The organism is Helcobacillus sp. ACRRO, from assembly GCF_022347125.1.
Lineage (GTDB): Bacteria > Actinomycetota > Actinomycetes > Actinomycetales > Dermabacteraceae > Helcobacillus > Helcobacillus massiliensis.
Genome location: NZ_JAKRNG010000015.1, coordinates 1 through 56,385, shown reverse-complemented (window position 1 = coordinate 56,385; position 56,385 = coordinate 1). Strand labels below are relative to the sequence as shown.

The following is a 56,385-nucleotide window of genomic DNA, read 5'->3' as shown; positions in this document are numbered from 1 at the left end:
GAGGCCCAATCGGGGGCGACCGCTTCACCGTGCGCGATCTTGGTGGCGCGCCACTGGCTCCACCCGTAGATCGCGGCGATGAGGAACATCGCCTGCCGGCACGCCTGCCCGAGCAGATTGACGGGGTTCGGGGAGCCGAACACGGCGCCGAGGAACACGGTCAGCAGCAGCAGGTTGCCGGCGATGCCGACGGGCCACGCCCACACCCGTCGGCGCATGCCGGCGAACGCGGACAGCAGCCCGAAGGCGTTGCCGATGACTTCGCGGAACAGGATGAACTGTCCGCCGGGGAAGGTGATCTGGGCGTCGAAGAGCCAGCGCAGAAGATCCATGCGCCGGCCGTCAGCAGCCGGCGCCGCGGTGCGCGGCGGTGTGGTCGCGGGCCAGGGAGCGCAGCGTGGCGATCTCATCGGCGGCGTCGGCCGCGCTGTAGATCGCGGAGCCGGCGACGAACACGTTGGCGCCGGCGTCAGCGGCCTGTTCGATGGTGGACCTCGAGACCCCGCCGTCCACCTGGATCGAGACGTTGAGGTGGCTCTCGCTGATCGCCTGCCGGGCCCGACGGATCTTCGGCAGCATCGAGTCGATGAACGACTGGCCGCCGAAGCCGGGCTCCACCGTCATGATCAGCAGCATGTCGAACTCGCCGATGAAGTCGAGGATCGATTCGACCGGGGTGGCGGGGCGCAGCGCCACGCCGACCGCGGCGTTCTTGCGGCGCAGTTCGCGGGCGAGGCGGATCGGCGCGGATGCCGCCTCCAGGTGGAACGTCACCGACTGGGCGCCCGCTTCGGCGAACTCGGGGGCGGTGCGGTCCGCGTCCTCGATCATCAGGTGGGCGTCCACGGGGATGGGGCTGCGGCGCACGATCTGCTCCACCATGGACGGGCCGAACGTCAGGTTCGGCACGAAGTGGTTGTCCATGACGTCGACATGGGCGGCGTCGGCGGTGGCGATGCGGTCGAGCTCCTCCCCAATCGCCATGAAGTCACTGTTGAGGATGGACGGGTGGATCAACGAGGTGTCGGTGCTGTACTGCATGGCGTCAGGCCTTCTTCTTGATCAGGGCGAGGAACATGGCATCGGTGCCGTGGATGTGGGGCCACAGCTGCACGAACGGGCCGTCGCCGAGGTGCGCATCGCCTGCGTCGGCGCGCAGGCCCGCCTGGACGGCGTCGCGGGCATCGACGACCTCCGCGTCGTCGCGGCGGCGCAGCACGTCCTTGACGATGAGGACCGTTTCGGCGGCGTGCGGTGAGCAGGTGACGTAGGCGATGACTCCGCCGGGGGCGGCGGCGTCCAGGGCGCTGGCCAGCAGGCTGCGCTGCAGGCGGCCCAGCTGGGCGAGGTCACCGGGCTGTCGGCGCCACCGGGATTCGGGGCGGCGCCGCAGAGCGCCGAGGCCGGAGCAGGGGACGTCGGCGAGGATGCGGGAGAACTCGCCGGGGCGGTCCGTGCCGATGGTGGTGCCGTCGGCGGTGATGCAGTCCACCTCGGCGCCCGCGTCCACCAGGGTGGCCACGGACTTCTCCACCAGGCCGGTGCGGTGCTCCTGCACTTCCACGGCGAGGACCTCGGCGCCCTGCTCCACGGAGAGGCCGGCGAGCAGGGCGGTCTTGCCGCCGGGCCCGGCGCACAAGTCGAGCCAGCGGCCGGTGTCGCCCTCCACGAGGGAGTCAGCACCGAGGGCGAGGGCGAGCGCCACCATCTGCGAGCCTTCGTCCTGGACGGCGGCGCGCCCCTCGTTGACGGCGGGAATGCGGCCCGGGTCGCCGCCGGGCCACCCCATGCCGAAGACGGACCAGCGGCCCTTCTCGGCCCCCGCGTCGGCGAGTTCGTCCTCGTCGGTGAGGCCCGGTCGCATCACGAGGTCGATCTGCGGGGCGGTGTTGTGGGCGGTGAGCAGGTCGTCGATCTCGGCGGCGCTGCGGCCGTGGATGCGCAGTGCGTCGGTGAGGGCGCGCACGATCCACTCGGGGTGGGAGTGGACGACGGCGAGGTGCGCCGCTTCGTTCTCCTCCCGGGTGGGTGCGACCTCCTGGATCCACTCCTGCGCGCTCTTCTCACTGATGCGGCGCAGCACGGCGTTGACGAAGCCGGCGGCGCCGGCACCGGTGACATCCCGGGCGAGGCCGACGGTCTCCGACGCGGCGGCGTGCGGCGCCACGTTCATGTCGAGCATCTGGTACGCGCCGAGGCGCAGCACGTTCAGCACCGCGGTCTCGATCTGGTCCAGTGGGCGGTCCACGCACGCGGCGATGACGGCATCGAGCCGGCCCTGGGCGCGCAGCGCGCCGTAGAACAGTTCGGTGGTGAAGGCGGCATCGCGGGCATCTACCCGGTGGCGCCGCAGAATGCTCGGCAGGACCAGGTTCGCGTACGCATCATCGAGGGCCACGGCCTGCATCGCTTCGAACGCGGCGCGGCGCGACGGCGTGGACTCCCGACGCCGCTCCCCCGGCCGCTGCCGGGAGAAGCCCCGACGGGGCCCGCCACGGCCGCGGCTGCCGCTGCGTTCGCGGCCCTTGGCGTTGCGGTGCCGCTGGGGACCGCCGCGCGTCTCGCGGCGGTCGCCGTGCTGGTCGCGGCGACTGCCGCCGCCGCGGTCCTGACGGTCTCGGTTCATGCCTGCTCTCCGCTCGCTTCGGGGGTGGTGGTCAGTCGGGATGCGTCATCGAGGCGGGCGCCCCGCGCCCAGTCGGCGGCGTTCATCGCCTGCTTCCCGGGCGGACCGATCCGCGTCAGGTGGATCGGCCCGGTGCCGGTGCCGACGAACACGGCGCGCTTCGTCGCGCCGATGCCGCCCGGCTCCAAGCGCATCCCGTCGGGGGCGATGTCGGTGCCCACGCCGAGCAGTTTGTGCCGCTGCCCGCCGAGGTAGGCGAACGCGCCCGGTTTCGGGGCGACGGCGCGGATCCGCGCCGACACTGCGGCGGCGTCGGCGGTGAAGTCGATGGCCTGGTCCTCGGCGGTGAGCTTCGCCGCGTGGCTGACGCCGTCGGCCGCCTGGGGCGTGAGCGTGAGGTGACCCGCGGCGATCTCGTCCATGACGCGGACAAGTGCGGCACCGCCGTCGACGGCGAGGCGGTCCAGCAGGTCGCCGGCGGTCTCATCGGGCGCGATGGAGCACTCGGCGGTGAGGGCCACGTCGCCGGTGTCGAGACCCTCATCGAGGCGGAAGATGCTCAGACCCGTCGTGGTGAGGCCGTCCTGGACGGCGCGCTGCACGGGGGCGGCGCCGCGGTAGGCGGGCAGGAGGGAGAAGTGCAGGTTGAACCAGCCGTGGCGGGGAATCTCCAGCACCTCGCGACGCAGCAGCTGCCCGTAGGCGACGACCACTGCGGCATCGATCTCAAGGGCGCGGAGGTCATCAGCGGCGTCCGCGATCCGCTCCGGCTTCAGCACGGGGATCCCGGCCTCCTTGGCGGCCTGCGCAACCGCCGACGGGCGCAGTCGCCGGCCCCGGCCCGTCGGTGCGTCGGGCTGGGTGAGGACCGCGACCACCTCGTGCGGTGAGTCGATCAGGGCCTGCAGGGAGGGAACGGCGACATCCGGGGTTCCGGCGAAGAGAAGACGCATGGTGCCTCGATTCTATGCGGTGGACGGGGGCGAGCGGGCAGTGCGGATGTGGGCGCAGCGGTGGCGGGTGTCAGAAGATGTGCGGCGGGTCCACCTGGACCCGCAGCTGACCGGGCAGCTTCTTCGCACTGCGGACCATCAGCGCCGCCCGGACCGCTTCCACGAGCTGCTGGGCGCCGGGCGCGGCGATCCGCAGCACCGCGCGCGTCACGGGCTTCTCCCCGTCCCACACATCGTCCAGGGGGCCGAGGACACCCGCCATCCCCGGCAGCTCCAGCACGTCGAGGAATCCGGCGACAGCGGCCTTGTCACCGCGCGCCTCCACCACCTTCGACAGCGGCGGGAACAGCAGTTCGGCGCGCTGCTCGAGCACGGTGTCGATGAACGCGCGGCCTCGCGGCACCACGAGCGACCGGATCGCTGGGGCATGAGCGGTGCCGACCACGAGGACCTGGCCGCCGTCGGAGAAGGGCCTGGTGGCGGCGATCGCATGGGACCAGCGGCGCACCGCCTCCACATCAGCGTCGAACGCGGCGCGGGCGAGGGTGCCGTCGGCGTCCAGGACTGCGCAGGCGGCGTACCCACCCGCTGGGAGCGGCTCCGCGCCCGGGGTGGCGACCACCACGCAGGGCCCGTCCACGTCCTCGTCCGGCACGATGCCGCCGGCGCCGCCGGAGACGTGGAACTCGACATCGCCGAAGGCGCGCTTGAGGTCATCGGCGGTGCGGGCACTGCCGGAGACCACCGGCCGCACCTGCGTGCGGTCGCATTCGGCGCAGCGGAACGCCCCGTGGGTGAGTCCGCAGACGGGGCACACGAGCGCCAGTCCCCTCCCCCGCACCACAAGGGCGGCGTGGCAGGCGGTACAGGTGGCGCGAGTCCCGCAGAACGTGCACACCAGCGCCGGAACGTACCCGGAGCGCGGCACCTGCACGAGCACCGGGCCGCGGGTCAGCCCCTCCCGGATGAGGCGGTAGGCGCGCTGCGGCAGGCGGGAATACCCGGAGGCTCCTTCCCGCTCCCGCAGGTGCTCATCCATCAGTTCGATCCGCGGGTGCGTGAGGGCGTGCGGCGCAGGCGCCGGCTCGAGCTCCACCAGGACGCCGTCCCGGGCCCACTGGGTGAGCTGCACGGACCGCGACGGGGTCAGGAACAGCACGGGGACCCGCTCGATGTGGGAGCGGGCGAGCACCACTGTCCGGGCGTGGGGGTACGGTGCGCGCGGCTCCTCGAACAGGTCGTCGGCTTCGTCCCACATGAGGATCAGGCCGAGGTTCGCGACGGGAGCGAACGCGGCACTGCGGGTGCCGACGACGACGCGGTGCTCACCGCTGAGGATGCGCAGGAACGTCCGGTAGCGCTTCTCCGGTCCTTCGCTGCTGGTGAGCTGCGCACACGAGATCCCGTCGGCCTGCAGGGCGGCGCTGACGCGAGCCGCGTCGCGGGCGTCGGGGGCGAGGATGAGGGCGCCCTGGTCGTCGTCGAGGGAACGGACGGCTTCGACGGCGGCGTCCAGCCAGCTCTCGGCGGGGTCGAGGGTGATGGCGGCGCGGGGCGATCCGCCCTCACGGGCGTGGGAATAGAACGCGGCGAGTCCGCGGTAGCGGGCGGTGAGGAAGCCGACGGGTTCAGCGGCGTCGTCCGCGTCCGCTGATTCGGCGCGGCGCGCGAGGAATTCTTCGCGGTCGGCATGGGCGCGCTTCTCCGCGCGGGCGTGTCGCGCCGGGACGGCCAGGCGCAGCACATCGGTCAGGCTGCCGGCGGTGCGTTCGGCGACCATCGCGCACACCCGGAAGGTGTCCTCACTGATGACGCGGTCGGTGGAGACGAGCTTCCTGATCGGAGCGAGCGGCCGGTCCGTGTCGGGAGCGGCGACGCGCTCTCGGACGAGTGCTTCGCTGTCGCGGCCGGCGAAGGCGACACGGACGCGCTGCCCGGGTGCGAGCTCGTCCATGTCGGCGGGGATCGCGTACTCGAAGGCGCGGTCCAGATGCGGCAGGGCCCCCATCACGTGGACGCGGGCGACCGGGTCGGTGTCGACGAGGTCGAAGCCGGCGGTGGTGCGCAGGCGCGCAGGAGCGGCCTCTCCCTCCGGCTGGGGGAAGAGGCCGCCCTGGGTGCTGCTGGGGTCGGTCAGTTGGACCGCACCCCGACGAGGTCGCAGACGAAGATGAGGGTCTCGCCGCCCTTGATGACGCCGGGGATGCCGCGCGGGCCGTAGGCGAGGTCCGCGGGGATCTCCAGGCGGCGCCGGCCGCCGACCTTCATGCCCTGGACGCCCTGGTCCCAGCCGGGGATGACCTGGCCGACGCCGAGCGGGAACGTCAGCGGTTCACCGCGGTCCCAGGAGGCGTCGAACTGCTTGCCGTCGCTGAGGCCGACGCCGACGTAGTGGACGTCCACGACATCGCCCTTCTTCGCGACGTCGCCGTCGCCCTCCCACTCGTCGATGATCACGAGCTCGGTGGGCTCTTCGGTGCCGTCCACGGACACCTGCGGCTTGGTGGGGTTCTGCTGGTTCATGAGGGATTCCTTTCGGGTCGGGTGAACGAGTCTCATGCCTTGGCGACGTACAGGACGTCCGCCGCGAAGATGAGGGTCTTGCCGCCGAGTTCGTGCTGGGCGGGGTCATCGCCGTAGCCGTCCTTCGGCGGGATCACGAGCAGGTACTGGCTGCCGGCGGCGGCGCCCTCCAGGCCGTTGTCCCAGCCGGGGATGACGCGGCCGGCGCCGAGGGGGAACACGAACGGCTCGCCCCGGTCCCAGGAGGAGTCGAACTTCTCGCCGGTCTCCCAGTCCCATCCGGTGTAGTGCATGACGAGGGTGTCCCCCTTGGCGGCCTTCTCCCCCGTGCCGACGATCGTCGGTTCGGCGACGAGCTCGGTCGGGGCCTTCCCGGAGGGCTTGCCCTTCAGTTCGGGGGCGCCGTTGTCTCCGAGGGTGAACTCGGGCATACCGGAGGGGACGGGCTTCTGTGTGCCCTCGGCGCGCTTCAGGGCGATGCCCTCGAGGTCGCCGACCTGCAGGATCGGCTGCTGGCCCTGCCCGGACTGGTCGGCGGTGAAGCCGGCCTGGGCGAAGCGGGTGCCGACGGCCATGCCGGAGAAGAACTCCGCGGCGCTCTTGCCGATGGTCTTCTCAACGACGGGCAGTGCGGTCGCGCTCTTCTCCTTGAACTCCGAGAACAGTGTGTCGCCGGAGGCCGGGTCGATGAACACCGACCGGGTGATGATCGTGTCGCCCTGCTTGACGGCTGCACCGTCGCCCTTGACGACCACCGTGTTCTCCTGCTCCTTGTACTCGAGCGGGGCGTCGAAGGTGACCTTCGGCTCCTTGCCGACGTTGTCGCTGATCGTGAGCTTGTCGAGGACAGCTCCGCCCTTCTCGGCGGGGGCGGAGGGGTTGGCCGACGGCTTCTGGGTCGTCGACTTGTCGCCACCGCAGGCGGCGAGGGTTCCTCCCGCCGCGGCGGCGGTGAAGGCGGTGACGAGGGTGCGTCGGCTGATCACGGGTTTCCTCCTGGGGAAGCGGGGTCCGCGGCCTCTGAGCGGCTGCGGATGTCGTCGATGAGGGCGTCGATCTCGGCGCTCTCGGTCTGGAAGGGGTCGAGCATGGAGATGGGGCGCTGACCGGGCGCGTTGAGGCGCACACTGGTCCAGTCCACGGCGACGTCGGTGCCGGCGTCGCGGGCGGCGTGCAGCACTCGGCCGCGCAGGTGCGCACGGGTCGTAGCGGGTGCCTGTGTCCGCGCCTGCTCGATGCGCTCATCGGACAGGATCTGCGGGGCGAGGCCGCGGCGCTGCAGCGCCCAGAACACGCCCTTCGTGCGGTCGATGTCGTGGTAGGCGAATTCGAGGCGCTGGATCTGCGGATCGTCGAGGGCGAGGCCGCGCCGCTCAGCAACAGCGTGGAACAGGTCGTGCTTGATCGCCCAGTCCAGTTCGCGGGACACCAGGGAGAAGTCCTGCGTCTCCACGGCGCGCAGCGCGCGGTCCCACAGGTCGAGCATGCGCTCGTCGAGGTCGTCGAACGCAGAGGTGACGGCCTCGAGGAAGCGCCGCTGGATCTGCAGAGCGGTGATGGTGCCGCCGTCGGCCAGTTCGAGGGGCGCGGTGCCGGTGAGGTCGCGGGCGACCACGCGGATCGCTGCGATCGGGTCCTTCAGGGCGATGGTGCCGACGGGGCGGCCCGCCTCGATGAGGCGCAGAACAGCATTCGTCATCTCGATGCGCATCCACGTGGACAGTTCGCTCATGGTGGAGTCGCCGACGATGACGTGCAGGCGCCGGAACTTCGTGGGGTCGCCGTGCGGTTCGTCGCGCGTGTTGATGATGGGGCGGGCGCGGGTGGTGGCGCTGGAGACGGTCTCCCACATGTGGTCGCTGCGCAGAGAGAAACCGAAGCGGGCGCCGTCCTCGTCGTGGATGACGCCGCCGGCGCCGGTGACGATCTGGCGGGTGATGAGGAAGGGCACGAGCATCTGCGGCAGGCGGGTGAACTCGCCGCGCCGTTCGATCATGAAGTTCTCGTGGCTGCCGAAGGAGTTGCCTTCGGAGTCGGAGTTGTTCTTCAGCAGGTGGATGCGGGCATCCACGCCCTTCTCCTGGTAGGCGGCGTTCGCCTGCGCCACGAGCTGTTCGAATTCGCGTTCGCCGGCGCGGTCCTGGGCGACCAGATCCCAGGTGTCGTCGCATTCGGCGGTGGCGTACTCGGGGTGGGAGCCGACGTCCAGGTAGAGCCGCGCCCCGTTGGTCAGGAACACGTTGGATGAGCGGCCCCAGGCCACGACGGGCCGGAACAGGTCGCGAGCGGCCTGCTCCACTTCGTGGGCGCGGCGGCCGTCACTGGTGACGACGGTGAGGCCGAACTCCGTTTCGATGCCGGCGACGCGTCGCTTCACTGGCCGCCCTTCTGCACGAAGGACTTCACGAAGCTCTCCGCGTTCTCCTCGAGAACGAGGTCGATCTCGTCAAGGAGGTCGTCGCTGGTCGAGATGGACTGCTGCACCTGGCCGCCGCCGGTGGTGTCGGGGCCGAGGTCGTCGGCATCGTCCTCATTGCGGCCGGGGCCGTGGATCTGTGACTGGCTCATTGCTCCTCCTTCGCACCCGCGGGGCGGGTGGGCGGTTCGTTGTGGCTGGTTGGGGTCTCGGCGGTGGCCGGCTGGGTCTCGATGGCGCGGGCGGCGGCGATGATCGCCTCCACGGGGGCCGACGGGTCCACCCCATTGTCGGCGCACCATGCCTGAGAGCCGAAGCGGGGGTCGCTGAACCGCAGGCGCAGCGCGGCCCCGTCGTCCTTGATCGTGACGGCGTCCCACCCGGCGGAGTCGAGCTCCGAGCGGTGGTGGGTGACGAGAGCACCGCGCAAGTACGCGCGGGTGGAGGTGGGGGCCTCCACCATGGCTCGGCGCACTTCATCGTCGCTGACGAGGGTGCGGGCGCGACCGGCGCCCCGCAGCTTCAGGTACAGCGACTTCGCGGGTCGCAGGTCCGTGAACTGGATGTCGAGGGCGGTGAGCCGCGGGTCGTCCCACTCGAGGCCGTGGCGCGCCCGGAACGACTCCAGCAGGGTGTGCTTGCCGAGCCATTCGATGCGGTCCGCTGCGGCGGCACGGTCATCCGATTCGAGGATGTCGAGCAGCTCGCGCCACTGGCCGATGACGTCGGCGGTCTCCGCATCGCCCACGTCTGCGTGGGCGGCGACGGCGTCGAGGTAGGCGCGCTGGATGCCGAGAGCGGTGATGGCGGAGCCGTCGGCGCACTCGAGGTCCTCACGAAGCGTGAGGTCGTGGGAGACGCGGTGCAGCGCAGCGACCGGGTCGGCGAGGCGGATGTCCGGCAGGATCGCCTCACCGGTCGCCTGCTCCGCTTCGGCGGCGGCCAGGACGAGGGAGGTCATGCCGGTCTTGAGGTAGTTCGGGGTCTCGAACAGGTTCGCGTCCCCGATGATGACGTGGAGGCGGCGGAATCGGGAGGCGTCCGAGTGCGGCTCGTCGCGGGAGTTGACGATGGGCCGGTTCAGGGTGGTCTCCAGCGCCACCTCGGATTCGAAGAAGTCGGCGCGGCTGGACAGCTGGAAGCCCGGCTCCTGTCCGCGGGTGCCGAGGCCGACCCGCCCGGAGCCGACGAGGACCTGCCGGGTGGTGAAGAACGGCAGGAGGACCTCGACGAGGCGGTCGAACGGCACGGCGCGGTCCACGAGGTAGTTCTCGTGGGTCCCGTAGGACTGGCCCTTGCCGTCGGTGTTGTTCTTGTACAGCGCGATCGAGGGGACCGTGTCGGCGCCGTCGATGCGGGCCATGGCGGCACGGGCGATCTCTTCGCCGGCGCGGTCCCACACGAGGCATTCGCGGGCGGTCATGGTCTCCGGCGCGGAGTACTCCGGGTGGGCGTGGTCCACATAGAGGCGGGCGCCGTTCCTGAGGACGGCGTTGCCGATGGCGCGGCGCTGCGCGAAGTGCAGGACGGCGGAGTCATCGAGGTCGCGCGGAATCGATTCGTGGGCGGCCAGCGGCAGGTCCATGTCGACGCTGGGGACGTGCGCGTCCTGCCCCTGGTCGGTGAGCTGGGTGGGGTGGGCGGCGGCGCGGGTGAGTTCGAATCCGCGGGCGTCCCGCAGCGGGGTCTCATCGCCGTAGTCCCAGCGCACCCGTTCCCGATCGGAGTCCTCGAGCAGGGCGTACGCGCCGACGGTGAAGTGCGACAGCTGGATCGAGGCGTTCGCGCCGGCGCGGGCGCGCTGGGCTTCCTCAGCGTGGGTGACGCCGAACTCGATCTCCTGCCCCATCACGCGGCGGGTGCGCAGGCGGATGGGTGCCTCAGGCATGGGCGGCCTCCGATGCTCGGCGCGGATGCATCTGGACGATGCGCTGACCTCGCCGGCCGGCGACGCGCGCCCAGTCGTCCGGGTCGGCATTGGAGGGCAGGTCCTCGTTCTCGCGAAGCTCCGCGAAGACCGCATCCTCCAGGTGGTCCATGGTGATGCCGCGCTCGGCGCTGGCGAGGAAGTCCTTGACGGCCGCCTTCTTCGCGCGGTCCACGATGTTGCGCAGCATGGCGCCGGACATGAAGTCTCCGAAGAACAGCGTCTCCTCGGAGCCGTCGGCGTATTCGACGTCGACGAACGCGAGGTCCTCCGTGCGGCGGTAGATCAGGGCGGCGGTCTGCTCCACGAGGCGGGTGCGGTCCTCCTGCACGGGGACGTCCTCGTTGAGGTAGAGAGCGAGGATCTCGCGGGCGGCGGCTTCGTCGGGCCGCCGGATGCGGATCTTGACGTCGAGGCGACCGGGCCGCACGATCGCGGGGTCGATCATGTCCTCGCGGTTGGAGGCGCCGATGACGATGACGTTCTCCAGGGACTCCACGCCGTCGATCTCGCTGAGCAGCTGCGGCACGATCGTGGACTCCACATCGGAAGAGACGCCGGTGCCGCGGGTGCGGAACAGGGAGTCCATCTCATCGAAGAACACCACCACCGGGTGGCCGTCGCTGGCCTTCTCACGGGCGCGTTCGAACACGAGGCGGATGGACCGCTCGGTCTCGCCGACGTACTTGTTGAGGATCTCCGGGCCCTTGACGTTGATGAACCAGGTGCGGCCGAGGGCGGAGTCGGCGTCCTCCCCGCGCATCTGCGCAGCCTTCAGCGCCAGTTCGTGCGCCACGGCCTTCGCGATCATGGTCTTGCCGCAGCCGGGAGGGCCGTACAGCAGCACACCCTTGGGCGGCCGCAGGCCGTACTCGCGGTACAGGTCCTGGTGGAGGAACGGCAGCTCCACGGCGTCGCGGATCGCTTCGATCTGGCCCTGGAGTCCTCCGATGTCGCCGTAGGAGGTGTCCGGGACGTGCTCGAGGACGAGGTCGGTGATCTCCTTGCGCTCCAGGCGCTCCAGGACGATCCCGGCCTTGAGGTCGACCATCAGGTGGTCGCCCGGGCTCAGAGCGGTGCCGGCGAGGGCGGAGGAGGCGTGCATAACGCGCTGCTCATCGGCGTGGACCTGCACGAGGATGCGGCCGTCGGGCAGCTGTTCAACAGCGCTGGCCACGTTGCCGAGGTCGCTGGTGGGCATGGCCTCCACGGCGACGAGCGCTTCGTTCATCCGCAGCTCCTGGCCGCGGGTCAGAGTCGCCGGATCCACCTCCGGGGAGGTTGCGATTCGCAGTTTGCGACCGTTGTGGAGGACGTCCACGGTGGTGCCGTCGGCGACCTGGAGGAACGTGGCATACGGGTTCGGCGGGTCCGCCATGCGCTCGAGGTCGGAGCGCAGGTCGAGGATCTGCTCGCGCGCCTTCGTGAGGGAGGCGACGAGCCGCTCGTTCTGCTTCGCGAGGCCGTTGAGCTCGGTGCTGAGCTCCTGGTACGTCTTCATCGTGTCCTTCCCTGGCGGATGTCCCGCAGGGCACGGCGGGACTTCTTTTCGGCAATGCCGCGCTCCCCGAGGTCCTGCGCGGACCATTCGGAGTCGGAACCGCCGAAGCCGTCGTTGTCGGGGTGGTTGAGTTCGGCTTCGTCCCGGGAGCCGGGGGCCGGGCGCTGCTTGCGCCGCAGGGCGAGGCTTCCGCGGGCGGTGCGGCGGGCGGTCAGCAGGAAGCCGGTGTGGGAGTTCATGCGGTGCACGGGTCTCACGGCGAGGCCGTCCAGGTGCCAGGGACGCATCATCGTCTCCCACGCGTCCGGTTCGGTGAACTCGCCGTGGTCGCGCAGCGCCTCCACGGTGCGGGACATCTGGGTGACGGTCGCGATGTACGCGAGGAACACGCCGCCGTCCTCGAGAACGTCCGCGGCCTGATCCACGCACTCCCACGGGGCGAGCATGTCCAGCACCACGCGGTCGGCCCGCTCCCCCTGCTCGGCGAGGGCGGCGGCGCCGTCCTGGAAGTCGCCGACGCTCAGGTCCCACCACGCCGGTTCCTCACCGAAGAACGCCCGGACGTTCTCCCGTGCCACCTCGGCGAAGTCGGAGCGGCGCTCGATGGAGCGCAGAGAACCCGTCGGCCCGATGGCGCGCAGCAGCGCGATGCTCAGCCCCGCCGAGCCGACGCCGGCTTCGATGACACGCGCGCCGGGGAAGACGTCCCCGTACATGAGGATCTGTGCACTGTCCTTCGGGTAGATGATGGCGGCGCCGCGGGGCATCGCCATCATGTAGTCGTTGTACAGCGGTCGGAAGGCCTGCAGCTGCTGGCCGGCGCTGTTGGTGATGACGGTGCCGTCGGGCCTGCCGATCAGGTCATCATGGCGGATGAATCCGCGGTGGGAGTGGAACAGCGTGTCCGCTTTGAGGGTGATGGTGTTCATCCGTCCCTTGGAGTCGGACACCTGCACCTTGTCGCCCTCGACGAACGGACCGGTTCGGTCCAGACGCGGGGTCATCGCTTCTTCCTGCATGCTCACCAGTCTAGTGATCCAGGCCCAGCGCAGTGTTCACGCTCGTGGCGCGGATGGCGCCGATGATGCGCCCGTCACTGCGCTGCACCAGGAACACGGCCGCATCGGCCGCCACCATCGCCTCCAGCAGGTCCGGACCGCTGAGGTCCGCCCTGATGGCCGGCGCCGTCCCCAGCGACAGGGCGACTGCGGACGCGGGGACGCTGCCGCGCTGCTGCGGCGGAACCGAGGCGACGGCGTCGGGGTCGAGCAGGACCACGGTCCCGTCGGCCCCGACGAGGAGGCCCTTCCTCTGCGGGCCGGCGGCGGCGAGTGCGGTCTCGAGGCTCGCGGCGGGCTCCCAGGGGCCGACGGGCTCCATCAGCGCCTCGGTGCTGAGGCCCTGGCTGCGGCGGAGGAGGCGCGATTCGCGCAGCGCCTCACCGGCGCCGCGGAACAGGAACGAGGCGATCAGCAGCGCCCAGATCATGACCAGCAGATCCGGCATCTGTCCGGCGACCAGGCCCCGCAGCAGCGGGATCACCACGATCGCGACGGCGACCACGCGGCCCACCCACGCGGTGACGGTGGTCGCCGTCCACGCGGGTGTCCCGAGCGCGGTGAGCAGTGACTCCACGGCGCGGCCGCCGTCCATCGGAAGGCCGGGCAGGAGGTTGAACAGGGCGAGTGCCCAGTTGAGGATCGAGGCGTAGGCGATGAGGGCGAGCGCCGCGACTGCAAAAGGACTGACCACGACCTGGCCGCTGTGCAGGCCCTCTCGGAGAAGCGAAGCCGCGCCGGAGAAGAGGAGGGCGAGCACGATGTTGGCGGCCGGGCCGGAGAGGGAGATCAGCATGGAGGCGACCGGCCGGATCGTCCCCCAACGGTAGGTGGTGTGCCCGCCCCAGAGCGTCAGGGCGATCTCCTGGACGTCCCCGCCGAAGGCGCGGGCGGTCAGGGCGTGGGCGAGCTCGTGGATGAGCACGCACAGCACCATCACGAGGGCGAGGAGCACCGCAGTGGCGATGGCGAGGGAGCTGTCCTGGACGCTGCGGGCGAGCGCCGGGTAGACGATCGCCGCCATCACGATGACGGTGAGGATCGTGGCGGGCGCCACGCGCAGGCGGAACCCGGCGATGCGGGGACCGGTGGGCGTCATCGATTGCTCTCCTCAGTGCAGGCCTTGATCACGGCCTGCCTATACTGGCACGTCGAACTGGCGCTGACGTGAGAGGGAGAACCATGGGTGAGATGAACCGCTCCGCAGCCGCAGGAGAACCCGCAGACTCAGGTCAGGACCTGCGCCGCCGCAGTGCGGCACTGGCCGCGTTCACCGGCTGGAACGACGCCGGCGGCGCCGCCTCCGAAGCGCTCTGCCACATCGAAGAGGAGTGGGGCGCCCGTATGGTCGCATCCCTCCCGGCCGACGACTACGTCGACTTCCAGATGAATCGCCCCACCCTCTCCCCCGTTCTCGACATCAGTGATGACGCGGCGCCGGTGGCGCCGGCCGGTATGTCGACCATGGACTCCCGCAGTGAGATCGTCTGGCCGGACACCCTCATCAATCATCTCGGCCATGACGAGGACCGGCCCCTGTTCACCGTGCAGGGCCCCGAACCGTCCCTGAAGTGGCGCGCCTTCTGCACTGAGCTGCTCGATGAGCTGCAGCAGCAGGGCGTTGAGGTGCTGGTGGTGCTGGGGGCGCTGCTGGCGGATGCACCCCACACGCGGCCACTGCCGATCTCCGCGACCTGGCGCGCCTGCGATCTGCAGCCCCTGACCGCCACGGAGACCTCCGCCTATGAGGGCCCGATCGGCATCCCGACCGTGCTCGTCGACATGGCCGTGCAGCGCGGCATCCCCACTCTGTCCCTGTGGGTGCAGGTGCCGAACTACGTCGGTCAGGCGCCGGCGCCGAAGGCCGTACTGGGCCTGGTGAAGGCGGTGGAGCGGGAGCTGCAGCTGCGGATCCCCCTCGGCGACCTCGAGGACGATGCGAAGGCGTGGGAGCTGGGACTCAACGAGCTGGCACAGAGCGAAGAGGACATCGGCGAGTACGTCCAGCAGCTGGAGCAGGCGCGGGACGCCGCGGACCTGCCGGAAGCATCCGGCGAGGCGATCGCTGACGAGTTCGAGCAGTTCCTCCGCCGGCGCGGCGACGACTAGAGGCGGACCCCGAGCAGGGCGTCGACGGCGTCGGCGATCCTGATGCTCCCGGCACCAGGGGTGGCGGCTGCGGATCCGCCCATGCCGTCGGCCCACCGGTCGAGGACCTCGAGGGCCCGCGGCGTATCGAGGTCATCGCGCAGTGCGCGGCGCAGGTCCTCGACGACGGCGGCATCCGTCGGCCGCTGCTGGGAGGCCTCCCGGTAGGCGCGCAGACGTTGCTCGGCCTCGCGGAGCTGGTCGTCGCTCCATTCCCAATCCGTGCGGTAGTGGTGGGCGAGCAGAGCGAGCCGGATCGCGGCGGGGGCTACGCCGTCAGCGGTGAGTCGACTGATGAAGACGAGATTCCCGAGGGACTTCGACATCTTCTCGCCCTGGTAGGCGACCATGCCGACATGCGCCCACAGGGTCGCGAACGTGTCCAGACCCAGACCGAGGGCGTGGACGTGCCCCATTTCGTGGTGGGGGAAGACGAGGTCGTTGCCGCCGATCTCCAGGTCGATCGGCATGCCGAGGCCCCGTTCCGCGATGCACAGGCACTCCACGTGCCAACCGGGCCGACCGGGGCCGAGGGCGCGGCCATCGAAGCTGGGCTCGCCCGGCCGGTGCGCCTGCCACACCAGCGGATCCAGGGGGTCCTTCTTCCCCTCCCGCTGCGGGTCGCCGCCGCGTTCGGCGAAGATCGCCAGCGCCTCTTCGCGGTCCATCTGCTCCACGAGCCCGGTGCCGCCTGTCAGGGCGTACTCCTGGTACCAGTCGCTGGAGCCGTCCTCATTGGCGACGGGGTAGAGCATGCCGCGCTCCAGCAGCTGGTTGGCGGCATCGGCGATCGCATCGACCGCTTCGGAGACGGACTCGAAGTGGTGCGGAGGGATGATCCGCAGCGCTTCCATGTCACCGACGAACTTCGCGACCTCCCGGTCCGCCAGCTCCCGCCAGTCGATGTCGTCGCGCTGGGCGCGTTCGAACAGGGGGTCATCGACATCGGTGACGTTCTCCGCGAAGCGCACATCCAGGCCGGCGTCCAGGAGGATCCGGCGCATCAGGTCCGCACTGTGGTACGTCATGGCGTGGCCCATGTGGGTGGAGTCGTACGGGGTGATGCCGCAGACGTACAGGGTCGCAACGCCTTCCACGCGCGGAGCGAACTGCTCCCTGCGGCCCGTGAGCGTGCTGTGGAAGGTGGGCAGGACGCCGCTGGGTTCGATGGTCGGCACAGTGGGCGCGGGCCAGGTCTTCACAGGGGGTCCTTTCGGGAAACGGGAACGGGCATCGGCCGGACGGCCGGTCCGGAGCAGAGGCGGTGGGTCAGGACGCTGCCGGCGGCAGCGGGGAGACCACACCGAAGATCAGCAGGAGGAGCAGGGCCGCGCCGGCGAACAGGCGGTACCAGACGAACACGGAGTAGGACCGGTTCTCGATCATCTTCATGAACCAGACGATGACGGCGAAGCCGACGCCGAACGCGACGAGGGTCGCGATGATCATGGCGAGCAGGCTCGGCTCACCGGCGGCGGCTGCGGCGGCGCGCCCGTCGGCGGTCAGCAGCGGCGGGATCTCCTTCGCCGCCTTGTACAGACCGGAGGCGAACACAGCCGGCAGCGCCAGCAGGAACGAGTAGCGGGCGGCGGAGCGGCGCGTGTAGCCGAGCAGCAGGCCCATGGTGATGGTGCCGCCGGAGCGGGACACACCGGGGATGAGGGCGAGAGCCTGGGCGAAGCCGTAGAGGATGCCGTCGCGCAGGGTGAGGTTCTCCAGTTCCTTCTTCTGCGGGGCGCGGGCGTCGGCGAACGCGAGGATCACGGCGAACACGATGAGCATCGTGGCGGTGATGTAGAGATTGCGCAGGCTGTGGTCGATCTGCGTTTCGAACAGCAGGCCGAGCACACCGATGGGGATGGAACCGAGGATGACGAACCAGCCCATGCGCACGTCCGGGTCGGACTGCGGGACCTTCTTCACCAGCGCTTTGAACCACTGGGAGAGGATGTGCGCGATGTCCTTCCAGAAGTAGATGAGGACCGCGAGTTCGGTGCCGAGCTGGATGATGGCGGTGAAAGCCGCGCCGGGTTCGCGGCCCGGCATCAGCAGCTCGCCTGTGACGCGCAGGTGAGCGGAGGAGGAGACGGGAAGGAACTCCGTCAGGCCCTGGACGATGCCCAGGATGATCGCGGTCAGGATGGTCATGCGGCCTCGCTCATCGGGGTGCTGGTTGTGCTCGCACAACGGTACGCGGCGCCAGCTGATTCAGCTGACGCCGCGCCGAAGGGTGATGCAGAAGTCACCGTTCGCGGTCAGTGACGCGAGTCGTCCTCGTCGTCATCGTCCGCGTCATCTGCGTCATCATCGAACTCGTCGTCATCGAGGTCGTCGAAGTCCTCGAAGTCCTCATCGAGGTCGTCATCCTCGTCATCCTCGTAGTCATCATCGTCGTCGTCTTCGAAGTCGTCGTCGAAGTCATCGAAGTCGTCCTCGTCATCGAACACGACGAGCGGGGTGGCGGTGCCGACGGCGTCGAACAGAGCACCGTCATAGATGTCGAACGCCTCGGCGAGGCGATCGTTGGCGCGGTCGAGCGCCGGATCATCCTGGCCGCTGGAGTCGACGGCGGCCGTGTAGTGGCGCTCGAGGGCATCGATCAGGGCGGTGAGTGCGGCGCGAGGATCTGTGGTGCTCATGCCTCGAATCTACCCCGTTCGCCCCGGATGCGACACCCCGTTATCCTGGTCGCCACCATTGGCCCCGTCCCCCTTCAGGAGCGGTGATGACCCGCATTGTGAACCGCCAGACCGAGTCGATGCTGCCGCCCACGTGGAGCCGCCGCAGAATCCCGGGAATCGAGGGCGCTTCGGTGAGCACGATCCCGTCGGCCGGGGGTCGCCGGCGCGGCGAGATGGAGTTCCAGGTGGTGACGATTCCTCGCGGCTCCACTCTGGGCGAGGTGCGGCAGGCGCTGCAGGATGAGGCGGAGTACGGACGCTGGGAGCTGGCGCGCACGCAGCTGCTGATCGGCGGCGGGAAGCGCGTGTTCCTGCGCCGACGGATCATCCGCGTGCCCTCTGCACAGGACCAGTTGTCCCCGTTCGGCCCGAACAGCGCCCTGTGACGCTCGCGGTGTGATGCAGTAGGGGCATGCCCCTGCTGCTGACCGTCGCTCTGCTCGCCGCGCACCTGCCGTTCGCCTCTGCACTGACGGTGTTCGATGTGCGCGAGCACCGCCTGCCCAATCGCCTGGTGCTGTGGCAGAGCACCTGCGTGGCAGCGGTGTCCTTGGTGGCTGCGGCGCTTTTGCCTGCAGTTCGGGCGGCTCTGCCGGCGTCGATCCTGGTTGCATTCGTGCTCGGTGGGGGCGCTGTGTGCCTGGCGCTGCTGGTGCCGTCGGCGCTCGGAATGGGAGACGCGAAGGTCGTGTTCGCGACCGCGCTGGTCACCTGCCTGCTCGGCGGTGCAGTGATCGTGAGCGCGCTGCTGTGGTTCTGTGCGGCGTCGGCGGTCGGCGCCGTGGTGGCGCTGGTGCGCTCGCGCGGGGACTTCTCATCCCGGTTCGCGTTCGGCCCGGTGATCCTCAGCGTTCCCTACGGCGGTCTGCTCGTCGCGGCGCTGCTCGCCGGCACGCTGCCCTGATCCCGGTGCTCCCCCGGCCGCTCTCGGGGGCCTACGGGGCCCGCACCCCCAGAACAGGTCAGACGCCGCCGGAGAATCCGCGCTGACGCCATGCCTCGTACACCGCAATGGAGGCGGAGTTCGCGAGGTTGAGGGACCGGCGCGCGGGAAGCATCGGAATGCGGACCTGCTGGGTGATCCGCGGGTGGTTCAGGACGCTGTCGGGAAGGCCGGTGTCTTCACGTCCGAAGAGCAGAACGTCTTTCTCGCGGTACTCGATGTCGGCGAAGGATCCGTCGGCCTTGCCGGTGAACGCGAAGACGCGGCTGTCGGGGACGGCGGCGAGGGCGGCGTCGATGTCGGGGTGCACGGTGGTGTCGGCGAGGTCGTGGTAGTCGAGGCCAGCGCGGCGCAGGTTGGCGTCTTCGAAGTTGAAGCCGAGCGGCTCCACGAGGTGGAGGTGGCAGCCGGTGACGGCGGCGAGGCGGATGGCATTGCCGGTGTTGCCGGGGATCAGCGGCTCAACGAACATGATGTGGGGCATGGGGACCAATCTATCGGCACGCACGCGCCCCGGAGCTCACCAGCTGCCGGCAGCGCACAGTCATCGATCCGGGATGCAGCGCACCCCTGCGTGATTCCGTTCACTCGGGGGCGGCTTGGGGGCCTCTCGGTTCGCGCGGCGGGTTTGAGCCGTGCTAGATTCTTATTCGTTGCCGACGAGGCAGTCACCTAGTCCGGGTGGCGGAATTGGTAGACGCGCTAGCTTGAGGTGCTAGTGCCCGCTTTAGGGCGTGGGGGTTCAAGTCCCCCCTCGGACACCGACGGAGCACCCCTCCTGACCTGCGAAAACGCATGGTTCGGAGGGGTGCTCCTTTTGCTGTCCCCGAAGGCTGCGGCTGGTCCAACATCCACACCACCGTGGTCAACGTCGGGGTGTCCTTCGACACCGCTTGCCTGGAACCTGCGGTGCGCGTTCTTGAGCACGCTGTACTCACCGATTCGGTTCGAGTCCTGTCTCTACGCCGGAGCATCCGGACTCGGCAGCGTCACGGTGATGCACAGGCCACCGCCCTCGTTCGCAGCAATGTCGAGCGTGCCGTTCGAACGGTCGACAATTGCCGACACGATCGACAACCCGAGTCCGCTGTTGGTGCCGCCGGTGCGACCCTTGGTGGTCTTGAACGGTTCGGTGAGTTGGCTCAACTGCGCCCCATCAATCAGTTCACCGGTATTGCGCACGGTGAGTTCGGCCATCGAGTCGTCACCGGCCACCATCCGGGTACTCACCGTCAGGCTGCCGCCATCGGTATTGTGTTGAATCGCGTTTTGGATGAGGTTCTGTGCCAGCTGGTGAAACAGTCGCTCATCCCCAAACGCAGTGGCCGGGCCGAACTCGCTCGTGACCGCAAGGTCGCGTTCGGCCAGCAGCGGCTGCGACTCACGCAGCACCGTCGACACGATCTCGGTGATGTCGCAGCTGGTCGGCTTCACCTTTCCCCCCTCGAGTTCGGCAAGATCAAGCAGCGACTCGACGGTGCGGATGCTGCGCTCATTCACCTGCAGCAGCTTGCGCAGCACATCCCGATCAACCTCTCCTGGCTTCGAGAGCGCCACATCGAGGATGGTTCGGGTGGTGGCAAGCGGCGTGCGAAGCTCGTGCGAAGCGTTAGCGGCAAACCGTCGCCGTGCCGCGGTCGAGTGCTCAATGCTCTCAAGCATTTGGTCGAACGTCTGTGCCAACTCGGTAATCTCGTCGTGAGGGCCGGTGAGTCCAATGCGGTGGTCGAGCCGACCATCCGCAGCCAGCTTCGCAGCCTGGTTGACCGCCGCGAGTGGCTTCAGCATCCGCCCCGCCAGCAACCAGGCAGCAACCGAACTCAGCACCACCAGCACGGCCAACGCAATCGCCGAAACCTGCAGCAGCAGAGTGATGAAATCGGCCTGGCTCTGCACCGCAATCTTGATGTTGTCCGGCGGAACTGCGGGGTCATCGACGGCAATCACCAGCGGCTCTTGGCTCGGCTGAGCATCAACCGACTCAAACCCGTAATCAGGCACAAAACCAATGAACAGCGTCACCAGGGTGAGCAGCAGCCCACCGCACAGGAACATCAGCAGCGCGTACGAAAACGCGAGCCGAGTGCGCGCCGTGAAACGATGCTTCCGGCGAAGAAGCGTGGGCAGGTGCTTAACCATTGAGCGTCCGGTCGATCGTGTAACCAACACCGTGTTCGGTACGAATCACCCACGGCTCACCAAGCTTGCGCCGCAGCGAACTGATCGTCACCTTCACCGACTGTGTGAACGGATTAGCGTTCTCGTCCCAGGCCTCCTCGAGCAGCGTCTCGGCGCTCACCACCCGCCCGGGCTCGCGCATCAATGACTCAAGCACCGCAAACTCCTTGCGGCTGAGCCGGATATACCGGCCGTCACGGGTGACTTCGTGGCGGAACGGGTCGAGCGTGACCCCGGCCGCTTCATATCGGGTGGGTCGCGTCGTGAACTGACGCCGACCCAGCGCCCGCACGCGAGCCACCAGCTCCGCAAACTCAAACGGTTTCGCCAAATAGTCATCGGCACCCAGCTGGAAACCATCCACCTTCTCTTGGATGCGCCGCGCCGCGGTCACCATCAGAATCGTTGGACGATCCTCGCGCAGGTTGAGTTGCCGACACACCTCGTCGCCACTCACGCCGGGGATATCGCGATCAAGCAGCACGACCTCGTAGTCGTTCATCTCAATGGCTGCCAGCGCATCCCGACCATCAGCCACCGTGTCGGCGGGAATCGAGTGGAGCGCGAGCCCGTCCTGAATCGCTTCGGCGAGATACGGCTCGTCTTCAACGATGAGTACGCGCATGACTCCTCCTGAGAACCGCGGCGCCGCCCAGAAAGCGGCGAAAAGCAACGATGCGGCCGCTCGGACTATGACCAGTGGTCGCCAACCTCAGTCTGGCACGCGACAGGTAAGAGAAACGTAAGCATTTTCTTTTACGCTGCCGCAACCCGCACCCGCGTGAACTGGGACATGTCCTGATCGGCGCCGCCGCAAAGGTGACGCCGGATACATCTCTAAGAAAGTGAATTGTAACCCTCCATGTTCCGTACACGCACCTCACGTACTGCCACAGCAGCACTCCTCGTTGGAGCTGGCGCAATGCTGGCGCTGACCGGATGCTCGGCGAACGATCAGCCCGAACTGCAGCAGAACCACGCTGCCAGCGCCGAACAGTGGCAGCACGACTTCGAGCGCTGCCTCAAAGAAGAGAGCGTCGAGAACGCCGGCATCCCCGTCAACCCCGACGGCTCGCCCATCGAGGGTGACGAAGGTGAAGCTGACCTCGAAGCCGCACTGCAGACCTGTTCCGACAAGGTGGGCCCGGCTCCCGAGGCTGCTAACCCGCTAACCGACGAACAGCTCAACGAACAGCTGCTCACCTACGCGAAGTGCATGCGTGAAGCCGGCTACGACGTGCCCGACCCCAAGCCGAACGGTGAGGGCATCACCGTGCAGCAGAACGGTGGCCCAGAAGCCGACCCTGCAGACGTGCAGCGCTGCACCGAAGAAGCTGGCCTCGAGATCCAGGGAGAGCAGCAGTAGTTGATGCGCAAGAAGCGAATCGCAGTCATTTCGGCCGCAGGGGTGCTCGCCATCGCTGCTGGCGCCACCGGATTCTCGCTCATGGACGGTACGAGCGCCGAAGAGACCACCAAGGCGGTGTCATCATCGGTTGAAACCGCGACCGTGACCAAGACCGACCTGGTTGAGCGCGTCGAAGCGAAGGGCACACTCAACCACGGCAAGCCGGCAACCTATGGCACGCAGCTCACCGGAACGCTCACCTCGGTGGCCGCTCCCGGAACCACACTCACCATCGGCACCGAGATGATGCGCGTCAACGAACGTCCCGTGTTCGCGATGCGGGGTGAAGTGCCGGCCTGGCGCAATTTTGAGGAGGGGATGTCGAACGGTCAAGATGTGATGCAGCTCGAACAGAACCTCAAGGCGCTCGGCTATTTCGAAGACGAGCCCGACAAGCACTTCGGCCGGGGAACCGCATCCGCGATCGCCCGGTGGAAGAAGGACCACGGCTTTGAATGGAGCACCACGCTCGAACTCGGACGCGTCGTATTCATTCCGAGCGATGTGCAGGTGAGCTCGCAGAAGGCAAGGGCAGGGGATGCGGCGAGCACCTCGGTGCTTGACGTCACCGGCACTTCGAAGGTCGTCACCGCCGAGGTGCCGCCGAGTATGCGCAGCCTGTTGCCGGTGGGTGCGAAGGCAGACATCGAACTGCCCGACGGGAAGACCACCGAGGGCGTTGTTGAAGCAGTCGACCCGTCCGTAGAGAAGGAGGACGAATCGGGACAGAAATCGGTCAAGGTGCCGGTGCGTCTGTCGCTCACCGATCCTGCCGCCGCTGAGGCGTATGCCGACGTGACCGTGAGCGTGGTCACCACTCGCACCACCGCCAAGGGTGTGCTGGCGGTGCCAGTGCGTGCCCTGCTCGCCGAGCCCGGCGGCAAGTACGCCGTGGAAGTCATCAAGAACGGCGAAGCCACCCGCGTGCCTGTTGAAATCGGTGCATTCGCCGATGACCTGGTGGAGATCAAGGGCGGCGACGTGCACGAGGGCGACGAAGTGGCGGTGGGCGAATGACCCCCGACCTGCCACTGCTGACACTCAACAGCGTGTCGCGACAATACGGTTCGCCACCAACAACTGCTCTCGATGACGTCAGCTTCACCGTGAATTCGGGCGAAATGGTGGCCATTACCGGACCGAGTGGCTCGGGAAAGTCGACGCTGCTCAACCTCGTAGGCACGCTCGACCGGGCAAGTGACGGCGAGATCACCATCGCCGGCCACCGCGTCTCGGCAGCGAGCGACGCGAAGCTCTCGGCGCTGCGAGCACACCTCATCGGGTTCGTGTTCCAGCAGTACCACCTTGAGGATGCGCAGACCGCTGCCGACAACGTCGCCACGGGACTGCTCTACACCGGTATGCCGCTCAGGGAGCGGCGGGCACGCGCCCGCGAAGCGCTCGATCGCGTGGGCCTGGGAGATCGAGCCCATCACACGCCACGCCAGCTCTCGGGCGGGCAGCGGCAGCGCGTGGCGATCGCGCGAGCCGTTGTCGGCGACCCGCCGCTGCTGCTCGCCGACGAACCCACCGGTGCGCTCGACACTCGCTCGGGGGCGCAGGTGGTCGACATCCTGAAGGATCTCAACCGCACCGGCACCACGGTGCTGGTGATCACGCACGACCGTGAACTCGCAGCGGGATTCCCGCGACAGATCAGCATCCGTGACGGTGTGCTCGAATCTGACACCCAGCAATAGCGGAGGAGGGAAAGCATGACACTCGATCCAGAAGAATCACGCTCGCACCTTCGCCAAGAAGACCTGCTGCGTTTGGGCTGGCAGGGCCTGCGTGCGCACCCCGTGCGGGCCACGCTCTCGGCACTGGGAATTGCCATTGGCATCGCCGCGATGATTGCCGTGATCGGCATCTCGCTGTCGAGCCAGGCAAAGATTCAGGAGCGGCTCGCATCGCTCGGCACCAACCTGCTCACGGTGTCGGCCGGTAAATCATTCAGCGGCGACTCGGCCGAGCTGCCGGTCGACTCCGCCGAACGACTGCAACGCATCGAAGGAGTCGAACAGGTGGGCTGGGTGGGTGACCTGCCTGAGGTGGCGGCCTACCGCAGCAGCTATATCGATCCAGGTTCGACCAACGGCCTCAACGTGGCCGCAACCGACACCGGGCTGCTGTCGGCAACTTCCAGTGAGCTGCACAGCGGCACCTGGTTCAACGACGCCAACAAGCAGTACCCCACAACCGTGCTGGGGACAACCGCGGCCAAACGACTGGGCGTCGTCTCGCCCGGCTCAATGGTGAATATTGGTGGCCAGAATCACACGGTGCTGGGCATCCTTAAGCCGTCAGCGCTCGCACCCGAACTCGACACTTCGGTGCTGGTAGGCGCGCCGCACGCCGCCGAGCGACTTGGTTTCACCGGTTCGCCCACCACGCTCTATGAGCGTTCGACTGACGCCTCAGTGGAGTCGGTGCGCGAACTCATCCCGGCCACAATCAACCCGAAATCGCCCAATGAGGTGAGCGTGAGCCGGCCGTCCGACTCGCTGGCCGCACAACACGCCATCGACACCGCCTTGACGGGCATGCTCGTCGGTGTGGGCTCGATCGCACTGCTCGTGGGTGGTATCGGCGTGGCGAACACCATGGTCATCACGGTGCTCGAGCGTCAGCGTGAAATCGGTCTGCGCCGTGCCCTGGGAGCCACGCGTGCGCATGTGCGCAAGCAGTTCTTGATGGAAGCCGTGATGCTCGCCACATACGGTGGTGCAGCCGGGCTCGTGCTGGGTGTGGGCTGTACCGTCGCCGTTTCACTGATCAACGGTTGGACGCCCACGGTGCCTCCGCTGATTGCCGCACTCGGTGTTGCGGTCACCATCCTGGTTGGCGCCATCGCAGGCATGCTGCCCGCCATGAAGGCGGCCAAGGTGTCGCCCACCGAGGCACTCGCGGCCTAGCGACAGGTGCTTCGCGCTCCAGCAGGCTCGCGGTGGTGAGCATCGCCGCGATCACAATCGCGAATGACTGGAACGCCATATCGCTGCCGGTTGCAGGCAGACCTCCCTGCGCGACGGCATCCTCACCATAGGCGTGAGTGCTCACATCGCCCCTTTCGGGGGGATGCTTTCCGGGCTCACGAGCGGCCTGATCGTTGCCTGAGGAAGGAGTTCAAGCCCCCCTCGGACACCGAAGGAAACCCCTTCTGATCAGCAGAGATGCGGATCGGGAGGGGTTTTCGCATGCGCCCTGGCAGCATGCCCAGCACCATGGCGGCTCATGCGTTCAGGGAAGGACCCACGTGCCCTGCAGCGCCTTGGCAAGAGCACGCAGACGGTTCGTCACGATGCGCTGACTGATCGCGGATGCGGACACTCCGTCCGCTTCAGCGAGAGCCGCTACGTCCTTCCCCTCCAGGAGGCCGAGGAGCGTCCTCTGCGCGCCCCCGCGCAGATCGCTGATGGAGATGTCCAGCCACTGCAGCAGCGACTCCAGCTCTGCGGCTTCTTCTCGGCCCGCGCGCGCTTCCCGGACACCGGTGCGCACGCCGTCGAATCCAGCGGCGTCCGACAGCGTCCGCACCGCTTCGATCGCCTCGCGGGCACCCCACCAGGCACTGCCGTCCTGGATGCCGGTCTCCTCATCGATGATGCGGACCTCTCCCCCACCAAGACCGAAGCGGACATCGGCTGATCCGAGCATGTGGAGGCGCAGCAGGTGCGCGGCGCGCAGTGCGGCGCCGAGCGTCGAATAGACTCCCTGGAACTCGTCCCCCACCGTGGGACGCAGCGGATCCAGCGCGTCGACCGCCTCGTTGACGGCGTGAGCCGCTGTGGTAGCTTGCTTCTGGCTCTCAGCTCGGGCTCCGTCGCGGGAGCGGACGATGTCCACGAGCACCGCCACACATGAAGCTTGAGCCTTCATTTTTGCCATAGTACGAGATTACCTTCATGGACGGTGAGATGTCAGCCCTCATCCACGCGCTGCTGATCGCCGCGTTCGGCGCGGCCACCCTCCTCGGCAACCTCATCGTCCGCCGGCTGCTCTCCCGCATCACCACCAGCACTCCCCCGTCGGCCCCACGGGATCTCCTGAGCCGCGAACGGGACCTGCCCGGCGGCCGCTGGATCGGCACCCTGGAGCGCCTCGGCATCTACGCCTGCATCGTCGCCGGCTTCCCCGTGGGCATCGGATTCGTCCTCGCCATCAAGGGCCTCGGCCGCTACCCCGAACTGCGAGCCCAGGACGAACCCGCGATCGGCGAACTGTTCATCATCGGCACCCTCGCCAGTGCCCTCTGGGCATGTGCGTGCGCCGGCGCCGCACTCGGGCTCAGCGCACTGCTGCGAACACTGCTGCTTCCATAGCCTCCGCCGGCGCCTGCTCCACCCCGAGCATCAGCTCCACCTGCCGCATCGCCTGCCTCGCCAGCATCGCCCGGCCGTCCATGGTGACGTCCGCCGGGACCAGACCGTCGAGGACCGTCGGCAGCGGGTGGTAGAGGACGTCGAGGAACGCCCCGGCGCGCTGAGGGGCCGACGGGGCAGCCTCCAGCACCGACGCCAATGCCCGCGCTCCCGGCTCCGCCAGCGCGCTGATCACTGCGTCCGCGCCGAGGAGACGCGGCGCATCCGCAAGCGTCCCGGTGCGCACGGTCAATCCGCGCGCGTCAGCGAACTCCACGAGCGGCACCAGCTTCTGCGCACTCCGCGCCAGCAGCGTGACGTCCTCCGCGCCGAGCTCGTGCATCGCCGCGAGGGCAGAAAGGGCGGTCGCGCCGGAGCCGAGGATCGCCGCGCTGGCCGGATCCCCAACACCGGCGTCGCGGAACGACTGGGCGATGCCGTGCACATCGGTGTTGAATGCGGCCCACCGCCGCTCAGCACCCGGCGACGTGGGCAACGAGATCAGCGTGTTGGCGATGCCCAGATCCTGGGAGGCGCGATCATGGGCGAGTGCTGCAAGGAACGCCGACCGCTTGTGCGGCATGGTCACCGAAATGCCGGTGAACGCCTGCAGGCCGGTGCTCAGCGCATGCTCGAACCCGTCGGCGGGCACCCTCACCTTCTCGTACCGCGCATCCTGCACACCGAGAGCCGCATAGGCGGCGGTGTGCAGAGCCGGGGAGAGCGAGTGATCGATCGGATCACCGATCACGCAGAAGCGCCGCGTCACTTGTTCTTGGCCCACTCCCGCCATTCCTTCACGTACTTCTCGTGCTCGGCATTGGTGGTGGCGAACTTCGTCTCACCCGTATCGGTGTTGACGGTCACCCAGTACAGCCAGTCGCCCTTCGGAGGATTCAGCACAGCGTCGATGGACCTGTCGCCAGGGTTGGAGATCGGTCCGATCGGCAGCCCCTTGTGCTTGTACGTGTTGTACGGGGAGTCGATCGCGCGCTCCTTCGGCGTGGTCGAGTAGCCCTTGCGCACATCGCCCACCGCGTAAGCGACCGTGGAGTCCACCTGCAGCGCCATCGGAGTGCCGCCGGCTTCGCCGACTCCCTTGAGGCGGTTGTCGATGGTGCGGGCCACCTTGCCGAAGTCCTCGTCGCTGCGCGCTTCGCGCTCCACGATGGAGGCGCGGGTGAGGACGTCGTGCTGCTTCTTGGCCGGGATGCCCTTCTCCTCCATCTTCGACTGCATGCGCCCGGCCATCTCCGTGAGGATCTCCTTCGCATCAGCGTCGTCGGAGAAGGTGTAAGTGCCGGGCCACAGGTAGCCTTCGGCGCTCTTCGCCTTGTTCTCAGGGATGCCGAGGGCGGTGTAGTCCTTCGCCGCCTTCTCGAACTCCGCCACGGGGATGCCGGTCTGCTTCGAGAGGGTCTTGAACACCACCTTGTTCGGCGAGCCTTCCGGAATGGTGACGCGCACCCCGGCGGCGCTCTGCGGATCCAGCAGCGCATCCAGCGCCGCCGAGGAGGACATCTGCTTCTTCAGCTTGTACTGGCCCGGGTGGATCGAAGCGGCCTTCGGTTCGTTGGCGAACAGGGTGACGAACGGGCCCGTGGACTTGATGACGTCCTTCTCAACCATCTTCTTGGCGATGTCGGTGCCGGTGTCGCCATCCTCCACCGTGATGACGGCTTCGCCGCTGCCGGAACCGGTGTAGTCGTCCGCTTCCTGTTCGATGCGGTGACCGGTCACCCACTTGTAGCCCTCGTAGGCGCCGAGGCCGAGGCCGGCGAGCACCAGCACCACCAGCAGCAGGGGGAGACAGCGCTGGATGCCGGATGGCTTGTCGTTGCCCCGACGAGCAGCGCGGCGGCCGCGGGGCCCGCCGTCGTTGCCGGGTTCGTCTGGGGATTCGAACAGGTCGTCGAAGCTGTCGTGGGCCACTGGGCGCCTCCTTGGGACAGGGTCAGTTCAGGGGGATGCCGGCCGCGCGACCGGTGGAGCGCTCCTGATCCAGAGCGGTCTGCAGAATCATCACTGCGGCCACCTGGTCCACTACGGAGCGGTGCTGCTTCGTCTTCCGGCCCGAGGAGCGCAGCGCCTGGTGCGCACTGACGGTGGTCAGTCGCTCGTCGATGAACCGGATGTCGACGCTCTCGGCTGTGTCGCCGAGGGCTGAGTGGAGCTCGTCGGCGAACCGGCGGGCCTTGTCAGCGGCAGCCCCCTCGCTGCCGTTGAGGGATCGCGGCAGGCCGATCATGACCCGTCGCGCCTCATCCCGGATGCAGAGCTCGGCGATCTTCGCCGCCGCCGTGGGACGCTGGAACGTCTCGACGGGGGTGGCGATGAGGCCGTCGAGGTCGCTGCGGGCGCAGCCGACCCGGACGTCGCCGACGTCGATTCCGATGCGGATGAATCGCTCGGAGGTCATGTCAGGCCCGGCTGCGCAGTGCCGACGCAATGGACTCCAGCGCGTGCGGAGCCTTGGCGGGCTCACCGCCGCCGCCCTGCGCCATGTCGGGTTTGCCGCCGCCGCGGCCGCCCATCGCCTGAGCGGCGTCCTTCAGGAGGGCGCCGGCGGAGATGCCGAGATCGCGGGCCGACGGGTTCGTCGCGACCACGAGCGCGACCTTGCCGTCGGATTCACCGGTGACGGCGATGACGGCGGGCGCCCCGTCGCCCAGACGGGCGCGCAGGTCGGTGACGAGCGTGCGGACATCGCCGCCGTTGACGCCGGTGCCGGCGTCATGGGTCAGCACGCGCACGCCGTTGATGTCCTGGGCGCTCTCCACCAGTCGCGCCGCTTCGGCCTGCAGCTGCTGGCCGCGGAGGGTCTGGAGGTTCTTCTCCATCTCCTTGATGCGCTGGGTGAGGGAGCGGACGCGCTCCGGGATGTCGGCCCGGTTCACCTTCAGGATCTCCGCGAGCTGCGAGACCATCGCGTGCTCCTTGGAGTGGTGCTGGTACGCGTTGAGGCCGACGAGGGCGTCAACGCGACGGACACCGGAGCCGATGGAGGCTTCGGACACCAGCTGAACGGTGCCGATGGAACCGGTGCCGGCCACGTGGGTGCCGCCGCACAGCTCGCGGGACCAGTCGCCGCCGATGGAGACGACGCGGACCACGTCCCCATACTTCTCACCGAACAGAGCCTGCGCGCCGAGGGCCTTCGCCTCATCGAGCGACATCTGCTGATCGGTGACGTCCATGTTCTGCTGCAGCTTCTCGTTGACCACGCCTTCGATCTGGGCGAGGGAGGACTGCGGAACCTGGCTGTTCCAGCGGAAGTCGAAGCGCATGCGGCCCGGGGAGTTCTCAGAGCCGGCCTGAGTGGCGGTGTCGCCGAGCTCTTCGCGCAGCGCCTCGTGCACCATGTGCGTTGCAGTGTGGGCCCGGGCGATGGCGCCGCGCCGGTCGGTGTCGATGGCGGCGACGCCGCTCTCCCCCGCGCGGACGCTGCCTTCCACGAGGCGGCCGCGGTGCACGGACAGTCCCTTCACGGGAGCCTGGACGTCGTCGATCTCCACGATGCCGCCGCCGGCGAGACTGATGGTGCCCTGGTCGGCGAGCTGGCCGCCGGCTTCGGCGTAGAACGGGGTGACGTCCAGAACGATCTCGACGTCCGCGGGGGCGTCGGCGGAGTCCACGAGATGACCGTCCTGGAGGACCGAGCCGACGGTGACGTCACTGGTGGCGTCGGTGTAGCCGACGAAGCGGGTGGTGCCCTTCTCACCGAGGATCTCGCGGAACACGGAGGTGTCGGTGTGGCCGCCCTTCTTCGCCTGGGCGTCGGCGCGGGCGCGTTCGCGCTGCTCCTGCATCGCGGTGCGGAAACCGGCCTCGTCCACCTTGAGACCGGCCTCTGCGGCCATCTCCATGGTGAGGTCGAACGGGAATCCGTACGTGTCGTGCAGGGTGAAGGCCTCGTCGCCGGGCAGCACGGTGGATCCGGACTTCTTCAGGTCGCCGGCGACCTGGTCGAAGATCTGGGTGCCGTGCACAAGGGTACGGCGGAAGGTGTCCTCTTCGGTGAAGAGGATCTCGCTGATGCGGGCGTCCTCGGTGATGAGTTCGGGGTAGCCGGCCGCCATGGCGTCGCGCGCCACGGGCAGCAGTTCGCGCAGGGCCGGCTTGTCGTAGCCGAGCAGTCGCATGGAGCGGACGGCGCGGCGGATGAGGCGGCGCATCACGTAGCCGCGCCCTTCGTTCCCGGGGCGGACGCCGTCGGAGGCGAGCATCATGGCGGAGCGGACATGGTCGGCGACCACGCGCATGCGCACGTCCGCCTCCTCATCCTCGCCGTAGGTGCGGCCGGACAGCTCCTCCGCCTTCTCGATCAGGGGGAACACCTGGTCGATCTCGTACATGTTGTTCTTGCCCTGCAGGATGTACGCGAGCCGCTCCACGCCGAGGCCGGTGTCGATGGCCTTCTGGTCGAGCTCGCGGATCAGGGGGTAGTCCTTGCCCTGTCCCTCACCGCGGAGGAACTGGTCGAACACGAGGTTCCAGATCTCGATGTAGCGGTCCTCGGAGCGCTCGTCGCCGGGCCATTCACTGACACGGCCGGTGGGGGCGTCGGGCCCGAATTCGGGGCCGCGGTCGTAGTGGAATTCGGCGCAGGGGCCGGCGGGGCCGGGCTGGCCGGTGTCCCAGAAGATCTCCTCCCGGGGCAGCAGCACGATGCGCTCCTCGGGGAAGCCGATGCCGTCCACGAGGGAGGTGCGGGCCTCGTCGTCCTCTTCCCAGATGGTGACCCAGATCCGGTCGGGTTCGAGACCGTAGCCGCCGTCGTCCTGGGAGGTGGTCAGCAGCTCCCAGGCCATGCGGATGGCGCCGTCCTTGAAGTAGTCGCCGAAGGAGAAGTTGCCCGCCATCTGGAAGAAGGTGCCGTGGCGGGTGGTCTTGCCGACGTTCTCGATGTCGTTGGTGCGGATGCACTTCTGGACGCTGGCAGCGGTGGAGTACGGCGGGGTCTCAGAACCGAGGATGTACGGGATGAAGGGCACCATGCCCGCGATCGTGAAGAGGATCGACGGGTCGGAGGACACGAGCGACGCGCTCGGCACGATCGTGTGGCCCTTCTTCTCGAAGAAGTCGAGCCAGCGGCGGTGCACCTCAGACGTCTGCATCTGTCGGTCCTTTCATGGGGCGTCAGCCCGGTGTGTCGGGGCGGCGGGAAGGATGGGGGCGGAATGCGAGAAGCGGCCCCGGCCCAGTGTACGTGCAGTGCCCGGGCGGGGCCGCTTCAGGTTGCCTATGCACCGTGACGGTGCCAGCACAGATTGATCAGCGAGCGTAGTACTCGACGACGAGAGCGACGTCGCAGGTCACGGGAACGTCAGCACGCTTGGGGCGCGAGACGAGCTTCGCCTTCAGCTCCTCGAGCTCCACCGACAGGTACGACGGCACCGAAGCGGCGACATCGCTGTTCCCGCCTTCGGCGGCAGCCTGGTAGGTCTCGTAGGTCTGAGCCTTGGGGGCGATCTGGATCGTCTGGCCCGGCTTCACGCGGAAGGACGGGCGGTCGACGAGCTGACCGTCCACGAGGACGTGGCGGTGGGTGACGGCCTGACGGGCCTGGAGGATGGTGCGGGCGAAGCCTGCACGCAGCACGAGAGCGTCCAGACGCATCTCGAGCAGCTCCACCATCGACTCACCGGTCAGACCGGGGAGCTTCTTGGCCTCGACATATGCGCGGTGCAGCTGCTTCTCACGAAGCTGGTACTGCGCGCGCAGACGCTGCTTCTCGGTCAGACGCACTGCGTAGTCCGAGTTGGAACGACGAGCACGACCGTGCTGGCCCGGCGGGTACGGGCGCTTCTCGAAGTACTTCACGGCCTTCGGGGTCAGAGCGAGCCCGAGAGCACGGGAAAGTCGCGCGGTACGACGCGCCTTGGTGACACTGGTCACAGAGTTACCTCAATTTCGATGCGATGAATCCATTAGGCAGCCGCGGATTCAAGAGTCGATCCTACGCGGCCCGCCCCCTGCCGTTCAACGGTTTCGGCGCGCCTCACGCCGGTTTCGCCTGTGCGTTCAGTCACCGTGGGGGCGGTGGCCGCGGGTGATCTGCCGCAGCACATGGAGGGAACGACCGACGGAGGCCTCCCTCCCCCGGTCCGTGGGCTCGTAGTAGTCCACGCCCACGAGGTCATCGGGCGCGTACTGCTGTGCGGCGACGCCCCGCGGCTCACTGTGGGCGTAGACGTAGTCCTCACCGTGGCCGAGGTCTTCGGCCCCTTTGTAGTGGGAGTCGCGCAGGTGCGCAGGGACGCCGCGCCCCTTGCCGGCGCGGACATCGGCGATCGCCTTGTTGATCGCAGCGTAGGAGGCGTTGGACTTCGGCGCGGTCGCAATGTGGACCACGGCCTGCGCGAGCGGGATGCGGCCCTCGGGCATGCCGATCATCTGCACCGCCTGCATGGCGGCGACAGCCACCTGCAGGGCACTGGGGTCCGCCATCCCCACCTCTTCACTGGCGGCGATGACCACGCGGCGGGCGATGAACCGGGGGTCCTCACCGGATTCGATCATGCGCGCCAGGTAGTGCAGGGAGGCGTCCACGTCGCTGCCGCGCATCGACTTGATGAACGCGGAGGCGACGTCGTAGTGCTGATCCCCGGTCTTGTCGTAGGACAGCATCGCCTGGTTGATCGCCTGGGACAGCACGTCGGGGGTGATGGTGCGGTCCGTGGAGCGCAGTGCGCTGGAGGCGGCGGCTTCGAGGGAGGTGAGGGCCTTGCGCGCGTCGCCGCCGGCGAGCCGCAGCAGCTGAGCGCGGGCCTCATCGCTGAGCTCGACCTCGCCGCCGAGGCCGCGCTCATCGCTCAGGGCGCGGTCGATCAGCTGGTCCACGTGTGCGGGTGTCAGCGAGCTGAGGGTGAGCACGATGGAGCGGCTGAGCAGCGGGGAGATGATCGAGAAGTACGGGTTCTCGGTGGTGGCGGCGATCAGGGTGACCCAGCGGTTCTCCACCGACGGCAGCAGCGCGTCCTGCTGGGATTTGGAGAAGCGGTGCACCTCGTCCACGAAGAGGACGGTTTCGCGCCCGGTGGTGCGCAGCCGACTGCGGGCGGCGTCGACGACGGTGCGGATGTCCTTGACCCCCGCGAGGACGGCTGAGACCTCCACGAATTCACGGTCGCCGGACTGGGCGACGGCGTAGGCGATGGTCGTCTTCCCCGTGCCGGGCGGCCCCCAGAGGATGAGGGAGGAGGGCGCGGTGCGCGAGTCGTCGTCGCTGAGCAGCCGGTGCAGGGGTGAGCCCTCGCTGAGCGCTTCCTCCTGCCCCACGATCTCGTCGATGCTGCGGGGACGCATGCGCGCGGCGAGCGGCGCCCGATGGTCGGTGTTGCGGTCCCCGAGGGTCTTCGGGGCGGGCGCGTCACCGGCCAGGGAGAACAGATCGTCGTCACTCACGGCGGCGCGCCACCTCAGCGGCGATGCGGCCCGGCCACGACGGGCCCTCGTAGATCATGGAGGTGAAGCCCTGCACGAGGTCGGCGCCGCGCTCGAGCCGTTCGATGACGTCCTCGGCGGTGCGGACGCCGCCGGCGGAGATCAGCGCCAGGCTGCGCTGGGCCCCGTCGGCCCCCACCCCCGTGCGGTTCGCGACCAGCAGGTCCAGCACCTCCAGGGAGCGGGTGCGGAGGATCGGGCCGGAGAGTCCGCCCGCACCGATCTGCTCGATGCGCGAGCGCGGTTCGGCGAGGGCATCGGGGCGCTCGATGGTGGTGTTCGTGGCGATGATGCCGTCGAGGCCGAGCTCCAGGGCGAGGCGGGCCACCGCGACGACGTCGTCGTCGTGGAGATCCGGGGCGATCTTGACGAACAGCGGAACCCGTCGGCCGTTGACAGCGGTGTTCTCCGTGTGCTCCCGGACGGAGGAGAGGATCGGCCGCAGTTCGTCCACGGCCTGCAGAGCGCGCAGGTTCGGAGTGTTCGGGGAGGAGACGTTGATCGTCAGATAGCTGGCGTAGGGGGACAGCAGGCGCGCGCTCATGGCGTAGTCAGCGGCGGCGTCCTCCAGTGCGGTGGTCTTGTTCTTGCCGATGTTGACGCCGATGACGGCGCGGCGGCCCGCGTCGGTGGAACGGATGCGGCGCAGACGGTCGGCGACGGCGACGGCGCCCTCATTGTTGAACCCCATCCGGTTGATGACGGCGCGGTCCTTCACGAGGCGGAACAGGCGCGGCGTGTCGTTGCCGTCCTGGGGGCGCGCGGTGACGGTGCCGATCTCCACATGGGTGAACCCGAGATCGAGCAGTGCGAGCGGGACCTGAGCGTTCTTGTCGAACCCGGCGGCGAGGCCGAACGCGCCGGGGAAGTCGATGCCGGCGACCGTGCGGCTCTTCTCGGCTCCGCGGGCGCTGAACAGGCGGCGCAGGACCGCGGGGCCGCCTGGGAGGCGGTGCGCGAGGCCGAGGGCGCTGATCGTCAGATGGTGGACCCGCTCGGGGTCGAAGCGGCTGAGGACCTGGGAGAAGACAAGGGGGTAGATGCTCACCCCTCAAGTCTACGCGGCGTGCTTGACTCCTCGCCGGCGCTGGTGCAGCAGGTAGATCCCGGCGATGATCGGCAGCACGAGCGGCACATAGCCGTAGCCGGATCCGAAGTGGGACCAGACCGAGGGGCGCGGGAACAGGGCGGGCACCGCAATGCTGAGCAGTCCGACGCCGATGACGCCCGCCAGTTCGATCCCGACCACCGTGAGGGCGGCGGTGATGGGCACGCGGGGGCGCGAGACGAGGACGGCGAGGACGATGTAGGTGACGGCGGCGAGCAGGGAGAGCACGAACGCGACAGGCGCCTGGTCGAATTCGGTGAGGATCTGCACGAGGGACCGGGCGGTCGCGGAGATCGCGAAGATGAAGTAGGCGAGCATGATGACCACGCGGAAGCCGCGGCCCTGCTCGGCACCTGTGCGATCCGTGTGCTCGGCATCGCGGCGGATCCCGGTGCGGCCGCTCATGCGAACCCTCCGGCCCAGATCTGCGGAAGGCGGGCGGCGAGCACCGTCATCGTCAGCGACGCGATCGCGATCGTGAGCGCCCCCCAGCGTGAGCGCTCCAGGAACCCGAGGTAGAGCCCGGCGATGGGAAGGGTGAGGCCGGTGAGGGCGTAGCCCCAGAAGGTGATGGCATCGGTGGGGCCGCCGACGGATGCCGCCTTCAGCAGGGCCCCCACCACGAGGGCGATCCACACCAGCAGCACGAGCAGCTGGGCGCCGAGGAGGATGAGGTCCGCGGCGAGGTCCTTGACCACGTAGAGAAGGCCGAGCGCTCCGACTCCGACGCCGATGATGTACGTCGCGATGATCAGTGCGCTCATCGTGTCCCTTCTGCTGCAAATCGGTACGGCCATGCGGCGGCGGTGGATTCTGCTCGCATGTTCTGCGGGCGGCGGCGTGCCGGCTGGCCTACGATGAGGATATGACAGATATGAAAATCACTGCCACTAAGGTTGAGTCCGTCACTGCCGAGGTTCTGGTCCTCCCCCTTCTCGCCGGCGAGAAGGATGCGGATGCGACCCCCGTCGGCCTCCCGAAGCTGAGCTCCGCGGTCAGCGCTGTCCGCGCTTCCGGCGCCAAGGGCGCCACCACCCGCCTGCCCGCCGTCAATGGTCTGAAGGCCCAGTCCGTGCTCCTCGTGGGCCTGGGCTCCTCCGATCTCGCCGATGTCACCGATGAGCACATCCGCGAGGCCTTCGGTTCCGCCGCCCGCGCCCTCACCGGCGTGAAGTCCGCCGCCATCGCATTCCCCGGCGGCTCCGACGATCAGGTCGTCGCCGCTGCTGAGGGCTTCGCCCTCGGCTCCTACAACTACATCGAGCACAAGACCGCTGAGTCCGCGAAGAAGTCGACCCCGGTCGAGTCGTTCGAAGTCGTCACCGTCTCGAAGCCGTCCACGGAGCTGTCCGCGCGTCTGGACCGCGCGATGACCGTCGCCGAGCACGTGCACGCGGTGCGCGATCTGGTGAACACCCCGCCGAATCTGCTGTTCCCGGAGGCGTTCGCGGACATCGCCGCGAAGGCCGCGAAGAAGGTCGGCGTCGGCGTGGAGATCCTGGATGAGAAGAAGCTCCTCGCCGGCGGCTATGGCGGCATCATGGGCGTGGGTCAGGGCTCCACCCGCAAGCCCCGTCTCGTGAAGCTGACCTACGTGCCGAAGAAGGCCACCCGTCACGTCTCGATCGTCGGCAAGGGCATCACGTTCGACACCGGCGGCATCTCTCTGAAGCCGGGCGCCAGCATGGACGAGATGACCTCGGACATGGCGGGTGCAGCCACCACGCTGCACACCGTTCTGACCGCGGCGAAGCTGGAGCTGCCGATCGCCGTGACCGGCTTCCTCGCCCTCGCCGAGAACATGCCGGGCGGCGGCGCTCAGCGCCCCGGCGACGTGGTCACCATGCGCAACGGCATGACCGTCGAGGTGCTGAACACGGACGCTGAGGGCCGCATGGTCATGGCCGACGCGCTCGTGGACGCCGCTGCTGAGAAGCCGGATCTGCTGATCGACGTCGCCACCCTGACCGGTGCGGCCGTGGTCGCCCTCGGCTCCCGCACCGCTGCCGTCATGGGCACCGAGGATGCGCGTGACGAACTGTGGGCCGCGTCCAAGCGCGCCGGCGAAGCGTTCTGGCCGCTGCCGTTCCCGGAGGAGCTGCGCGAGACCCTGAACGGCCGCGTCGCCGACCTCTCCAACATCGGTGAGCGCCCGGGCGGCACGCTGAGCGCCGGAGTGTTCCTGCAGGAGTTCACCGACGGTCTGCCGTGGGCGCACCTGGACATCGCCCCGACCGGCTTCACCCAGAAGCCGTACGGCTACACCACCCGCGGCGGCACCGGCCAGAGCCTGCGCACCATGCTCGCCGTGCTGGAGGACACCAGCCGCTGAGCAGCGCTGCACTCCACCAGGCGCAGCCGTGAGCTGACCTGACTGACCGGGAAGGCCGACGGGACCCTCGCACGAACGGGCCCGTCGGCCTTCTTCGTGCCCGCGGGCCTATGCTCTGCATGCCCACGGGCCCGTGCCGTCCATGATCCCGGCCACCCGCCGGGCCCTCAGTTCCCGCCGGGCGGCGAGCTGGAGGAATGTTGCGCCGCAGTGCAATAGCATGGGAGGCATCATCGCTGAGCGCGAGCGCGCTCGGCGTGAGCATCGCCGCCCGGCCATTTCCGGTCGGCGCCGAGCACGACCATCGAGTGAGCTAGGGAGCTTGAACGTGGCTGATAACTCCACTGACCAGAAGTTCGACATTGTGATTGTGGGAGGCGGCAGCGGCGGCTACTCCGCAGCTCTGCGCGCCGCTCAGCTGGGCAAGTCCGTTGCCCTCGTCGAGAAGGACAAGCTGGGCGGCACCTGCCTGCACCGCGGCTGTGTCCCCACCAAGACGCTTCTGCACGTGGCCGAGATGGCCGAGGCGCCCGCGGATGCCCGAGCCCTGGGCATCGACCTCACCCTCAACAACATCGACGTTGACAAGATGCTGTCCTTCAAGGACCGCACCATCAGCCGCCTGTACAAGGGTCTGCAGGGCCTGGTCGGCTCCGGCGACATCGAGTACGTCGAAGGCTTCGGCCGCCTCACCGGCAAGAACACCGTCGAGGTGACCGGCGAGAACGGCACCACCACCCTAACCGGCGAGAACATCGTCCTCGCCTCCGGCTCCTTCTCGAAGACCCTCCCGGGCCTCGAGCTCGGCGGCCGCATCATCGACTCCGAGATGGCGCTCCAGCTGCCCGAGGTTCCGAAGAACCCGATCATCCTCGGCGGCGGCGTCATCGGCGTCGAGTTCGCCTCCGTGTGGAAGTCCCTCGGCGCTGAGAGCGTCACGATCGTGGAGGGCCTGCCGAACCTGGTCGCCAACGAGGACGAGGCCCTCTCCAAGGGTCTGGAGCGCGCCTTCAAGCGCCGCAAGATCAAGTACTCACTCGGCATCTTCTTCGAGAAGGCCGAGCAGACCGAGGACGGCGTCAAGGTCACCCTCGCCGACGGCACCGAGTTCGAGGGCGACTACCTCCTCGTTGCAGTGGGCCGCGGCCCGAACACCAAGGACATGGGCTACGAGGAGCAGGGCATCGAGATGGATCGCGGCTTCGTGCTCGCGAACAAGGAGACCCTGGAGACCAACGTCAAGGGCATCTACGCCGTCGGCGACATCGTCCCGGGCCTGCAGCTCGCCCACCGCGGCTTCCAGCAGGGCATCTTCGTGGCCGAGCAGATCGCCGGCCTGAACCCGGAGCCGATCAACGAGGCGCACATCCCGCGCGTCACCTACTGCGAGCCGAACGTCGGTTCCGTCGGCCTCACCGAAAAGCAGGCGAAGGAGAAGTTCGGCGAGGACAAGGTCGAGAGCTACGAGTACAACCTCGGCGGCAACGGCAAGTCCCAGATCCTCGGCACGCAGGGCTTCGTGAAGCTCGTGCGCGAGAAGGACGGCCCGATCGTCGGCGTCCACATGCTCGGCGCCCGCATGTCCGAGCAGATCGGTGAGGCTCAGCTCATCGTGTCCTGGGAGGCCATGCCGGAGGATGTCGCCTCCCTCATCCACGCCCACCCGACCCAGAACGAGTCGCTCGGCGAGGCTGCGCTGGCACTGGCCGGCAAGCCGCTGCACTCCCACGCCTGATCCACCAGTCGACAGCAGAGGAACTGACAATGTCAGAAAAAGTACAGATGCCGGCTCTCGGTGAATCCGTCACTGAGGGCACCGTCACCCGCTGGCTGAAGGACGTCGGCGACACCGTCGAGGTCGACGAGCCGCTCCTCGAAGTCTCCACCGACAAGGTCGACACCGAGATCCCGTCACCGGTCGCCGGCGTGCTCGAAGAGATCCTCGTTGCTGAGGACGAGGACGCCGAGGTCGGCGCCGATCTCGCTGTCATCGGCAGCGGCGACGGTGCATCCTCCGACGCGGAGAAGTCCGAGGACGACTCCGCCGCGGATGAGGCCTCGCAGGAGCCCGCAGCCGACGACGCTGACGACAGCGCCGATGATGTGGACGACGACGCCGCGTCCGAGGACGATGCACCCGCAGAGTCCTCCGGCGGCTCCGGTGAGGGCGAAGAGGTCACCATGCCGGCCCTCGGCGAGTCCGTCACCGAAGGCACCGTCACCCGCTGGCTGAAGGACGTCGGCGATGAGGTCGAGGTCGACGAACCGCTCCTCGAGGTCTCCACCGACAAGGTCGACACCGAGATCCCCTCCCCCGTGGCGGGTGTTCTCCAGGAGATCCGCGTGAAGGAGGATGAAGAGGCCGAGATCGGCGCCGTCATCGCCGTCATCGGGTCCGGTGCCGCATCCGGTGGCTCCTCTGAGAAGCCCGCACCGGCGAAGCAGGAGGAGAAGTCCGCTGACGCCTCCGACAAGGGCGACGCCCAGAAGGCGGCCTCCGAGCCGGCTGCTGAGGAGAAGCCCGCGAAGGACGAGAAGCAGGAGCAGAAGGCTGAGGCCTCCGCCACTGCTGACTCGTCGCTCACCGGCTCCTCCAACGCGACGGCGTACGTCACCCCGATCGTTCGCAAGCTCGCCAAAGATTCCGGTGTTGACCTCTCCCAGGTCACCGGCACCGGCGTGGGTGGCCGCATCCGCAAGCAGGATGTGAAGGACGCCGCCGAGAAGCAGAAGCAGGCCGCTGAGGCGCCCTCGGCTCCGTCCGCAGGTCAGCAGCACGCTGCCCCCGCTGCTGCGAAGCCGTCCGCCCCGGTCGAGATGTCGCCGCTGCGCGGCACCGAGCAGAAGATGACGCGTCTGCGCAAGATCGTCGCTGAGCGCATGGTGGAGTCCCTGCACACGCAGGCGCAGCTCACCACCGCGGTCGAGGTTGACATGACCCGCATCGCCGCTCTGCGCAGCCAGGCGAAGGACCAGTTCGCTGCCCGCGAGGGTGCGAAGCTGACCTTCCTGCCGTTCATCATGCAGGCCGCTGTCGAAGCGCTGAAGACCTACCCGGTCATCAACGCCGAGATCCAGGACGGCATGATCAAGTACCACGGCAGCGAGAACATCGGCATGGCTGCGGACACCGAGCGCGGTCTCGTGGTCCCCGTCATCAAGAACGCCGGTGACCTCAACCTCGCCGGTCTCGCACGCCAGATCGGTGAGCTCGGCGGCAAGGCGAAGAACAACAAGCTCGGCCCGGACGACCTCCAGGGCGCGACCTTCACCATCACCAACACGGGATCCGGCGGCGCCCTCTGGGACACCCCGATCGTCCCGAACCCGCAGGTCGGCATCCTCGGCTGCGGCACGATCGTGAAGCGTCCCGCCGTGGTCAAGGACCAGGACGGCAACGACACCATCGCGATCCGTTCGATGATGTACCTGTTCCTCTCCTACGACCACCGCCTCGTGGACGGTGCGGACGCTGCACGCTTCCTCACCCACATGAAGGCGCGACTGGAAGAAGGCGCGTTCGGCAGCGAGCTCGGACTCTGATCCACGCCCGCTGACCCAGCAGTGCAACGGGGCGGTCCCTCACCCACCGGGTGAGCGGCCGCCCCTTTCCCTGTCCCTTGCTGGATTCAGCGTCTGCCGGTTGCGGAGCGAGCCGCGACAGTATCCCCGGCGGCCGCGCTGCTCTCCTGCTCATCGGCGCGGACGCTGACGATCCGCCACCCGTCGGGCTCCCGTGCCAGCTCCATCACGACGGTCCGCTCCGCCCCCGCCGGCACCTGCCGCTGACGGCCCTTCTCATCGGTCAGCGTCATCGGGCTGTCACTGATCCGCGCCCGGATCCGGCACCGCTGATCATCGCGCTCCAGAACCTGCACCTCGTGCACCGTGGTGACCCCGCCATCCACACGGAACACTGCGAACCGCTGCCGCAGGCGGGCATCGTCCACCGCGGCCGGTGATCCCTCGACCACGGCCGCGTTCTCCCCCGCTGCACCGATCACGTAGTCACGGCGGGCATCGGCCAGCGCACTGACGGCCTGCACCGGGTCACCGCTCATCTGCTGGGCCCCGCTGGGCGCCGTGTCAGCCCCGGGCCCGCTCCGCGAATCCGGCGACGTCGCTCCCGCCCCGTTGTCCGCCTGCAGCGGCACCGCCACGCCGGACCCTGCCTTTTCGGCACCGTCCGAGGCATCGTGGCGCCCCGCTCCCGCGGACAGATCAGCGCCCGTCTGCTGGAGCACACCGGCGATGGGAACGCCGCCGCCCGTCAGCACACCGCCCGCGACGACAGCGGCGAGCACCACGGTCGCGGCAGCCGATGAGAGGGCGATCCTCACTGCGGGACGGGCACGGCGCGGAGTCTGCACCAGGGTCGCCTTCGCCTGGCGGCGCATGATCGAGGCCGGCACCTCCCCGCCGCCCATCACCGACTCGATCCATCGCACATCCGCCCGGTGCGCCGCGAACGTCGCCTCCCGCAGGGATGAGAAGTCAGTGACGAGCGCGGACCCGTCGGACCGCAGCAGCAGGCCCGCACCCGGACGGTGCCCCAGGGCCAGCTCCCGCGCGTTCAGCGCTTCGCACAGCTGCTCGAGGTCCCGCCGGACCGCTGCCTCTGCCTCCGCGGCCCGGGGCGCACCCGCGGCGCGGCTCTGGGTCCGCCGTCCCCGGGAGCGGCGCAGCACCTCCCCCGTCTCCACCGCATAGTGGAGCACTCCGCCGCTCAGCAGCTCAGGCGCGGCACGGACCCCGTCGGCCTTCAGCGAGCGGATCAGTGCCCGCTCCCGACGCACCCGCAGCGCGGCCCGCAGAGTGCGGGCGCGCACCACGGTCACCTCCTGGCCGACGGCTGTGCGAGCGGCCCAGACCTCGCGTCCGTCATCGATCTCGGTCAGTGTGTGCGGGTCCAGGCCCGCGGCAGATAGACGTCCCATGAGCCCATCGCACACCCCAGACGGCCCCTGTGGCGCGAGGACCACTACATTGTGGATAACCGGGAGGCGGCGGCCCACCCGCGGTGGCGTAGGGTGGAGGGCGTGCTTGAGATCATTCGCGTCGGCTTCTCCGAGGATTCAGGACTGGACTCCACCCACGAGCAGTGGGGGCTGCCGCCCGGTCCCGTCGAATACCGAGCCGCGTGGGATCTGCAGCGCCGCATCCACGCCGAAGTCGTCGCCGGTGAGCGCCCCAACACGCTGCTGCTGCTGGAGCACCAGCCGGTGTACACCGCCGGCAAGCGCACCATCGACGAGGAGCGCCCCCAGGACGGAGCGCCCGTGGTGGATGTGGACCGCGGCGGCAAGATCACGTGGCACGGACCCGAGCAGCTCGTCGGCTACCCCATCGTGAAGCTGCCCCCGCCGATCGATGTGGTCGGATTCGTCCGCGGCATCGAAGAGGCGATCATGGCGGTGTGCGACCAGGTCGGTGTGAACACCGTGCCCATCGAGGGCCGTTCCGGTGTGTGGGTGCCCGACCCGCTCGGCATGGACCGCAAGGTGTGCGCCATCGGGCTGCGCGTGTCCAAGCGCGCCACCATGCACGGGTTCGCCCTGAACTGCGCGAACGACCTCTCCTGGTCCCACAACGTCATCCCCTGCGGGATCGACGACGCCGGGGTGACGAGCCTCAGCGTGGAGACCGGGTGCACCATCCGACCAGCTGACGTGATCCACGCGGTCGAGGAGCAGATGCGTCAGCTCGAAGCGAACAAGGGCCTGGACTGAGTTCCCTGCATCACCCCGTTCCGGGCAAACGCGGGGCCCCTCGATAGACTGGGCCGAACCCAATTCAAGGAGGCTGAGGCGTGACGGTCGCATCTGAAGGACGGAAGCTGCGTCGAGTGGAAGCTCGCAATGCGGAAACTCCGATCGAGCGCAAACCGAGCTGGATCAAGACCACCGCGAAGATGGGCCCCGAGTACGCTGCGATGAAGCAGCGGGTGCACGGCCAGGGTCTGCACACGGTCTGCGAAGAAGCGGGCTGCCCGAACATCTTCGAATGTTGGGAGGACCGCGAGGCGACCTTCCTCATCGGCGGTGACACCTGCACGCGCCGCTGCGACTTCTGCGACATCGCCACCGGCAAGCCGATGCCCGTGGACCCCGCGGAGCCGTTCAAGGTCGCGATGCAGGTCAAGGACATGGGCCTGCGCTACTCCACCATCACCGGTGTGGCGCGCGACGACCTCTCCGACGGCGCCGCCGGGCTGTTCGCCGAGACCTGCAAGCAGATCCACAAGCTCAACCCCGGCACGGGCGTTGAGCTGCTGATCGACGACATCAAGGGTGACGCCGGGGCACTGGAGAAGGTCTTCGAGGCCAAGCCCGAAGTGTTCGCCCACAACCTCGAGACCGTGCCGCGGATCTTCAAGCAGATCCGCCCCGCGTTCCGCTACGAGCGCAGCCTCGATGTGCTGCGGCAGGGCAAGGACGCCGGCATGATCACCAAGTCCAACCTGATCCTCGGCATGGGCGAGACCACCGAGGAGATCATCGAGTCGATGCAGGCGCTGCACGATGCCGGCACCGACATCCTCACCATCACCCAGTACCTGCGCCCCTCGAAGCTGCACCACCCGATCGACCGGTGGGTGAAGCCGATGGAGTTCGTGGACCTGTCGAAGAAGGCGTACGAGATCGGCTTCCTCGCCGTTATGGCCGGCCCGATGGTCCGCTCCTCGTACCGTGCGGGTCGTCTCTGGGCGGAGGCCATGAACAAGCTCGGCCGTCCGATCCCGGAGGAGCTGAAGCACCTGGACACCTCGACCCCTGCGACCCAGGAGGCCGAAGCCGTGGTGGAGCGCATGAAGGAGCGCGAGGAGCGGCACGCCGCCCTCGAGGCTCGCCGTGCTGCTCGCCGCGCAGCTGACGCCGCCTCCGGCCGCTGACCCCTCCCGAAGCGACCTGAGCGAAGAAGGACATGGCGAAGAAGAAGACCCGCGGCGGTTCGGCCGCCGCATCCCCATCCCCCGATACCGCGCCCGGCAAGAAGCCCGGCCGCATGAAGCAGATCTTCGAGGCGTACAAGCAGACGCAGCGGCAGGACCCGAGCACACTGCCGTGGATGCTCGGCGCCCTCATCGGCTGCATCGTGCTGTTCTCCCTCCTGCTGTGGCTGATCCTCGATGCACCGATCTACGGCGCGTTCATCGGCCTGGCGTTCGGTCTGATCGCGGCCCTGTTCATCCTGGGTCGTCGCGCTGAACGCGCCGCCTACGCGAAGATCGAGGGCCAGCAGGGCGCCGAGCTCGCCGCTATGCAGTCCATTCGCCGCGGTTGGAACGTGGAACGGGACCCGGCGGCGTTGGAGCCGCGCAGCCACACCATGCTGTTCCGCGCCTCCGGTCGTCCCGGCATCGCCCTGGTGGTGTCCGGATCGAACGGTCCGGCCCGCAAGCTGATGGGCAAGGAGGTCTCCCGCATGGAGCGGCTCTTCCCGAATGTTCCGGTGCACGGCATCCACGTGGGGCGCGGTGAGGACGAGATCCCGCTGCCGAAGCTGGCGACGTACATGCAGCGCATGAAGCCGACCCTGACGAAGCATGAGGCCGGTGAGGTCTCGCGCCGCCTGCAGGCGATGCCGAACCCGATCCGCCAGGCTGTGCCGAAGGGTGTGGATCCGATGCGTGCGCGCCCGAACCGTCGCGCGATGCGCGGCCGCTGATCGCATTGGTCGCGCCGCTGCGGCGGTGATGACGGTGACGGGCCCGTGGGGAGATGCTCCCTGCGGGCCCGTTCTCCGTTCTCAGAGTGCCGCGGGGTGAGGGGGGACGACGGAGTCTGCAGGCGGGGCGGACGGGATCAGGAGGTGGCGCGGATCACCAGCACGCCGGCGGCCATATCGTGACCGAGCTGACGGTCCCTGCCCTGAATGACCAGGGGGATCAGCAGCGCCATCAGCAGGGTGCGGATGAGGGCCCGCAGCACCATTGGCGAGCGGCCGCTGACGGGCATGAGGCGCAGGCCGCAGAAGAACTGTCCGATCGTGGCGCCGAACAGGGGCAGCATCAGCAGATTGATCGCGAGGAACACGGCGGTGGACCCCCAGTTGGTGGGGCCGAACGCGAGATAGGCGCCACCGGCGGAGACCAGGGCGTCGATGATCCAGGAGGTGAAGCGGATGCCGAGACGCGCTGGGGAGCCGGGACCATCGGCGGGCACGCCGTACCGGGAACCGGGGCGGTAGTCGGGGTCAGTCGGTGCGCCCTCCAGCCAGGTCCCCAGGTCTTTTCTCTCGATCACATCCGAAAGATACGCGGTGGTCAGATCCGATTCAACTCTCGGGTCGCCGTTTAGGATGGGAGGGACATGCACCCCTCACAGGTGCTGGCAGACCGCGCGACCACGTGCGAATTGGAGGAACAGAGTGTTCAGCAGCCCGGAAGAAGCCGTCCGTTACATCGAAGAGGAGGACGTCAAGTTCGTCGACGTCCGCTTCATCGACCTCCCCGGTGTGATGCAGCATTTCAATCTGCCCGCGAAGTCGTTCGACCTCGAAGCCATTGAGACCGGGCAGCTGTTCGACGGCTCATCCATCCGCGGCTTCCAGGCGATCCACGAGTCCGATATGAAGCTGATCCCGGACCTCGAGACCGCCTACATCGACCCGTTCCGCGATCAGAAGACTCTGATCATCAACTTCTCCATCGTTGACCCGTTCACCGATGAGCCGTACTCCCGTGACCCCCGGACGGTTGCGGCGAAGGCCGAGGAGTACCTGAAGTCCACCGGCATCGCCGACACCGCGTTCTTCGCCGCCGAAGCCGAGTTCTACATCTTCGACGACATCCGGTACAAGACCGGCATCAACAGCTCCTTCTACGAGATCGACTCGGATGAAGCCGCCTGGAACTCCGACCGCATCGAAGAGGGCGGCAACCAGGGCTACAAGACTCGCGTCAACGGCGGCTACTTCCCAGTCCCGCCCGTGGATCAGCTCGCTGACCTCCGCGACGAGATCTGCCGTGTCCTGGACGAAACCGGCCTGGAAGTGGAGCGCGCCCACCACGAGGTCGGCACCGCCGGCCAGCAGGAGATCAACTACCGCTTCTCCACGCTGCAGCAGGCCGCTGACGACGTCATGAAGTTCAAGTACGTGGTCCGCAACGTCGCCTGGGAAGCCGGCCGCACCGTCACCTTCATGCCGAAGCCGCTGTACGGTGACGCCGGGTCCGGTATGCACTGCCACCAGTCCCTGTGGAAGGACGGCGAACCGCTGTTCTACGACGAGCGCGGCTACGGCGGCCTGTCCGATATTGCGCGCTGGTACATCGGCGGTCTCATCGAGCACGCGCAGGCCCTGACCGCGTTCACCAACCCGACCGTGAACTCGTTCAAGCGCCTCGTGCCCGGCTTTGAAGCACCGGTCAACATGGTGTACTCCGCCCGCAACCGATCCGCTGCTATCCGCATCCCAGTCACCGGTTCGTCCCCGAAGGCGAAGCGCCTGGAGTTCCGCGCCCCGGACCCGTCGGCCAACCCGTACCTGGCGTTCGCAGCGCAGCTGATGGCCGGCATCGACGGCATCCGCAACCGCATTGAGCCGCCGGAGCCGATCGACAAGGACCTGTACGAGCTGCCGCCGGAGGAGCACGAGGCGATCGCGAAGCTGCCCGAGTCCCTCAGCGGCGCCCTGGACGCCCTGGAGAAGGACCACGACTTCCTCACCGAGGGTGATGTGTTCCCCGCAGACCTCATCGAAACGTGGATCGCGTACAAGCGGGAGAACGAGATCGAGCCGTTCCGCCTGATCCCCCACCCGCTGGAGTTCGAGCTCTACTACGACCTCTGATCCCATCGCCGCACTGATCAGCTGATCAGCGGCCGACGGATGCTGCGCGGTAGCGTTGTGCCATGTCCCACCTGCATGAGCTCAGCGCTGCCGCGCTCCTTTCTGCCCTGAAGAACCGGGAGGTCAGCGCCGTCGACGCAGCTCGCCACTTCCTTCAGCGCTGCGAGGGCCACCAGACGAACGCGATCGTCTCGCTCGAACCCGAAAGGGCCCTGGAGCGAGCTGCCCAGGTGGATGCCGGCAATCTCACCGGGCCACTCGCCGGGCTCCCCACCGCGGACAAGGACCTGCATCAGCGCCGAGGGTGGGTCGCCACGTTCGGCACCCGCCGCTTCCGCGGCCTGCGCGCGGAACGGACCGACGCGCTCACCACGCAGCTCGACTCCACCGGTGCCCTCTCGCTCGGCGCCACCGCCAGCCCTGAGTTCGGCTTCACGAACTACACCCGCTCGCTTCTGCACGGCGCCACGACCGTTCCCGGCCGGCCGGACCTCAACGCGGGCGGCTCCTCCGGAGGCGCGGCCGCCGCGGTCGCCTCCCGCATCCTGCCCGTCGCGCCCGGCTCAGACGCCGGTGGGTCCGTGCGCATTCCCGCCGCGGCCTGCGGCATCATCGGCCTGAAGCCGTCGCGCGGCCGCATCGCCGCGATGGGTGGACAGGACGCCCTGGGCGGTCTCCCGACAGCGGGCGTCCTCGCCCGATCCGCTGAGGACGCGGGGATCCTCCTGGATGCCCTCATCACCCGCGGGGCCGACGGCGCACCCACCTCCGGTGCCGCCACCGCTCCCCCACCGCCGCAGCGTCGATCCTTCGCCGACATCCGCGACCTCGCGCCGGGCCTGCGGGTCGGGGTGATCGCGGGCCCCACCCTGTGGGACGAGGTGGTCGACTGTCCCACCAGTGCCGAAGCGGCGCAGGCGCAGGACGCCGCCATCGCGGCGCTCACCGGTCTCGGTGCTGAGGTGGAGGAGGTGCGTCTGCCGTCGTTGCCGGGGTACGCGCAGGCGTTCATGACGCTGTGGATGGCGAACGCGGCGCAGCTGCGCTCCCTGCCCTCCCCCATGGAGGAGCCGCCGCCGTTCGAAGCGCTGACCCGCTGGCTGATCGAGCAGGGCCGCAGCCTCGACCCCGGTGACGTCGCGGCATCCGTCGGCCGCTTCGCTGAGGTGGAGCGCGCCCTGATCCGCACGTTCGCGCCCTATGATCTCGTCCTCTCCCCCACCACCGCGCTGCCGCCCCGCCCGAACGACTGGCCCGGTGACCTCGAGACCGGGGACGGGCTCGCGAATTTCCACGCCCAGTGCCAGTACAGTCCCCACACCTCCATGATCAACGTGGCGGGGCTGCCTGCTGTGTCCGTGCCGACCGTGCGGGTCGGCGACGGCGTCTCGATGAGCGTCCAGCTGATCGGGCGGCCCGGCCGGGAGGACCTGTGCCTGGATGCGGCGCAGGCACTGTCCGCGGCAACGGGGAACATCGCGCTGAGCGCCGGGGACGGCTCATGAGCGCAGCGATGACGGTGCCGCGATCAGAATCGCGGCTCGCGGCAGGGGTGCGCTGGTTCGTGCATCTGCTGCTGTACGGACTGTCGGGAATCGTGGGACTGCTGCTGCTCGCACGATCCGAACCCGGGGCAGGCCCCGCGGTCGCCGTGCTCGTCCTGCTGGTGAGCGTCTACTCCCTCGGTGCGCGGTTCTCAGTGGAGCGCCCTCAGGATCCGGCGCCCAGCGCCTCCCCGCAGTCCCTGACCGGCGTGCACCCGCGCCGCTCTCTTCTCGCCCTGCTGCTGACGCTCGCACTGTGGTTGGTGCTGTGCGTGCTCACCCCCCAGGGCGTCTGGATCGCATTCGCCCTCTTCTTCGCCGTCCTCATGCTCCCCTCCCGCATCCTGGGCATCACACTGCTGTTCCTGGTTGCGCTGGTCGCGGGGTTCGCGCCCGCGCTCCACACGACGGAAACGGCTGTTCTGGGCCCCGGCCAGGTGCTCGGCCCGTTCATCGGCGCCCTCGTGGCCCTCGGCATCATGAGCACACTGCGGACCCTGCAGAAGGAGATAGCGGTCCGTGAACTCATCACCCGTGAACTGCGCACCACCCGCGCGCAGCTCGCCCGCACCGAACGCGACGCCGGCATCGCCCAGGAACGCGAACGCATCGCCCGCGACCTCCACGACACAGTCGCCCAGTCCACCATCTCCATCAGCATGCTCCTGGAGTCCGCGCAGCGCGCCGCCGCCGACTCCGACACCGCGCGCCTGGGCGAACTGCTCGAATCAGCGCTGGACATGACACGGCAGACCACCCGGCAGACCCGCCAGTTCGTCGACGCCGGCGCTCCCTCTGCTGCGCCGGTCGACGAGGACCCGGCCGCCGTGCTCTGCCTCGAACTGCAGCAGCTGGTGGACCAGCATCAGCTGACGACCAGCGCCCGGATCGTTTTGCGCTGCGACCTCTCCGCCAGCGACAGTGCCCCGGGAATCAGCGCCGAGCCGGACGCCCGCCCGGCCATACGGCAGAGCGCCGCGCAGACCCTTGTCCGCGTTGCCGCCTCCCTGCTGGCGAACGCTGTCCAGCACGCCCGGGCCGACACGATCGTGGTGACAGTCGGGCAGCATGAGGGCGAGCTCATGCTGGACGTCGTGGATGACGGCGCCGGCATCCCCACCGGCCGGGATGAGGGCTTCGGTCTGCGCACCGTCCGCGCCCGCGTGAAGTCCGCCGGCGGCACCGCCACCGTGGAGACGGCGCCCGGGCACGGAACCGCCGTATCCGTGACCGTCCCCGCGTGACCGCCCCACGATCCGCCCCAGGGCGGCGTGGAACACTGAGAGCCGCACTGAACCCAGGAGGCCCCCGATGACTCGCATCATGCTCGCCGACGACCACGCCATCGTGCGCCAGGGGCTGCGCACCGTGCTGGAGGCCGACGGGGGCGACCTCGACGTGATCGGTGCCGAAGCCGCCACCGCGGAGGACGCGCTTCGACTCGCGTCCCTGCACCGGCCGGACGTTGTGCTGCTGGACCTCCAGTTCGTGTCCGGCGCCGCCCGCGGCACCGACGTCATCGCTGACATCGTGGCCCTGGACAGCGCCCCCGTGGTGATCGTGCTGACCACCTACGACAACGACCAGGACGTCCTCGCGTCCATCGACGCCGGCGCCACCAGCTACCTGCTGAAGGACACGCCGGGGCCGGAGATCGCCGCGGCGATCCGCCGCGCCGTCAGTGGGGAGTCGGTGCTGGACCGCAGGATCCGTCGGCGCCTCGACAGTGAGGCCGCGCTGTCGCAGCGGGAGCGGGAAGTGCTCGACCTCGTGGCCCGCGGCGCCACCAACGCCGCGATCTCCCGCGAACTGTTCCTCTCGCAGGCGACGGTCAAAACGCACCTCGTGCACATCTTCGACAAGCTGCAGGTGCGTTCGCGCACCGAAGCGGTGGCCCGGGCGCGTGAGCTCGGTGTGCTGCGCTCTGACGCGTGACAGCCGGCGCCCGCGAGGGCTCCTCGTCGGTCGTGCCGGACGGGCCCGCAGCGCGGGGCATGCGAGCCTCTCGAGACGTCAGAGCTTCGCGTTCAGCAGACTGAAGAGCAGCTCCTTCGGGTTCTGTGCGGCGTCAAGGGCGCAGTCGTCCGGAAGGAAGTCCCAGGAGCGGCGCAGCGACTGGAACACTTCCCATTCCGCGTCACCGGTGCGCAGCGGCACCACCTGGTAGCCGCCCGCCTCCGGCAGGTGGATCACGAACGCACCGGTGAGCTCCGGCATGTCCCGAATGGTGCCGTCGTTGTCCAGCAGGTTCTCCGCGCGCACCACCGCCACCCCCTGGAGGGCGTAGTCGCCGCGCACCCGTTTGGATGTCTTGATGTCCGCTGAGAGCACCGAACCACCGATCTTCACGATCGCGTCGGTCGTGCCGGCGTAGCCGACGGTGCGGTTCAGCACGGTCTGTTCGATCTCCACGAACTCCGGTTGGAACTCCTCGAGGAAGCGGCCGAACCCGTCGAGGCGGACATCGGCGCGGTCCAGCAGCGCGCCCAGATTGCGCTCCAGAACCAGCACCCCGTTCCCGCGCAGCTGCGTGGCGAGGTCCGACATGTCGGTGCGGCTCGGCCGCTCACCGGAGCGCTCCCACATCTCGCAGAGCGCATGCACATAGGTGCCGAAGTCGGCGGCGGTCTGCGTGTACTCCTCCGCGGCCGCCGCGATCTTCTTCTGCGTGCCCCATCTGTCGCGGGAGACGCGGCGGATCTCCTCCATGGCGCGGCCCGGGTTGCGGTCGAGGTAGGCGAACATGTCGAGGGCGCGCTGGCCGGCCATACGCGCGTACCAGGACTGCAGACTGTCCTTGGAGCGCATCCCGGCAACGGTCGTGATCGAGGGGTAGACGAGCTTCCCGCCGGGCTCCACTCGGTACATGCGGCCACGGGGCGTGCTGCCGCTCAGCTCAGGTGTAGTCATTGCCCATCAATGCTACTCGCCGAACAGCTCCCTCTCGGTGACCGACCTGGCGCGGCGGGTGAGTTTCAGGTAACGATCCATCATCTCGCGCGCGGACTCCTCCGACCCGGTGATGAGGCCCGCCAGTGCCGCGAGCTCGTGCGCGTCGCCCGGCAGCACGTCGGTTTCGCGGCCCTTCCAGAGGAACAGGGCGCGCCGCAGCTGCCACGCCATCCGCCAGGCCTGGCTGAGGGTGTCGGCGTCGGTGCGCGGCAGGGTCCCGTCGGCCGCCAGCACCTCCAGGGCGGTCAGGGTGGAGGTGGTGCGCAGCTGCTCGTTCTCGTGCGCGTACTCGGTCTGCAGCTTCTGCACCACCCACTCCACGTCGGTCATCGCACCCGGCCCCAGCTTCAGGTGATGGGTGGCGCGGGCGGCCCGCGGGAGGCGTTCGGATTCGATGCGCGCCTTCATCCGCGCCAGCTCCCGCGCGGCCGACGGGGTCAGCCCCTCCGACGGGTACCGCACCTCGTCCAGGACCTGCACCACCTGCGCCTTCGTCTCCTCCGGTCCCACGAGCGGTGCGGCCCGCAGCAGCGCCTGCTTCTCCCACCGCTCCGCGTGCTGACGGTAGTAGTCGCTGAAGGACGCGAGTGTGCGCACCAGGGCGCCGGAGCGGCCTTCGGGGCGGAGGTCGGCGTTGACCTTCATGTCGATGCCGCTGGAGGGGGCGTTGAGGATCTTCTGCAGATGCGTCACCACGGTGGTTCCGGCGGCCACGAGGTCCGAGTCGGTCAGGTCGTCCGGGCCTTCCACCACGAACTGGACGTCGGCGTCGGAGGAGTAGCCCATCTCGCCGGCACCGAACGACCCCATCGCGATGACGGTGAGGATGACCCGGGGCGCATCCGTCGCGCCCTCCTGCTTCGCCTGCAGGCGGGCGATGTGCAGCGCCGCCTGGAGGACCGCGGCCGCGAGATCGGTGAGCGCTTCCGCCACCCGGGACGGGTCGATGACGCGGGTGACATGGGCGAGGGCGATGCGGGTGATCTCGCGGGAGCGGACGTGCCGCAGAACGTCGATCAGCTCGGCGGCATCATCGGTGCGCTTCATCGTGGCGTCCAGTTCCGCCACGATCGACTCCCCGGAGCGGGGTTCGAGGTCGGCGTCACGACCGAGCCACCTCGCCGCCCCCGGCACCGACTCCAACTGGTTGCCCACGTACTTCGAACTGGCCAGCACACGGGTGAGGCGCTTCGCGGCGACACCGGAATCGCGCAGCATGCCCAGGAACCAGTGGGTGGAGCCGAGCTCATCGGACAGCCGGCGGAATGCCAGCAGCCCCAGGTCCGGGTCGATGCCGTCAGCCAGCCATTCCAGCAGGGACGGCAGCAGCTGTCGCTGGATCGCGGCCCTGCGGGACAGCCCCTTGGTGAGCGCCTCGATGTGCTGACCGGCGCGCTTGGCGTCGCGGTAGCCGATCGCGGCGAGCCGCGCCTGCGCCGACGCCGGCGTGAGCGCGACCTGGCCATCGGACAGGCTGGCGGCGGTCAGCAGCAGCGGTCGGTAGTAGATCTCCTCGTGCAGCTGCTTCACCCGGCGGCGGATCGCATCGAGGTTCTTCTCGAACACCTGCGGGTTCATGTCCATGGCGCGGGAGAGGCGCCGCACGTCCGCCGGTGAGGTCGGGACCACCTGGGAGCGGCGCAGGCGGTGCAGCTGGATGCGGTGCTCCAGTGCCCGCATCAGCCGGTACGCGCGGTCCAGCTCGGCCGCCTGGTCGCGCGCCACGTACCCACCGTCGGTCAGCTGCGCGAGAGCCGACAGGGTGTCGGGGGCGTGGATGGAGTCATCGGTGCGGCCGTGCACCATCTGCAGCAGCTGCACGGTGAACTCCACGTCCCGCAGACCGCCGGGGCCGAGCTTGAGGTTGCGGTTCACTTCGGACTTCGGGATCAGCTCCACTACGCGGCGCCGCATTGCGCGTGTGTCCTCCACGAAGCCGTCGCGGGTGGAGGCCTGCCACACCATGGGCTCCACCAGTTCCACGAACCGCTGCCCAAGCGCCGCATCCCCAGCGGCGGGGCGCGCCTTCAGCAGCGCCTGGAACTCCCACGAGGACGCCCACCGCGTGTAGTAGGCGGCGAACGAATCGATGGTGCGGACCAGCTCACCGTCCTTGCCCTCGGGCCGCAGGTTCGCATCCACCTGCCACAGGGCGCCCTCCTTTGTGCGGTCCGCGCACACGCGCGCGAGCTCCCGGGCGAGGGCCCCGCCGACGGCTGTGACGTCATCGGCGCTGACCTCATCATGCGCCGCGTCGGCGGCGTAGATGACGTCCACATCGGAGATGTAGTTGAGCTCCTGGGCCCCGGTCTTGCCCATGGCGATGACGGCCAGGCGCACCTTGTCGTGGTCGGTGACCTGGGCGCGCGCCTGGGCGAGGGCGGCGTCGAGGGAGGCGCCGGCCAGGGCACTGAGTCGCCGGGACACGTCGGGCTGGGCGTCAGCGGCGTCGGGAGCGGTGATGTCCGCCAGGGCGATGCGGCAGAGGATGTCGTGGTACTCGATGCGGATGCGGTCGCGTCCGTCCTGCCCGGTGCAGGAGGAGACCGGCATGTCAGCATCCGGGTCCGCGCCGATCGCCTCCAGAAGGCGGGCGCGGTAGGAGTCCATCGGCAGAACGTCCTCCTCCACCAGGGCGAGCCGTTCGGGGTGGCGGGTGAGGAAGTCGCCGAGCGCTGCGGACACCCCGAGCAACTGCACGAGGCGCTCCCCTGCCTCCGACCCCACCACTCGCTCGAACAGTGCGCGCTGCTCGCCGCGGTTCGCCGCTTCGCCGACCCGCAGCAGCGCGATCGTCGCCTCATCGGGGTCCGCGGTCGTGCCGATAGTGCGCACCAGGGACGGCGGCACCGCCGCCAGGTCCTCATCGGCGAGGAAACGAGCGGACCGCTCCGTGTGGACGAAGCCGAGACGGGCGAGCTCGGCGTGGTTGAACGGGCCGTTCTCCTGAATCGCTTGGATCGCTGAGGTGGGGAGCATCGCGGATCAGACGGCGTTGAAGGTCGAGGCGAGCTCAGAGTCCGTCACCTGGTTGCGGTACTTCGCCCATTCGTCGTGCTTGTTGCGGATGATGAACTCGAACACCTCCTCACCGAGGATCTCCGCCATCAGTTCGGAGTCCTCGAACGAGTCCAGCGCCCGGTACAGGTCCGAGGGCAGCGGCTCGATGCCCATGGCTCGGCGCTCCCGATCGGTCAGGTCCCACACGGTGTCCTCCGCGCCCTCCGGCAGGTCGTACTCGCCCTCGATGCCTGCGATGCCGGCGCCGAGCAGAACAGCGAACGCGAGGTACGGGTTCGCTGCGGAGTCGAGGCCCCGGAACTCCACGCGGGAGCTCGTGCCCTTGGTGGGCTTGTGGTACGGCACTCGCACCAGCGCAGACCGGTTGTTGTGGCCCCAGCAGATGAAGCTCGGCGCTTCCTGCTTGCCCCACAGACGCTTGTAGGAGTTCACGAACTGGTTGGTGATCACCGAATATTCGGGGGCGTGGCGCAGCAGGCCGGCGATGAAGTGCCGCGCCGTCTTCGACAGCCCGTACTCGGCTCCCGGTTCATGGAACACGTTCTTCCCGTTCTGGAACAGGGACAGGTGCGTGTGCATGCCGCTGCCGGGCTGGTCCACGATCGGCTTCGGCATGAACGTGGCGACCTGGCCCATGGAGTGCGCGACCTTCTTGGTCATGGCGCGCATGGTCAGGATGTTGTCGGCGGTGGCGAGGGCGTCGGCGTAGCGCAGGTCCACTTCGTTCTGGCCGGGCCCGCCTTCGTGGTGGGAGTACTCCACGTGGATGTTCATCGACTCCAGTTGGCTGATGAGCTCCCGCCGGTAGTTGTTCGCGGTGGGGCGCTGCACGTAGTCGAAGTAGCCGCCGTCATCGATGGGCTGCAGGGGCTCCCCGCGCCGCCAGGGCTTCTCGAACAGGTAGAACTCGATCTCCGGGTGGGTGAAGAAATCCAACCCCATCCTCTCGGCCCGTTCGAGGGCGCGCTTGAGGACGCCGCGGGGGTCGGAGGCGGCGGGCTCGCCGTCGGGAGTGAGGACATCGCTCATCATCACGCCGGTTGTGCCGGTGGAGTCGTACTCGGGGAGGATGCGGAACGTGCTCGGGTCGGGGGCGAGCAGCATGTCGGACTCGTAGGTGCGGGTGAGGCCCTCGATGGTGGAGCCGTCGATGCCCAGGCCCTCATCGAACGCGGTCTCCAGGTCCGTGGGCGAGATGACCACCGATTTCAGGGTTCCCACCACATCGGTGAACCACAGACGGATGTAGTCGACGTTCGCTTCTTCGACCTGACGCAGCACGGAGTCCTGTTGGCGTTCCATGCGGACATTGTGCCCCACGCAGCTCGGCCGGAACTGCAGATCACGGGCTGCGCTGCGGGTGGGGCCCGTCGGCCGACGGGTGCCGGATAGGGTGGGGGCGATCCGTTCCCATCAGCCCCTGGAGGGTCCATGACCGCGCCCGAGTCCCCCAGCCCCCGCTCG

General features: G+C 68.7%; 52 protein-coding genes and 1 tRNA gene (1 of these 53 only partly in view). 19 read left to right on the top strand and 34 right to left on the bottom strand.

Annotation, left to right across the window (positions count from 1 at the left end; all coding sequences use genetic code 11):
• The 13 genes from pnuC to MHY20_RS06910 all read right to left on the bottom strand — a co-directional run.
• On the bottom strand, positions 1–332 hold the 5' end (the start) of the coding sequence (gene pnuC / locus MHY20_RS06970) for a nicotinamide riboside transporter PnuC (protein WP_239375849.1). It extends 337 nt beyond the left edge of the window; 332 of the gene's 669 nt are visible here — the first part of the coding sequence; the start codon lies at positions 330–332; the stop codon falls past the left edge of the window.
• Positions 333–342: 10 nt separating this feature from the next.
• On the bottom strand, positions 343–1,041 hold the full coding sequence (rpe, locus tag MHY20_RS06965; protein WP_239375847.1) for a ribulose-phosphate 3-epimerase: 699 nt from the start codon (positions 1,039–1,041) through the stop codon (positions 343–345).
• A gap of 4 nt (positions 1,042–1,045) precedes the next feature.
• On the bottom strand, positions 1,046–2,626 hold the full coding sequence (locus tag MHY20_RS06960; protein ID WP_239375845.1) for a transcription antitermination factor NusB: 1,581 nt from the start codon (positions 2,624–2,626) through the stop codon (positions 1,046–1,048).
• A complete protein-coding gene (gene fmt, locus MHY20_RS06955) occupies positions 2,623–3,579 on the bottom strand; it encodes a methionyl-tRNA formyltransferase (RefSeq protein WP_239375843.1) in 957 nt (318 codons plus the stop codon). The genes MHY20_RS06960 and fmt overlap by 4 nt, the downstream gene beginning before the upstream one ends.
• A gap of 70 nt (positions 3,580–3,649) precedes the next feature.
• Entirely contained in the window at positions 3,650–5,587 is a 1,938-nt protein-coding gene (locus MHY20_RS06950; RefSeq protein ID WP_239375841.1) for a primosomal protein N', read from the bottom strand.
• Positions 5,588–5,712: 125 nt separating this feature from the next.
• A complete protein-coding gene (locus tag MHY20_RS06945; protein ID WP_183374490.1) occupies positions 5,713–6,102 on the bottom strand; it encodes an FKBP-type peptidyl-prolyl cis-trans isomerase in 390 nt (129 codons plus the stop codon).
• A 32-nt stretch (positions 6,103–6,134) separates the two neighbouring features.
• Entirely contained in the window at positions 6,135–7,088 is a 954-nt protein-coding gene (locus MHY20_RS11760) for an FKBP-type peptidyl-prolyl cis-trans isomerase (protein WP_239375839.1), read from the bottom strand.
• Entirely contained in the window at positions 7,085–8,479 is a 1,395-nt protein-coding gene (gene pafA, locus MHY20_RS06935; protein ID WP_239375837.1) for a Pup--protein ligase, read from the bottom strand. The genes MHY20_RS11760 and pafA overlap by 4 nt, the downstream gene beginning before the upstream one ends.
• Positions 8,476–8,670 (bottom strand): ubiquitin-like protein Pup, encoded by a 195-nt coding sequence (locus tag MHY20_RS06930; RefSeq protein WP_183374496.1) that lies wholly within the window; start codon positions 8,668–8,670, stop codon positions 8,476–8,478. Before MHY20_RS06930 ends, pafA begins: the two co-directional genes overlap by 4 nt.
• Positions 8,667–10,406: a depupylase/deamidase Dop gene (gene dop, locus MHY20_RS06925; RefSeq protein ID WP_183374498.1), complete on the bottom strand. Its 1,740-nt coding sequence runs from the start codon at positions 10,404–10,406 to the stop codon at positions 8,667–8,669. The genes MHY20_RS06930 and dop overlap by 4 nt, the downstream gene beginning before the upstream one ends.
• Complete coding sequence (gene arc / locus MHY20_RS06920) at positions 10,399–11,946, bottom strand: proteasome ATPase (RefSeq protein WP_239375835.1); 1,548 nt, start codon at positions 11,944–11,946, stop codon at positions 10,399–10,401. The genes dop and arc overlap by 8 nt, the downstream gene beginning before the upstream one ends.
• A complete protein-coding gene (locus MHY20_RS06915; protein ID WP_239375833.1) occupies positions 11,943–12,965 on the bottom strand; it encodes a tRNA (adenine-N1)-methyltransferase in 1,023 nt (340 codons plus the stop codon). The genes arc and MHY20_RS06915 overlap by 4 nt, the downstream gene beginning before the upstream one ends.
• A 10-nt stretch (positions 12,966–12,975) precedes the next feature.
• Positions 12,976–14,103, bottom strand: coding sequence for a site-2 protease family protein (locus MHY20_RS06910; RefSeq protein ID WP_239375831.1), 1,128 nt, complete (start codon positions 14,101–14,103; stop codon positions 12,976–12,978).
• A gap of 83 nt (positions 14,104–14,186) precedes the next feature.
• Here MHY20_RS06910 and MHY20_RS06905 point away from each other — a divergent pair, with 83 nt between their 5' ends.
• Entirely contained in the window at positions 14,187–15,113 is a 927-nt protein-coding gene (locus tag MHY20_RS06905; RefSeq protein WP_239375829.1) for a PAC2 family protein, read from the top strand.
• Here the strand turns inward: MHY20_RS06905 and mshC are convergent.
• The 3 genes from mshC to MHY20_RS06890 all read right to left on the bottom strand — a co-directional run bounded on the left by mshC (position 15,110) and on the right by MHY20_RS06890 (position 17,791).
• A complete protein-coding gene (gene mshC, locus MHY20_RS06900) occupies positions 15,110–16,354 on the bottom strand; it encodes a cysteine--1-D-myo-inosityl 2-amino-2-deoxy-alpha-D-glucopyranoside ligase (protein ID WP_239375827.1) in 1,245 nt (414 codons plus the stop codon). The two genes, MHY20_RS06905 and mshC, sit on opposite strands and share 4 nt — an antisense overlap.
• A gap of 67 nt (positions 16,355–16,421) precedes the next feature.
• Positions 16,422–17,300 (bottom strand): undecaprenyl-diphosphate phosphatase, encoded by an 879-nt coding sequence (locus MHY20_RS06895; RefSeq protein WP_239375825.1) that lies wholly within the window; start codon positions 17,298–17,300, stop codon positions 16,422–16,424.
• 107 nt (positions 17,301–17,407) lie between these two features.
• Positions 17,408–17,791 (bottom strand): DNA primase, encoded by a 384-nt coding sequence (locus tag MHY20_RS06890; protein ID WP_239375823.1) that lies wholly within the window; start codon positions 17,789–17,791, stop codon positions 17,408–17,410.
• Between the two features lie 86 nt (positions 17,792–17,877).
• Here MHY20_RS06890 and MHY20_RS06885 point away from each other — a divergent pair, with 86 nt between their 5' ends.
• Together MHY20_RS06885 and MHY20_RS06880 are read left to right on the top strand one after the other, a co-directional pair.
• Positions 17,878–18,219, top strand: a complete 342-nt coding sequence (locus MHY20_RS06885) for a DUF5703 family protein (RefSeq protein ID WP_239375821.1) — start codon at positions 17,878–17,880, stop codon at positions 18,217–18,219.
• A gap of 26 nt (positions 18,220–18,245) precedes the next feature.
• Complete coding sequence (locus tag MHY20_RS06880) at positions 18,246–18,737, top strand: hypothetical protein (protein WP_239375819.1); 492 nt, start codon at positions 18,246–18,248, stop codon at positions 18,735–18,737.
• 58 nt (positions 18,738–18,795) lie between these two features.
• Here the strand turns inward: MHY20_RS06880 and MHY20_RS06875 are convergent, their stop codons facing one another.
• A complete protein-coding gene (locus tag MHY20_RS06875) occupies positions 18,796–19,260 on the bottom strand; it encodes a tRNA (cytidine(34)-2'-O)-methyltransferase (RefSeq protein ID WP_239375817.1) in 465 nt (154 codons plus the stop codon).
• Between the two features lie 191 nt (positions 19,261–19,451).
• Between MHY20_RS06875 and MHY20_RS06870 the strand changes: the two genes are divergently transcribed.
• Positions 19,452–19,537, top strand: a tRNA-Leu gene (locus tag MHY20_RS06870).
• A 199-nt stretch (positions 19,538–19,736) separates the two neighbouring features.
• On the opposite strand, the gene MHY20_RS06865 is transcribed toward MHY20_RS06870, so the two are convergent.
• Both MHY20_RS06865 and MHY20_RS06860 read right to left on the bottom strand, forming a co-directional pair.
• Positions 19,737–20,915 carry a HAMP domain-containing sensor histidine kinase gene (locus tag MHY20_RS06865; RefSeq protein WP_239375815.1) on the bottom strand — a complete coding sequence of 393 codons (1,179 nt, stop codon included), beginning with the start codon at positions 20,913–20,915 and terminating at the stop codon, positions 19,737–19,739.
• Positions 20,908–21,579: a response regulator transcription factor gene (locus MHY20_RS06860; protein ID WP_183374518.1), complete on the bottom strand. Its 672-nt coding sequence runs from the start codon at positions 21,577–21,579 to the stop codon at positions 20,908–20,910. Before MHY20_RS06860 ends, MHY20_RS06865 begins: the two co-directional genes overlap by 8 nt.
• A gap of 297 nt (positions 21,580–21,876) precedes the next feature.
• Between MHY20_RS06860 and MHY20_RS06855 the strand changes: the two genes are divergently transcribed.
• The 4 genes from MHY20_RS06855 to MHY20_RS06840 are packed head-to-tail and all read left to right on the top strand — an operon-like array spanning position 21,877 to position 25,277.
• The gene (locus MHY20_RS06855; protein ID WP_239375813.1) at positions 21,877–22,320 is read left to right on the top strand and encodes a hypothetical protein; all 444 of its coding nucleotides are present in this window, start codon (positions 21,877–21,879) and stop codon (positions 22,318–22,320) included.
• Between the two features lie 3 nt (positions 22,321–22,323).
• The gene (locus MHY20_RS06850) at positions 22,324–23,379 is read left to right on the top strand and encodes a peptidoglycan-binding protein (RefSeq protein WP_239375811.1); all 1,056 of its coding nucleotides are present in this window, start codon (positions 22,324–22,326) and stop codon (positions 23,377–23,379) included.
• Positions 23,376–24,062, top strand: coding sequence for an ABC transporter ATP-binding protein (locus MHY20_RS06845; protein WP_183374524.1), 687 nt, complete (start codon positions 23,376–23,378; stop codon positions 24,060–24,062). Before MHY20_RS06850 ends, MHY20_RS06845 begins: the two co-directional genes overlap by 4 nt.
• Positions 24,063–24,077: 15 nt before the next feature.
• Positions 24,078–25,277, top strand: a complete 1,200-nt coding sequence (locus MHY20_RS06840) for an ABC transporter permease (protein WP_239375810.1) — start codon at positions 24,078–24,080, stop codon at positions 25,275–25,277.
• A gap of 325 nt (positions 25,278–25,602) precedes the next feature.
• On the opposite strand, the gene MHY20_RS06835 is transcribed toward MHY20_RS06840, so the two are convergent.
• Entirely contained in the window at positions 25,603–26,241 is a 639-nt protein-coding gene (locus MHY20_RS06835; RefSeq protein WP_183374528.1) for a SatD family protein, read from the bottom strand.
• Between the two features lie 38 nt (positions 26,242–26,279).
• Between MHY20_RS06835 and MHY20_RS06830 the strand changes: the two genes are divergently transcribed.
• Positions 26,280–26,684, top strand: coding sequence for a hypothetical protein (locus MHY20_RS06830; protein ID WP_239375809.1), 405 nt, complete (start codon positions 26,280–26,282; stop codon positions 26,682–26,684).
• On the opposite strand, the gene MHY20_RS06825 is transcribed toward MHY20_RS06830, so the two are convergent.
• From MHY20_RS06825 to MHY20_RS06785, 9 genes are all read right to left on the bottom strand, one after another.
• The gene (locus tag MHY20_RS06825) at positions 26,650–27,507 is read right to left on the bottom strand and encodes a shikimate dehydrogenase (RefSeq protein ID WP_239375808.1); all 858 of its coding nucleotides are present in this window, start codon (positions 27,505–27,507) and stop codon (positions 26,650–26,652) included. The genes MHY20_RS06830 and MHY20_RS06825 overlap by 35 nt on opposite strands.
• Positions 27,489–28,655 (bottom strand): endolytic transglycosylase MltG, encoded by a 1,167-nt coding sequence (mltG, locus tag MHY20_RS06820; RefSeq protein ID WP_183374534.1) that lies wholly within the window; start codon positions 28,653–28,655, stop codon positions 27,489–27,491. Before mltG ends, MHY20_RS06825 begins: the two co-directional genes overlap by 19 nt.
• 22 nt (positions 28,656–28,677) lie before the next feature.
• The gene (gene ruvX, locus MHY20_RS06815; protein ID WP_183374536.1) at positions 28,678–29,142 is read right to left on the bottom strand and encodes a Holliday junction resolvase RuvX; all 465 of its coding nucleotides are present in this window, start codon (positions 29,140–29,142) and stop codon (positions 28,678–28,680) included.
• Position 29,143: 1 nt separating this feature from the next.
• Positions 29,144–31,840: an alanine--tRNA ligase gene (gene alaS, locus MHY20_RS06810; protein ID WP_239375807.1), complete on the bottom strand. Its 2,697-nt coding sequence runs from the start codon at positions 31,838–31,840 to the stop codon at positions 29,144–29,146.
• A 157-nt stretch (positions 31,841–31,997) separates the two neighbouring features.
• Positions 31,998–32,621, bottom strand: a complete 624-nt coding sequence (gene rpsD / locus MHY20_RS06805) for a 30S ribosomal protein S4 (protein WP_183374545.1) — start codon at positions 32,619–32,621, stop codon at positions 31,998–32,000.
• A 126-nt stretch (positions 32,622–32,747) separates the two neighbouring features.
• Positions 32,748–34,106, bottom strand: coding sequence for a replication-associated recombination protein A (locus MHY20_RS06800; protein ID WP_239375855.1), 1,359 nt, complete (start codon positions 34,104–34,106; stop codon positions 32,748–32,750).
• A 16-nt stretch (positions 34,107–34,122) separates the two neighbouring features.
• Positions 34,123–35,217 carry a quinone-dependent dihydroorotate dehydrogenase gene (locus MHY20_RS06795; RefSeq protein WP_183374549.1) on the bottom strand — a complete coding sequence of 365 codons (1,095 nt, stop codon included), beginning with the start codon at positions 35,215–35,217 and terminating at the stop codon, positions 34,123–34,125.
• A gap of 9 nt (positions 35,218–35,226) precedes the next feature.
• The gene (locus MHY20_RS06790; protein ID WP_183374551.1) at positions 35,227–35,682 is read right to left on the bottom strand and encodes a hypothetical protein; all 456 of its coding nucleotides are present in this window, start codon (positions 35,680–35,682) and stop codon (positions 35,227–35,229) included.
• Positions 35,679–36,041 carry a hypothetical protein gene (locus MHY20_RS06785; RefSeq protein WP_183374553.1) on the bottom strand — a complete coding sequence of 121 codons (363 nt, stop codon included), beginning with the start codon at positions 36,039–36,041 and terminating at the stop codon, positions 35,679–35,681. The genes MHY20_RS06790 and MHY20_RS06785 overlap by 4 nt, the downstream gene beginning before the upstream one ends.
• 101 nt (positions 36,042–36,142) lie before the next feature.
• On the opposite strand from MHY20_RS06785, the gene MHY20_RS06780 reads away from it, so the two are divergent.
• The 3 genes from MHY20_RS06780 (at position 36,143) to sucB (ending at position 41,152) form a co-directional block, all read left to right on the top strand.
• Positions 36,143–37,609 carry a leucyl aminopeptidase gene (locus MHY20_RS06780; protein ID WP_183374555.1) on the top strand — a complete coding sequence of 489 codons (1,467 nt, stop codon included), beginning with the start codon at positions 36,143–36,145 and terminating at the stop codon, positions 37,607–37,609.
• 328 nt (positions 37,610–37,937) lie between these two features.
• Positions 37,938–39,344 (top strand): dihydrolipoyl dehydrogenase, encoded by a 1,407-nt coding sequence (lpdA, locus tag MHY20_RS06775; RefSeq protein ID WP_239375806.1) that lies wholly within the window; start codon positions 37,938–37,940, stop codon positions 39,342–39,344.
• Between the two features lie 29 nt (positions 39,345–39,373).
• Positions 39,374–41,152: a 2-oxoglutarate dehydrogenase, E2 component, dihydrolipoamide succinyltransferase gene (gene sucB / locus MHY20_RS06770; RefSeq protein WP_239375805.1), complete on the top strand. Its 1,779-nt coding sequence runs from the start codon at positions 39,374–39,376 to the stop codon at positions 41,150–41,152.
• A gap of 86 nt (positions 41,153–41,238) precedes the next feature.
• Here sucB and MHY20_RS06765 read toward each other — a convergent pair whose 3' ends face one another.
• Complete coding sequence (locus MHY20_RS06765) at positions 41,239–42,546, bottom strand: hypothetical protein (RefSeq protein WP_183374561.1); 1,308 nt, start codon at positions 42,544–42,546, stop codon at positions 41,239–41,241.
• A gap of 102 nt (positions 42,547–42,648) precedes the next feature.
• Here MHY20_RS06765 and lipB point away from each other — a divergent pair, with 102 nt between their 5' ends.
• The 3 genes from lipB (at position 42,649) to MHY20_RS06750 (ending at position 45,277) form a co-directional block, all read left to right on the top strand.
• Positions 42,649–43,338: a lipoyl(octanoyl) transferase LipB gene (gene lipB, locus MHY20_RS06760; RefSeq protein ID WP_239375804.1), complete on the top strand. Its 690-nt coding sequence runs from the start codon at positions 42,649–42,651 to the stop codon at positions 43,336–43,338.
• Positions 43,339–43,418: 80 nt separating this feature from the next.
• Positions 43,419–44,501 carry a lipoyl synthase gene (lipA, locus tag MHY20_RS06755; protein ID WP_239375803.1) on the top strand — a complete coding sequence of 361 codons (1,083 nt, stop codon included), beginning with the start codon at positions 43,419–43,421 and terminating at the stop codon, positions 44,499–44,501.
• A 32-nt stretch (positions 44,502–44,533) separates the two neighbouring features.
• Entirely contained in the window at positions 44,534–45,277 is a 744-nt protein-coding gene (locus MHY20_RS06750) for a DUF4191 domain-containing protein (protein WP_239375801.1), read from the top strand.
• A 137-nt stretch (positions 45,278–45,414) separates the two neighbouring features.
• Here the strand turns inward: MHY20_RS06750 and MHY20_RS06745 are convergent, their stop codons facing one another.
• Complete coding sequence (locus tag MHY20_RS06745; RefSeq protein WP_183374569.1) at positions 45,415–45,855, bottom strand: RDD family protein; 441 nt, start codon at positions 45,853–45,855, stop codon at positions 45,415–45,417.
• Between the two features lie 124 nt (positions 45,856–45,979).
• On the opposite strand from MHY20_RS06745, the gene glnA reads away from it, so the two are divergent.
• The 4 genes from glnA (at position 45,980) to MHY20_RS06725 (ending at position 50,883) form a co-directional block, all read left to right on the top strand.
• Positions 45,980–47,404 carry a type I glutamate--ammonia ligase gene (gene glnA, locus MHY20_RS06740; protein ID WP_183374571.1) on the top strand — a complete coding sequence of 475 codons (1,425 nt, stop codon included), beginning with the start codon at positions 45,980–45,982 and terminating at the stop codon, positions 47,402–47,404.
• Between the two features lie 62 nt (positions 47,405–47,466).
• Positions 47,467–48,909 carry an amidase gene (locus tag MHY20_RS06735; protein WP_239375799.1) on the top strand — a complete coding sequence of 481 codons (1,443 nt, stop codon included), beginning with the start codon at positions 47,467–47,469 and terminating at the stop codon, positions 48,907–48,909.
• Complete coding sequence (locus MHY20_RS06730) at positions 48,906–50,192, top strand: ATP-binding protein (protein WP_239375797.1); 1,287 nt, start codon at positions 48,906–48,908, stop codon at positions 50,190–50,192. The genes MHY20_RS06735 and MHY20_RS06730 overlap by 4 nt, the downstream gene beginning before the upstream one ends.
• Positions 50,193–50,259: 67 nt before the next feature.
• Positions 50,260–50,883, top strand: a complete 624-nt coding sequence (locus MHY20_RS06725; RefSeq protein ID WP_183374577.1) for a response regulator transcription factor — start codon at positions 50,260–50,262, stop codon at positions 50,881–50,883.
• 78 nt (positions 50,884–50,961) lie between these two features.
• On the opposite strand, the gene MHY20_RS06720 is transcribed toward MHY20_RS06725, so the two are convergent.
• Genes MHY20_RS06720 through MHY20_RS06710 form a run of 3 tightly spaced genes read right to left on the bottom strand, consistent with a single transcriptional unit; the run spans position 50,962 to position 56,223 of the window.
• A complete protein-coding gene (locus tag MHY20_RS06720) occupies positions 50,962–51,858 on the bottom strand; it encodes a hypothetical protein (protein WP_239375795.1) in 897 nt (298 codons plus the stop codon).
• A gap of 12 nt (positions 51,859–51,870) precedes the next feature.
• A complete protein-coding gene (locus MHY20_RS06715; RefSeq protein ID WP_239375793.1) occupies positions 51,871–54,879 on the bottom strand; it encodes a bifunctional [glutamine synthetase] adenylyltransferase/[glutamine synthetase]-adenylyl-L-tyrosine phosphorylase in 3,009 nt (1,002 codons plus the stop codon).
• A gap of 6 nt (positions 54,880–54,885) precedes the next feature.
• Positions 54,886–56,223 carry a glutamine synthetase family protein gene (locus MHY20_RS06710; protein ID WP_239375791.1) on the bottom strand — a complete coding sequence of 446 codons (1,338 nt, stop codon included), beginning with the start codon at positions 56,221–56,223 and terminating at the stop codon, positions 54,886–54,888.
• Between the last annotated feature and the right edge of the window lie 162 nt (positions 56,224–56,385).

What these genes read in the sequence shown, in the direction of transcription:
- rpe (WP_239375847.1), bottom strand. Translation starts at nt 1,041, where the DNA reads ATGCAGTACAGCACCGACACCTCGTTGATCCACCCGTCCATCCTCAAC.
- MHY20_RS06960 (WP_239375845.1), bottom strand. Translation starts at nt 2,626, where the DNA reads ATGAACCGAGACCGTCAGGACCGCGGCGGCGGCAGTCGCCGCGACCAG.
- fmt (WP_239375843.1), bottom strand. Translation starts at nt 3,579, where the DNA reads ATGCGTCTTCTCTTCGCCGGAACCCCGGATGTCGCCGTTCCCTCCCTG.
- MHY20_RS06950 (WP_239375841.1), bottom strand. Translation starts at nt 5,587, where the DNA reads ATGGGGGCCCTGCCGCATCTGGACCGCGCCTTCGAGTACGCGATCCCC.
- MHY20_RS06945 (WP_183374490.1), bottom strand. Translation starts at nt 6,102, where the DNA reads ATGAACCAGCAGAACCCCACCAAGCCGCAGGTGTCCGTGGACGGCACC.
- MHY20_RS06930 (WP_183374496.1), bottom strand. Translation starts at nt 8,670, where the DNA reads ATGAGCCAGTCACAGATCCACGGCCCCGGCCGCAATGAGGACGATGCC.
- dop (WP_183374498.1), bottom strand. Translation starts at nt 10,406, where the DNA reads ATGCCTGAGGCACCCATCCGCCTGCGCACCCGCCGCGTGATGGGGCAG.
- arc (WP_239375835.1), bottom strand. Translation starts at nt 11,946, where the DNA reads ATGAAGACGTACCAGGAGCTCAGCACCGAGCTCAACGGCCTCGCGAAG.
- MHY20_RS06915 (WP_239375833.1), bottom strand. Translation starts at nt 12,965, where the DNA reads ATGCAGGAAGAAGCGATGACCCCGCGTCTGGACCGAACCGGTCCGTTC.
- MHY20_RS06910 (WP_239375831.1), bottom strand. Translation starts at nt 14,103, where the DNA reads ATGACGCCCACCGGTCCCCGCATCGCCGGGTTCCGCCTGCGCGTGGCG.
- MHY20_RS06905 (WP_239375829.1), top strand. Translation starts at nt 14,187, where the DNA reads ATGGGTGAGATGAACCGCTCCGCAGCCGCAGGAGAACCCGCAGACTCA.
- MHY20_RS06895 (WP_239375825.1), bottom strand. Translation starts at nt 17,300, where the DNA reads ATGACCATCCTGACCGCGATCATCCTGGGCATCGTCCAGGGCCTGACG.
- MHY20_RS06890 (WP_239375823.1), bottom strand. Translation starts at nt 17,791, where the DNA reads ATGAGCACCACAGATCCTCGCGCCGCACTCACCGCCCTGATCGATGCC.
- MHY20_RS06885 (WP_239375821.1), top strand. Translation starts at nt 17,878, where the DNA reads ATGACCCGCATTGTGAACCGCCAGACCGAGTCGATGCTGCCGCCCACG.
- MHY20_RS06880 (WP_239375819.1), top strand. Translation starts at nt 18,246, where the DNA reads ATGCCCCTGCTGCTGACCGTCGCTCTGCTCGCCGCGCACCTGCCGTTC.
- MHY20_RS06875 (WP_239375817.1), bottom strand. Translation starts at nt 19,260, where the DNA reads ATGCCCCACATCATGTTCGTTGAGCCGCTGATCCCCGGCAACACCGGC.
- MHY20_RS06865 (WP_239375815.1), bottom strand. Translation starts at nt 20,915, where the DNA reads ATGGTTAAGCACCTGCCCACGCTTCTTCGCCGGAAGCATCGTTTCACG.
- MHY20_RS06860 (WP_183374518.1), bottom strand. Translation starts at nt 21,579, where the DNA reads ATGCGCGTACTCATCGTTGAAGACGAGCCGTATCTCGCCGAAGCGATT.
- MHY20_RS06855 (WP_239375813.1), top strand. Translation starts at nt 21,877, where the DNA reads ATGCTGGCGCTGACCGGATGCTCGGCGAACGATCAGCCCGAACTGCAG.
- MHY20_RS06850 (WP_239375811.1), top strand. Translation starts at nt 22,324, where the DNA reads ATGCGCAAGAAGCGAATCGCAGTCATTTCGGCCGCAGGGGTGCTCGCC.
- MHY20_RS06845 (WP_183374524.1), top strand. Translation starts at nt 23,376, where the DNA reads ATGACCCCCGACCTGCCACTGCTGACACTCAACAGCGTGTCGCGACAA.
- MHY20_RS06840 (WP_239375810.1), top strand. Translation starts at nt 24,078, where the DNA reads ATGACACTCGATCCAGAAGAATCACGCTCGCACCTTCGCCAAGAAGAC.
- MHY20_RS06835 (WP_183374528.1), bottom strand. Translation starts at nt 26,241, where the DNA reads ATGAAGGCTCAAGCTTCATGTGTGGCGGTGCTCGTGGACATCGTCCGC.
- MHY20_RS06830 (WP_239375809.1), top strand. Translation starts at nt 26,280, where the DNA reads ATGTCAGCCCTCATCCACGCGCTGCTGATCGCCGCGTTCGGCGCGGCC.
- ruvX (WP_183374536.1), bottom strand. Translation starts at nt 29,142, where the DNA reads ATGACCTCCGAGCGATTCATCCGCATCGGAATCGACGTCGGCGACGTC.
- alaS (WP_239375807.1), bottom strand. Translation starts at nt 31,840, where the DNA reads ATGCAGACGTCTGAGGTGCACCGCCGCTGGCTCGACTTCTTCGAGAAG.
- MHY20_RS06790 (WP_183374551.1), bottom strand. Translation starts at nt 35,682, where the DNA reads ATGAGCGGCCGCACCGGGATCCGCCGCGATGCCGAGCACACGGATCGC.
- MHY20_RS06785 (WP_183374553.1), bottom strand. Translation starts at nt 36,041, where the DNA reads ATGAGCGCACTGATCATCGCGACGTACATCATCGGCGTCGGAGTCGGA.
- MHY20_RS06780 (WP_183374555.1), top strand. Translation starts at nt 36,143, where the DNA reads ATGACAGATATGAAAATCACTGCCACTAAGGTTGAGTCCGTCACTGCC.
- sucB (WP_239375805.1), top strand. Translation starts at nt 39,374, where the DNA reads ATGTCAGAAAAAGTACAGATGCCGGCTCTCGGTGAATCCGTCACTGAG.
- MHY20_RS06765 (WP_183374561.1), bottom strand. Translation starts at nt 42,546, where the DNA reads ATGGGACGTCTATCTGCCGCGGGCCTGGACCCGCACACACTGACCGAG.
- MHY20_RS06750 (WP_239375801.1), top strand. Translation starts at nt 44,534, where the DNA reads ATGGCGAAGAAGAAGACCCGCGGCGGTTCGGCCGCCGCATCCCCATCC.
- MHY20_RS06735 (WP_239375799.1), top strand. Translation starts at nt 47,467, where the DNA reads ATGTCCCACCTGCATGAGCTCAGCGCTGCCGCGCTCCTTTCTGCCCTG.
- MHY20_RS06730 (WP_239375797.1), top strand. Translation starts at nt 48,906, where the DNA reads ATGAGCGCAGCGATGACGGTGCCGCGATCAGAATCGCGGCTCGCGGCA.
- MHY20_RS06725 (WP_183374577.1), top strand. Translation starts at nt 50,260, where the DNA reads ATGACTCGCATCATGCTCGCCGACGACCACGCCATCGTGCGCCAGGGG.
- MHY20_RS06720 (WP_239375795.1), bottom strand. Translation starts at nt 51,858, where the DNA reads ATGACTACACCTGAGCTGAGCGGCAGCACGCCCCGTGGCCGCATGTAC.
- MHY20_RS06715 (WP_239375793.1), bottom strand. Translation starts at nt 54,879, where the DNA reads ATGCTCCCCACCTCAGCGATCCAAGCGATTCAGGAGAACGGCCCGTTC.
- MHY20_RS06710 (WP_239375791.1), bottom strand. Translation starts at nt 56,223, where the DNA reads ATGGAACGCCAACAGGACTCCGTGCTGCGTCAGGTCGAAGAAGCGAAC.